A 55,489-nucleotide genomic window follows, 5' to 3' on the forward strand; every position below is an offset into this window, starting at 1 on the left:
CGCGCCGGGCGCGGTCGGCACCGGCTCGCTCTCGCGGATGTCGCGGCCGGGGCGCGCGCCCACGTCGATGGTCGGCGCGGCGCTCGGCTTGGCGAGGCCGGCGTCGACGGTGAGCACGTCGAAGCCGGTGAGTTGCTTGACGGCGCGGGTGACGGCCGCGGGCGTCGGACAGCCCGTCGGACTGACCGGCGTCACCGGCGAGCGGACGGGCTCGCCGTACTCGATGATTTCGGCGTCGGCGCTCGGCGTGTGACCGACGAGCGACGGGTCCGCGCCGGCGGCGCTGATGCCGGGAATCTTCGCCGTCTCGGTCGTGCCGGCGACGAGGACTACTCGCATCGGTCCTCCGCGAGCGCGATGTCTGTCGGGCGGTTCACGTTGAGTGCCAGTCGGGTGTCTGTGGAGAGGTACATGGTCGGGTGAGTGTCGGTGTCGGTACCGGAGTCGGTGTCTGTGTCCGTGTCCGTGCCGGAGCCTGTGTCGCTGTCGGTTCCGGCTGTCGTCTCGGCGTCGGTGTCGGCTGTCGAGTCCGCGGTCGCGGGGCCGACGACGCCCAGTCCGGTCGGGCAGACGGCGGTCCCCTCGTGGTCGAAGACGAGCGCGTCGTCTATGCTGGCTCCGAGGTCGCGCTTCAGTTCGACGGGGACGCACGCGGTGGCGGCCCCGCCGTCGGCGGTCGCGACGACCGCATCGACGTGTTCGGGAGCCACGAGCGGCAGGTCGGCGACGACGGTGACGACCGGCCGGGAGACGCGGTCCAGCGCGAATCCGAGGTCGGAGACGTAGCCCTCGCCGGGGGCCTCGATGGGGTCGAGACCGAGGTCGGCGGCTCGCTCGCGGGTGTTCGGCGTGTGCGGCGAGGTGACCGCGCGGACGGTCTCGACCGGCGAGTCGCGGAGCGCCGCGGCGACCCGGTCGAGCATGGGCCGCCCGCAGATGTCCACGAGCGGCTTTCGACCGGCGCGTCGAGGCGGGTGCCGCGGCCGCCGCACATCACGAGAGCGTCCACGTCACACCCCCATGTGGACGGCCGCGGCGCGGGCCAGTCGTTCGTCGCGCCGAGCAGGTCGCCGGAGACGCCGCCGAGTCGGGCGCACCCCCACGAGCGGACGAGGAGCGCGACGACCGGCCCACAGCAGAGCGCCGCGACGACGGCGGGACCGCCGGTGACCGGCGCGAGCGCGACGACCGGGAGACAGGCCACGGCGACCGCGAGGAGCCCCGACGGACTGTTCTCGCCGACGAGCGCCGAGCCGAGTCCCTCGTGGGCGGGCGCGCCGAGACAGACCAGCGTCGCCATGCCGGCCTTCGCGCCGACCTCGGCGGCGAGGGCGATTGCGACGGCGGCCGTGAGGCCGACGCGACCCCCCGCGCCCGCGAGGCCGAACGCGCCGAGCGCGAGGGCGACGAGCGTCAGCCCGAACGCGAGCAGGCCGCCGACCCCCGTCTGCGAGTCTTTCAGGACCGACAGCCGGCGGTCGGCGTCGCCGTGGACGACCGCGGCGTCGCCGAGGTCCGCGAGGCCGTCGGCGTGGGTGACGCCGGTCACGAGGTACAGCGTCACGAGGTACAGCGCGGCCGCGGTCGGTATCGGCAGGGGGAGCAACAACGGGAGCGCGGCCAGCGCGCCGACGACGTAGCCGGCGAGCGGAAACGCCGCTGGCGCGCGCCTGAAGGCGTCCCAGTTGGACTCGTCGCCGCCGACGGGGAGGCGGGTGAGAAAGCCGAGCGCGCCGCGGAGCGCGGTCAGAACCACGCGACCACCCCCGCGACGGCGAACGCGAGGAGTCCGGCCCGCGAGACGAGTCGGACGCCCCGCGCGGCGGTCGCCGCGTCGGGTGCCTCGGGACCCCCGTCGAGCAGATAGTGGCCCGGTTTTTCGAGTCGCGTCTCAAGGAGGACCGCGAGGGTCGCCATCGGCCACCCCGAGTTGGGCGACGACGGCCGCCGCGCCAGCTCGCCGACCCGCGTCACCGTGGCCGGCGCGCCGGCGACGACGGCCAGCAAGACGGCCGAGACGCGCGCCGGGAGCCACATCACGGCGTCGTCGAGACGGGCCGGGACGCGACCGACCGGCTTGTGTCGGTAGCCGAGCATCGAATCGAGCGTGTTGACGCCCTTCACCCACGCGGCCGCGCCGACCGCGAGCGGGAGCGAGACGGGCGCGAGGAGCGAAAACGCGAGCAACGGCGCGACGAGGCCGTCGGCGAGGTTCTCCGCGGCGCTCTCGACGGCGGCGCTCCGGATGTCGGCCGCCGAGAGCGACGACGGGTCGCGCCCGGCCAGCGCCCGGAGTTCGTGCCGGGCGGCGTCGAGGCCGGACTCGTCCGCCGTGGCGGAGACGACCGCCTCGGCCGCGTCGAGCAACATGCGAAGGCTCGTGGTCGAAAACAGCGCGAGCGCGGCGACGGCCGCGCCGAGCCACGGCGAGACGAGCGTCGCGGCCCACGTCGCACCCGCGGTGACGCCCGCGGCGAGCGCCGGAAGCGCGACCGCGGCGACCCCGCCGACCAGCGTCGGACGGGACCACTCGCGGTCGACGGGCGAGACGAGTCGGCCGAACAGCGCGACCGGGTGGACGCGCGTCGGCGGTTCGGCGAACCCCCGGTCCAGCGCCGCGGCGGCGACGACCGCGGCCGCGGCGGTCACGGGCACGGGTCCTCCCCGGCGCGCAGTCTCGCCGCGACCGATTCGAGCGTCGTCTCCCGGAGGTTCACGAACCGGCCGCCGACCGCCTCGATACCGCCGTCTGCGTCCGGGTCGTCGCCGACGTGGACCAGTTCGGCCGCGTCGACACCGAGGCCACGAGCCGCCGCCTCGAACGCCTGCCGGTGGGGTTTCCGCCAGCCGCAGGCGACGCTCGTCGTGACGTCGTCGAAGCCGCGCCGGTCGAGGTCCGACCGGATGAGCGTCCGAGCGACGAGTTCGGGGACGGAGCAGTTCGAGAGGAGGCCGACCGCGCCGGCCTCGCGGGCCGCGGCGACCGCCTCGACCGCACCGGGGCGGGTAGTCACTTCGGGGTCGAACGCCGTGACGACCGCGCGCCGGGCGGCGTTGTCCGGCGAGTCGACGCCCCGAGACCGGAGCGCCGCGGCGACGTGGGCCGGAAGCGGGACTTCCGCGCCCTCGGGCGCGTCGATGTGGACCTCGCGGTAGGCGTCGTCCCAGTCGTCGGGGACGGCGACGCCGTACTCGCGGAGCGCGTCTGCGACCGCCGCGCCGGGGTCTGACGGGTACTCGGCGTCGACGAGCGTGCCGAAGAGGTCGAACGTGACTGCCACTAGAATTTCATTGGCGAAACTGTACTTGAATATAGCGAAGCGGGGGGTCCCCGCGGCCTCGCGTCACCAGCGGTGGAACATCACCACCGATGGTGAACGTGTTCGCGCGCGTACGCGTCATAGACCTCTTCGACGCGCTGGAACTGGTCGGCCGACAGCGGCGGGAGCGACGCGGCGGCGACGTTGTCGCGGATGTGCGCCGGCGTCTTCGAGCCGGGGATGACGGTGCTCACGGCGTCGAACGAGAGAATCCAGCGGAGCGTGAACTGCGCGAGAGACACCCCCTCGGGGACGACCTCCTGTATCGCGTCCGCGGCGGCGAGGCCGTCTTCGAACGGGATTCCGGCGAACGTCTCGCCCACGTCGAACGCCTCGCCGTGTCGGTTGAAGTTCCGGTGGTCGTCCTCGCCGAACTCGGCGTCTTCGGAGAGGGCACCGGTGAGCAGTCCCGACGCGAGCGGGACGCGAACGATGACGCCGACGTTCCGGCGCTTTGCCTCCCGGAAGAACAGTTCCGCGGGTCGCTGTCGAAGCGGATTGAAGATAATCTGGACCGTCTCCACGCCGTCGTACTCGATGGCCTTGAGCCCGTCTTCGACCTTCTCGACGCTCACGCCGTAGTGGTCGATTTTCCCGGCGTCGCGGAGCTCCGAGAGCGCGTCGAACACCTCGGGTCGGTAGTACACGTCTCGCGGCGGGCAGTGAAGCTGGACGAGGTCGAGCGAGTCGACGCCGAGGTTGTCCCGGCTTCGGTCCACGAACCGTTCGAGGTTCTCGCGGTTGTAGCCGTCGGCCTCGTGCGGGTCGAGCCGACGCCCCGCCTTGGTGGCGACGACCACGTCGTCGTCGCGGTCGGCGAGCGCGTCGCCGATGCGGCGCTCGCTGTCGCCGTCGCCGTACACGTCCGCGGTGTCGAGGAAGTCGATGCCCGCGTCGAGCGCGGCCTCGATGGCGTCGTACGCCTCGTCGTCGGTCACCGAGCCCCAACTGCCGCCGAGTTGCCACGTCCCCAGCGCGATTTCAGAAACGTCGAATCCGGTCGTGCCGAGCGGTCGAGAATCCATGCTGTTCGCTTCCGAACAGACGGGGGTAAATCACGGGGTCCCGGCGAGATATACTCCGAATGTTCGTGAGGGTCTGCGTAAACGGGACAGAGGACGCTACAGGTCAGAATCGACGATGGCCCGCGCTCCCCGATTTGAACCCAGTCAGACGACGCGTTCACTTCGTTCACGCGCTGCGACTGACCTGCTCAAACCGGCTCGACCGGATTTTGCAAGCAAAATCCGCTCTCCCCGATTTGAACGGGGGACAAGCCGATCTACAGTCGGCTGCTCTGCCAGGCTGAGCTAAGAGCGGTCACCGATTCGTATCCGGTCGACGCGTTTAACCATTATCATTCTCGCCGCCGCGTGTGCTGTGTGTCAGACAGGTGCGAACATTGATATGGTGCCGAGATAATCCCGGAGTAATGAGTAAAATCACGTTCCGCGCCGACGACGCCCTCGTCGAGCGCTTGGACCGCCTCGACACCTCGAAAAGCGAGGTGATGCGCGAGGCGCTCCGTCAGTACCTCGACGAACTGGAACGTGACGACGCCGCGGACGACGCGTCCGACACCGCCGCCGGAGACGACGGACTGGACGGCGCGCTTTCGGCGCGGGTCGAGGAACTCGTTGACGACCGACTGGACGAACGCCTCCCGACGCTCGTCGAGGAAGCCGTGGCGGCCCGCGAGGCCGAGCGTCCGACGCCGTCGGGGTTGAACGTCAACATCAACGTCGATGGTTCGGGCGACGAATCCCGCGTAAACGCGGCTGTCGAGGGCGAATCGGGGGCGAATACGGTTCGTAAGACACGGGAAGAACTGGAGTCCCCAGACGCGGACGACGCCGAGATGAGCTGTGGCCAATGTGGCGAATCCGTGGGTCCGGACCACGTGTACTGCCCGAACTGCGGCGAGAAGACGTCCCACCGCGTGTTCTGCGAGTGCGGCGACGAACTCCGGTCTGACTGGGCGTTCTGCCCCGATTGCGGGCGTCGGACGCCCGCGGCCGACGTTCTGGAACAAGCATAACCGGCGATTAAAGCCCCCTATACGGGATATTCAGTCCCTGTCTTACAATCGCCGTTACATTTATATTCTATCCCTCTGTGGTGATTATCGCGTAAGACGGTTGTCTTACAGCCACCCGACGGCGGCCCGAAACCCGGCGTCGTCCGTCGGTTTCCGGGTGTAAGACACACGCACACGAGTGCGGCGCGCCGTCTTACCGGGGGAATGTAAACATGGAGCGTGTGACACTACGAATTCCGAAGCAGCAGATCGAGGAGGTCGAGCGGATGGTCGAGACGGGAGAGTTCCCGAACCGATCCGAAGCCATCCGTTCCGCCGTTCGCGAGATGCTCAATGAACAGACGACTGACAAGCGACAGCGCGAATCTACCAGCAAGCGCGGCTGGGCAAAGGTGTAACTATGCAGGATATCGTTCGCGAGGCGATGGAACGGGACGAGGCCGAGCGCAAGACGCAGTCGTCGCTCGACGACAGCGACGACCAGTTCGGTGACCCGCGAATCGTCATCGTCGGCGCTGGTGGTGCCGGCAACAACACCATCAACCGCCTGTACAACATCGGTGTCGAAGGGGCCGACACGGTCGCCATCAACACCGACAAGCAACACCTGAAGATGATCGAAGCGGACACGAAAATCCTCGTCGGGAAGTCCCTGACGCAGGGTCTCGGTGCCGGTGGTGACCCGTCGATGGGTGAGCGTGCAACCGAGATGGCACAGGGCACGATCAAGGACGTGCTCGGCGACGCCGACCTCGTGTTCGTCACCGCGGGGATGGGCGGCGGTACCGGCACCGGTGCGGCCCCCGTCGTCGCGAAGATCGCAAAGGAGCAGGGCGCAATCGTCGTGGGCATGGTCTCGACCCCGTTCAACGTCGAGCGCGCCCGCACGGTCAAGGCCGAGGAGGGGCTCGAAAACCTCCGCAACGAGGCCGACTCCATCATCGTGCTGGACAACAACCGCCTCCTCGATTACGTCCCGAACCTGCCCATCGGCAAGGCGTTCTCGGTCATGGACCAGATTATCGCCGAGACCGTCAAGGGCATCTCGGAGACCATCACCCAGCCGTCCCTCATCAACCTCGACTACGCCGACATGTCGACGATTATGAATCAGGGCGGCGTCGCGGTGATGCTCGTCGGCGAGACCCAGGACAAGAACAAGACCCAAGAGGTGGTCAACGACGCGATGAACCACCCGCTTCTCGACGTGGACTACCGCGGTGCGTCCGGCGGTCTCGTCCACATCACGGGCGGCCCCGACCTCACGCTGAAGGAGGCCGAGGGAATCGCGAGCAACATCACCGAACGGCTGGAAGCCGCCGCGAACGTCATCTGGGGCGCTCGCATTCAGGACGAGTACAAGGGGAAAGTCCGCGTCATGGCCATCATGACGGGCGTCCAGTCCGCGCAGGTCCTCGGCCCGACGACGCAGAAGCAGGCCGACAAGTCGCGCCAGAGCATCCAGTCGCGCGAATCACAACAACAGCACTCGGGTTCGGAGTTCGATAGCTCGGAGCGAGCCCAGACGGCCCAGAGCGGCACGTGGTCCGACGGCGGCCGCGACGAAGTCGAGAAGAACAACGGTCTCGACGTCATCCGGTAACGCCCTGTCGGACCCGCGCGGACGCCGCCGCGCCCGTCGGGTTTCGTGGGTTCTTTTTCACGAACGACGTTTTCGCCCTGCGAGCGTCGCCGCCGATTCGGTCGACGCGACTGCACTCGGTTCTGTCTGACCCGTAAGACGCGTCCGAAAACGAGGTCCGTGCGGTTCCGTGGCCGCTCAGACCGCCTCTATCGACTCGATGAGCCGGCACTTCCGACAGACGTCACCGGCGGTTTTCGACCCACAGCGCTCGCAGTCGTTGAGGTCGACGCGGCCCTCGCCGCGGTACTCGCGGGCGGTCAACTCGGCCAACTCCTCGTAGCCGGCCATAATCGAGTGGCGGGTGCCGGGGTGGTTCTCTTCGAGTTTCAACAGCAACTGCTGAATCTCGGCGCGGTAGGCCTCCGAGGAGTGGGGGCACTCGGTGATGTGCGCGGGGAGGTCCTTCAGGTGGGCGTAGAGCGCGACCTCCTTTTCGGGCACGTCGCGGAGCGGCTTGGCCCGCGGGATGAACTCGCCGGCGTCGCGGCGCTTCTCGAAGTCGCCGATGCTGGCGTCGAAGTGCTTTGCGACCTGCTTGAGGTCGCCCTCGAAGAAGTTCATGAGCGCCGTCTGCGCCTCGTCGTCGAGGTTGTGTCCCGTGAGCAGTTTGTCCGCGCCGAGGTCGTCGGCGAAGCGTTCGAGCAGGTCGCGGCGGAACACGCCGCAGTAGGCGCAGGCGGCCATGTTCTCGGGGTCTTTCTCGACCACGTCGTCCATCTGGACGCCGAACTCGTCCTCGTAGGTGACCAGTTCGTGATGGATGTCGAGGTCCTCGGCGAGCTCGACGCAGGCGTCGACGGACTTGTCGCGGTAGCCCTCGATGCCCTCGTGGATGGTGAGAGCGACGAGTTCGATGCGCGGGTCGCGCCCGAACGTGTCGTCGAGGATGTGTGTGAGAACGACGCTGTCTTTGCCGCCGGACAGCCCGATGACCCACGTCTGGGGGTTCTCGGGGCTGGCGTCGCGGGGGAGCATGTTGTCCTCGCGGATGCGGCGGCGAACGCGTTTCTCGACCGAGGCGCAGAGGTGGTCGTCGCAGAGGTGGGCCCCGGAGTAGGCCGCGTGCATCACCGCGTCGCGGCCGCACTTGTCGCACTCCATTGCCGGTCGCTTGCCCGGCAGGAGGGATACGGGTTTCGCCTCGGGGCGACTGCCGTCGGACGCCCGACCGGCGACCGGCGACCCGACCGCGCTCGGTCGCAACCGGTTTGGCCCTCCGACCCCCACGGACAGTCGATGGACAGAGACGCCGCCCTCGACCGCGTCGCCGCCGTCGTCGACGCCGTCGAGTCCGAGACGCTCCCCGTCCCGGTCCGCGAGGTGTGGGTCTACGGCGACGTGGCGCTCGGCCTCGACCCCCTCGACCGACTCGACGTGTACGTGACGAAAGACATCCTCCTCCGCGGCGACCCCGACGCGGCCGAGGCGTTCGAGCGGTCCCACGGCGTGAAGGGCGTCGGCAAGAGCGTCCGCGCCGAGTGGGCGCGCGAGCACCCCGACCTGTTGCGAGCCAACGCGAACGGCTACGCCGCCCCCGAGAAGTGCCTCGCCGCCCACCTGCTCCCCGACGACGACGAACCGGTCCACCTCGAAGTGTGCAACGCCTCCTTCGAGGACAACGTCACCCAGCGGCTGAAGGGCGCGGTCGAACGCGAGGCCTACGAGCAGATTCTCGACCCGCGCGGCGTCTGCCTCTACGCCGACGGCCAGCGCTCGTCGGACGCGATGTCGAAACTCCGAAACGGCGAGTTCGCCTTCCCGACGCTCTCGGGCGCGCTGGAGATGCTCGGACTGGAGGGCGACGAGGCCGAGACGGCCGTCGAGGCGATGCGGGCCTACCGGGCCGAACAGACCGGCACGTCGGTCCGCGGCGACGTGGTCTGAGGCCGGAGCGGAGCCGAGTCGAGGCCGGACCGAGTCGGACGCGACCGGCTACCAGTCGCGGTCGTCGGCGCGGTCGGTATCCCAGTCAGTTCGGTCTCCGCGGCCGCTGTCGTCCGGTCGGCGGTCGGTCCCGCGACTGCGCGTCTCGTTGTAGCGCATCCCCTCGTCGCGGGCGCGACGCTCCGCCTCCTCGCGGCTCATCGTCGGTAAATCGCGCGTCTCGTCTCGAATCGCGGCGTAGAGGGCGACCGCGGCACCGATGCTGAGGAGGGCGAAGAGGAGGAACACGAGGCCACCGACGGGCATACGCTTACCGGCGAGTGCGAGACAGGAAGTGGTTTCGGAGGTACATTTTTCACGGGGGTAGTTCAACGGTTCAACATGAGCCCTCCACCGAGCGCCGACCGAGACGGCTGTCCGAAATGCGGCCACTCCGAGACCGAAATCGACTCCATCGCAACCACGGGAGGCGGCCTCTCGAAGATGTTCGACATCCAGAACCGACAGTTCACCGTCGTCTCGTGTGCGAACTGCGGCTACTCGGAACTCTACCGCGGCCAGTCGAACGGGAACTTCGTCGACCTGTTCCTCGGCTGAGCGCCCGCGAACCGCCGCTTACGACTCAGCGCCACCGTCCGCGGACATCCATTTTTCGCCCCATTCGTAGATGTCGTCGAACGCCGGGAGCAGTTCCTCGCCCTTCCGCGTGAGCGAGTAGTAGACCGCGATTGGACTACCGTCTTCGACCTCCCGCTCGACGTAGCCCAGCTCTTGGAGGTCGTCCAGCACGCGCGAGAGCGTCTGGGAGTTCGCGCCCGTCGCGCGCTTGAGTTCGTTGAACCGGAGGTCGCCCTCGCGCAGTACGTGGATGACCGTCATCCGCCACCGCGAGCCGATTTCTTCGAGCGTCTTGATGACCGGGCACTGTTCGTACTTCGTTTCGAGGCTCTGGTGCGGTGACATCGACGTGACCTACTCACACCGAGGTTCGCTTAGGTATATTAAGCTCACTCTCCTTGACCAAGTATGACGATGTAACCGCATCGTCGCGGCGAACCGGACGACGAACACCACCACCCACACCATCTCATCATGAACGTACTCCTCCTCGGTGCGAGCGGCCGAATCGGCACGCGAATCGCCAACGAACTCCTGAACCGCGGACACGCGGTCACCGGTGTCTCCCGAAGCGGCGCGGTCGACGGCGTCGACGACCCCGACTTCTCGGCGGTCGCCGGCGACGCGACCGACGCCGACCAAATCGCGCGACTCGCCGCGGGCCACGACGCGGTCGCCTCCGCGCTCGGCCCGAGCGGCGACGAGCCCCCCGAGGTCCTCGTCGAGATGCTCGACGCCGTGGTCGACGGGATGCGCCGCGCCTCGGTCGACCGCCTCGTCTGGACCGGCGGCGCGGGCATCCTGAACGTCGCCCCCGACACGCGACTCATCGACTCGCCGGAGTTCCCCGACGAGTGGAAGCCGGTCGCCAGCGCCGCCATCGAGGCGTACGGCCTGCTCGAAGACGCCGACGACCTGCGATGGACCTACGTCGCGCCCGCGGCGTTCATCGAACCCGGCGAGCGGACCGGCGAGTTCCGGACCGCGCTCGGCGAACTCGTCGCCGACGAGGACGGCGAGAGCCGTATCTCCATGGAGGACTTCGCCATCGCGTTCGCGGACGAACTGGAGAGCGGCGACGCCGTCCACGAACAGCTCGCGGTCGGCTACTGAACAGATAGTCTCGTTTTTCGGCCGGTGACTCGGCCATCGGTTCGGTCCGTCGAACAGGCCCGGCTACACCCGGCCCGTCGTCACGTCGAACGGGACGACCTCGGCCCGGCGGTACTCCCCGTCTCGAATCTGCTGGACGACCTCGCGGCCCATCTTCCGCCACTCCCGGCGGACGGACTCGTAGGAGTCGTCGTCGAGTCCGCGTCGGAGGTCGGCCTCGTGGCGGTCCAGTCCCTCACCGGTCGCCTTCTTGGCCGCGCTCCGCACGTCGTGGTCGTCGTACGGCGGCTCGGTCAGCTTGCGGTGGTGGTACCGGCGGGTTCCCACGACCGACAGGCCGGCGTCGTCGAACAGCCCGCGGACGCGGTCGCCGAGCGCCACGTCGGTCGCCACGCCCTCGCGGAAGGCGTCTCTGACCCGGCGGTCGAGCGCGGCCTCCGCCTCGACGGTCGAGTCGACGCCGACGGCGGCGTTGTCGGGTTCGACCGTCGCCACGAGGTCAGACGAGACGCGGGCGAACTCGCTGAGCGCGGCCGTCGGGTCCGGGAGGTTCACGAGGAGCGCCTGACAGACGACCAAATCGAAGCTGTCGGCGGCGAAGGGAAGCCGCGTCGCGTCGCCGGCGACCGCCTCGATGCCGGCGCGGTCGGCCGCGACCGAAAGCAGGTCGGTGTCGGCGTCGACACCGACGACGCGGGCGTCCGAGGCCTCCGCGAGGACGCGCGTGAACTCGCCGGTCCCACAGCCCACGTCGAGGATGCGGGTCCGGCCGCCGAGGTCGAGGTCGGCGAGGGCCGCGCGGGAGTCGTCCCACATGCCGTCTCGCGTCCGCCGGAGGTACGATTCGGAGAAACGTCGCACACGCGGAGTCGGGCGCGGCGACCCAAAAAACGGTCGAAACGGTCGATGCGAGACTCAGCGGCGGACCCTGGTGTCCCGGCCCGCGGTCCGGCGTCTTACTCCGCGTCGGCGCGGAGTTCGCGGACGCGCTCGATGTTCCACGCGAAGCCCTTGCCGTCCTCGGTGGGCGTCTCCAAGACGAGCGGCACGTCGTCGTCGACGATGGCCTCGTGGTTGATGAACGCGCGCATGCCCTCCTCGCCGATGAGGCCCTCGCCGATGAGCGCGTGTTCGTCCTTGTTCGTCCCGCACTCGTGTTTCGAGTCGTTGAGGTGGACGCACTTGAGGTGCTCCAGTCCGACCTCGGCGTCGAGTTCCTCGAACGTCTCGTCGACGCCCGCGGCCGTCGAGAGGTCGTAGCCCGCGGCGAACGCGTGGGCGGTGTCGAGACAGACGTCGAGGTCCTGTTCGGACTCTTCGAGGACGTAGCCGAGGTGGGCGAAGTCGTCGCCCATCTTGGTGCCCGAGCCCGCGTCGGACTCGATGAGGACGGTGACGCCGTCGGGGATGTCGAGGTCGTCGAGGACGGAGACGGCGTTGTCGAGGCCCTGCTGTTCGCCCGCGCCGGTGTGGGCCCCGAGGTGGACGTTCACGTACTCGATACCGAGTTTGTCGGCCATGTCGACCTCCGTCTGCATCGAGTCCAGCGACTTCTGCCGGAGACCGTCTTTGGGCGTACAGAGGTTGACGAGATACGACGAGTGGATGACCCACGGGCCGGCCAGGTTGTCGGCGGTCTGCTCGCGGAACAGTTCGGCCTCCTCGTCGGAGATGTCGGGGTCGCGCCACACCTGCGGCGAGGTGGTGAAAATCTGCCCGCAGTTGCCGCCGAAGGCGACCTGCCGGAAGACGGCGTTGGCGACGTTACCGTGCGGTGGCGTCTCGTCGTCGGACGAGACCTTCGAACTGGACATCGAGACGTGTGCGCCGACTTGCATGCAGAGTCCGACGGCGTACCCGAACAAAGGGACTTCGGAGTCGGCGGCGACGTCAGACGGCGGGAGCGCGGTGGCGGGGTTGCGGCGAGCGGCGACGACGACAGCGATGACAGCGATGACAGCGACGACGGCCGCTCAGTCGGAGCGCGACCCCGGGCGACGGCGAACCCAGTCGTCCGCGCGGTACTTCTCGTCGACTTTCTCGCGCGCGCGGTCGAGTTCCGCGTCGGCCCACGACCCCTCGTCGGCGTCGACGAACCCCGAGAGCGACTCGGTCAGCGCCGCGACGAACTCCTCGCGGGAGGCGTCGGCGAGTTCGTCGATGCCGACGACGCGCTCGCGGAACGCCTCGGGCGTCACGTCGTGGCCGTCGAAGACGCCGAGGTGCGTCTCGGCGTCCACCGAGTAGGTGAGTGAGCCGTGCTGGACGACGGCGTCGCGGCGGCGGTACTGGGCGTTGCCCGCGACTTTCCGGCCCGCGGCGACCATGTCGTGGGCGGGGTGGAGCGCCCGCAGATAGCAGGCGGGATGCCAGATGACGGGCACGTCGTCGTCGACGAAGTCCACGTCCACGCCGACCGCGCGAATCGCGTCCAAAATCGGCTCGCACAGCAGGTGATAGCAGTCCATGAGGTCGCCCGGCAACTCCGATTTCGGCGCGGCGATGGAGTACGCCACGTCGCCGTGGCGGTCGTGGTAGATGCCACCGCCGCCGGTCTGTCGGCGGGTCACGTCGATGCCCTCGCGGTCGCAGTAGTCCCAGTCGACCGTCTCGGGGTCCTGTCCGTAGCCCAGCGAGAGGCAACTCGGCTCCCACGAGTAGACGCGGACGGTCCGCGGACCGCCCGCGGCGGCCGTCTCGCCCGCGACCTCGTCGAGCGCCATCTGCATCGGTCCCGGTCGGACCTCCTCGCGAATCACCCGCCACTCGCGGTCGGCAATCGACCCCTGCGAGTCGTTCATACGTGGGCTTCGTCCATCCGGGAGAAAGCGATTTCGACGCTCGGCCGACGCGAGCGATTCCGTTAAACCGCATCGCGGTGACGTGGAACCATGAAGTTCACCCGCGTCGCCCTCGCCGCGACAGACCCCATCTCGCTGTGTGAGTTCTACGTCGAGACGCTCGGCTTCGCGGCCGTCCCCGGGTCACAGCGCTCGGCGACCGCCGGGGAGACGACCCTGTGGTTCGAACTCGGCGACACCGACCCCGGCCACCTCGCGTTCACCGTCGCCGCCGCGGTCGACTCCGTGGTCGCGTGGCTGGACGAGCGCGCGGGCGTGGACGTGCTCGACACCGACGAGGGACCGAGCGTCCGGTTCGACTTCCTCGGCTGTGACTCCGTCTACTTCGAGGACCCCGAGGGCAACGTCATCGAGTACGTCTGCTACGACGGCGACGCGACCGGCGAGTTCGACCCGGCGACCGACCTCCGCGGCGCGACCGAGGTCGGGATGGCCGTCCCCGACGTGGAGTCGTTCGTGGCGTCGCTGACCGAGGCGCTCGGCATCGAGCCGCTGGAGTCGTTCGAGGGCGGCGACCTCGTGTTCGTCGGCGACCGGGACGCCCGATTCGTCGTCTCGCCGGTCGGCCGCGCGTGGTATCCGACCGACAGCGAGGCGACCGTCGGCCCGGTGTCGGCGCGGTGCGACGCGGACGGCGTTTTCGACCCCGAGGGGCTTCCCTACCGCGTCAACGCCGAGTGACAACTCGTTTCAAAGAAGCGTTATTAGCACTAGGAGAGTCAACGAACCGTGAACGTCTCTCGTCTCGTTAGCGCGGGGTCGCTCAGTCTCACCGGGGTGGCCCTGTTCGTCATCGTCTCGAACAGCGTCGCCTCGGTCGCATCCGACCTCGCGGGACTCGTCGCCGCGGCCTTCGGCCTCGTCATCTCGGTGCTCTTCGTCGCCATCGGTCCCGCAGTCTACCGAAGCGACCTCAAGACCGCCCACGCCGCCCGCGTCGCCGGCTGGAACCTCCTCGGCGTCGTCGTCACCGTGTTCGTGCTCGCGCTCATCGGGAGCTACCAGCGGGCCGCGGGCGGAGCGGTCAGCGAGCCGCTTTTCAGCGCCGCCATCGTCGTCGGCGTGAGCGCCGTCGCGCACGTCCTCATCGGTATCAACGACGTGCGCCGGATTCGGACCCGCGAGCTGTCCGAGCAGTACAAACGCTCCGCGGTCATCAACCGACTCGTCCGCCACAACCTCCGGCACACCGCGCAGTTGCTCCTCGGCTGGGGCGACCGACTCGCCACCGACGGCGGCGACGAAGAGACCGTCCGCATCGGCGAGCGACTGAAAGCGACCGGCGACGACCTCGGCACGATGAGCGACCAGGTCAAGACCGTCACCCAACTCGTCGACAGCGACCACGGGGGCGAGACGGTCGACCTGCGCGCGCTCCTCGACTCGCTCGTCGACGACCGCTCGGCGGCCAACCCCGAGGCGACCATCACCGTCAGCGGCGACGGTCCGGCGACGGTCGTCGGCGGGAAGAAGCTGAAAATCGCGTTCCGCGAAATCGTCGACAACGCGCTCGAACACGCCGGGAGCGCGCCGACGGTCGAAATCGAGTACGAACGCGTCGGCGGCGAGGTGGTCGTGCGAATCGTGGACGACGGCCCGGGCATCCCCGACCACCAGCGCGAACTCATCGAGCAGAACGTCGAAGAGAGCGACCTCAGCCACGGTAACGGACTGGGCCTCTGGCTCTCGAAGTGGATTGTGGAGGCCTACGGCGGCGAACTCCGCCTCCCCCCGACCGACGACGGCGAGGGCGCAGTCGTCGAGTTCCACCTCGACGCGGCCTGAGTCCACTCGAAGACGGCTGACACGTGAGTTATCTGCTCGATTTTACTGCTTGAATCAGCCGCTCGGTAGCGCGTGCGAGTCTCTCGCTTCCCAGATGTCAGGGGATGGCGGGGTGGAACATCGTAGCCGATAACCACATTTCGACGTCTTCACTCGTCTCTGTCGAGGACCGGGTCCATCGCTTCGAACTCATGTTGTCGCCGAGTTCTGCTTTAACTGCTGGTCGAAGTCGTCGTACTCGCCACTCGTATCTTCCCACACTTCCTCAATTAAGGAGTCATCTTCGACAACAGCGTACTGTGGGTTTTCGGTTGTACCATAGATGATGTGGTTTTCGTCTTGTTTTCTAACCAGTTTTACAAGTGCTTTTGACTGATTGTATAATGTCTCGAACTCCGTATTGTTCTGATTGAAGTTTCTAAGCTCCCCTGTGAGATCAACCACATATTCTGTTGTTGGAGCAACTGTATCAGAAGCTCCTGGTACTGGATTCTCTTCTGCGTGGAGGGAGTTAGACATTCCTCCAAATGCGCTTACGGCGCTCCTCTTCTTATTTTCGAATCCTAATGGAGATGTGTCCTCATCTTTCTCCCACCCGAATCGTAGTGGATGCCAATGCTCCTGGTAGCCAAGATTTTCGGGATCTAGATATCCAGACTCCTCAATTAATGGATGAAGCTGAATGCCTCCTCCTCTTGAAGTCACTGGAGATGCTACAGTCTCCATGAATCTGAGTTCTTCTGAGCCGTCGGCGTTCTTCCCGTAAATAAGGCCTGTCCCGTGACCTAAGGTTTCGACGTCCCATGCATGAACTTCTAAACCCGTATTGGTATTTTCTTCAATTGCCTGTTCTAGAGAAGGCGCATACAGAGCATCTTCTGTAGAGATGGGGCCGCTATCCGTTATTTTTGCGTGCCAGTTGAATAGGTAGGGGTGGACCCAATCCAGTGCTTCTCCTACTGTTTCAGCGTTTGAGAATTGTTCGTAGTCAAAGTTACCTCCCCTTCTTTCTGCCATGCTTCCGTTTGGATAGATTGCAGAAGGTACTTCATCGCCATTTTTGATTGCTTCAATGTCGGAGTTCCCAGTATCCCTCCCGATACTATCCACGAAGTTCTTCACATCAGTAGTTCGGACTTCTGCCAAGCTAGTATAGTCGTTGTCGTGTCTCCATTCGTAGGCGACGAGGTCGATTCCGAATTTGTCGAAGGACAGTTGTTCGTGACTGTGGTACGTCTCGAATACTAAGTCTGAAGTAGTGAATCCACCACGGTCCTCAAGATAGTTCTCCTGAATCGAGTGCTGACTGATTTGAGTTCTCAGCTCCTCGTTTCGTTCTGGGACGATATCGAGTTTATACGCGCTCGGTATCGACTTGGAAACCGAGGCCGTAGCCTGTGCCTGTTGTTCACCCCGGGTAGCCGTGGCAGTGAACGTCTGCTCACCGGGAGTCAATTGCCCTGGCTCGACCGTTACGGTATCGTCAGTCCACGCCTCGGACTCGCGGGTCAGTTTCACCCGGTCGTTGGCGAGTGTTACTTGGTCCGGTTGACCGGAAGCTTCGACCGATAATTGCGCCTGGAACGCCGTGATGTCGTGGCCCTCCCAGATTGGCGGGAGCCGTGATGGCTGGGCCGTTGTGGAGAGTTCAACGACGACGGCTGAAGCGTTCGCTTCTGACGCGGTGGCATCGGATGCAGGCGGCTCGTTGCTATCCGAGGAGTCGTCCGTCGACCCCCTGAGGCTACTACAGCCGGCCACGCCAGTTGTCAGACCGACTCCCAGCACATGGAGGACGTGTCGCCGCCCCACCCTCTCCGGTCGCGTAGTCATATCCGTTCCAACTGTCTCGTTTCGCATAAATGTCGGGTGAGAGAAAAATGGCCCATTCACGCGTTCCTCTCAACGCCTCCAGTCAGGTCGCTCAATCGGCACCAAAGTTCACACTGGGACTTGCGGACTACATCCTCGATAGGGAGCGACTCCCTCGTAGCCCTGCCGCGAGACGCCGACTTTCCGAAATCCCCCGCCGAGATTGTTGGTGGGTCGTTACACCCCTCATTTCGTATCGTCGCATATGATTTATCCCGGGCGAGGTTCGCCGACTCGCGGGCCTTTTACGCCTCGCCGACGGACGAACGTGCATGGTACGGAACGTCGCCGGCGTCATGGCCGAACTCGAGCCCGAGGACTTCTACCTCCTCTCGGGCGTCGAGCAGGGCATGCGCTTCAGCGAGTGGGTCAACCGGGAGAAGCTCCCGAAGAACTCGGGGCTGTCCGCCGAGGAGGTCGACTACCGCATCGACCGCTGTATGACCCGCGAGCTCGTCGAGCGCAAGACCATCCAGTACGAGGGGTACAAGCTCACGGTCGAGGGGTACGACGCGCTCGCGCTCCGGACGTTCGCCCAGCGAGACACCATCCAGGGGTTCGGCGCGCCCCTCGGCGTCGGCAAGGAAAGCGACGTGTTCGAGGTGCAGTCGTTCAAGCCGCTCGCGCTGAAGTTCCACCGCGAGGGGTACACCAACTTCCGCGAGGTGCGCCGCGAGCGCGACTACACCTCCGAGAACCACCACGTCTCGTGGCTCTACACCGCCCGCAAGGCGGCCGAACGCGAGTACGAGGCGCTCGAAACCCTGTTCCCGCAGGTGTCGGTGCCGCGCCCGGTCGACCACAACCGCCACGCGATCATCATGGCGAAACTCGACGGCGTCGAACTCGCCAAGGCGAAGTTGGAATCCGAACAGGTTACGGGCGTCCTCGATTTGATTCTCTCCGAGATGGCCGACGCCTACGAGGCCGGCTACGTCCACGCCGACATGTCGGAGTACAACGTCGCGGTCGGCGAGCGCGGCATCACGGTGTTCGACTGGCCGCAGGCCGTCCCGACCGACCACGACAACGCCCGGGAACTCCTCGCGCGCGACGCGAAGAACATCGTCGGCTACTTCCGCCGCAAGTACCCCGCCGAGATGCCCGACGACGTCGATATCGACGCGCTGTCCGACGCCATCGCCGAAAACGAGTTCGAACGCATCGGCGCGTTCGCCGTCTGAACCGCCCACCGACCCGGAACGCCGCTTTCTGCCGTCGCTAGTGAGGTTTCGAGAGCCGTGGCGGTAGCCGGTTTCCGCGGTGATAAATCAGATAGCGCGATATGAAATGTAGATTTCGAGGGAGAACTGCCGTTGATGGTGAGGGCGTCGCTCGGCGGAACGGGTAGCCAACGAAGACAGACCGAGACTGCCGGGAAGGAACCGCGGCCGCGAGTGCTCGTTATTCGGCCGCCGTGAACTCCACCGCGTCGGCCTCGAAGTCCTCGACGAACGCGCCCTGTCCACCGATGCTGTAAGTTCCCTCGTCGGTCTCGACGACGAAGGCGTTCTCGACCGGGAAGGAGTTGTTCGCGGGTTCGAGGAGGCCCTGCCGGATGTCCACCACGCGGCCGCGGAGTTCGGTCGGGCCGTCGGTGTGGACCATTCGGCCGGTGACGGTCACGTCGAGGTCGATGCCCGCGCGCTCGCAGAGCGCCGCCTGCAAGACGGCGTGGCGGAAGTTGTGGTACGTCGCCGGGAGCGGGTCGGGGTCGGTCGTGTACGCCTCGGCGGCCATCGGCCAGTAGTTCCCGAAGAAGGAGCCGACGATGACCGGCCCGAGGTGGGGCTGTGCGAAGACGATGGCCTGCGACTCGGAGTTCGACCGGGCGACCATCTCTCCGGGGGAGACGAGTCCCGTCCGCGAGTCGACGGTGAGCATCGTGGGCATGAGTTCGTGCCAGACGCGGACGAGCGAGGCCACGCCGTCGAGTGCGAGGTCGTCGTGCGGTTCGACGCCGCTGACGACGAGCGAGACGAGCACGCCGCGCTCGCGGGCCGCCCGGAGTTCGGCTTCCACCTCGTCGAGGACGTCGTAGGGGAGCGACAGCGTGATTTCTGACTCCGCGCGCCCGATGAGTTCGGCGATGCGCTTGAGCACCGTCACGCGGGACTTGATGACCTCGAAGCGCTCTTCGTCGCGGGCGGTGGCCGTGTAGCGTTCCTCCAGCGCGGGGCGCATCGACTCGACGCTCTCGGAGAGCGATTCGATGACCTCCATCGGCGGCAGTGGCCGAATCGTGGTCGGCACGACGTGGTCGTTGATCTCCACGAAGCCGCGCGATTCCAGTTCTTTGCTCACGCTGTAGACGTAGCGCTTGGAAACGCCCGCCGCGTCAGCAATCTGACTCGCCTTCGCCTCCCCGAGTTCGAGCAGGGTCAGATACGTGTCGACGACCTTCTCTGAGAGCCCGAACTGCTCCAGGAGGTCGGCGAGTTCCCGGTCGTCCATGGTCGGACTGTCATCGACCACGATACTTAATGGCTCGACTCGGCGGCGACTCGCGCGCCCGTCAGGAGGTCAGTGTTAGTCGTCTCAGCTCCGCGTTTCACGGGACGACCGACCGTCGTGACTCGCGGGAGACGGGGTGATGCATATCCTCACTCGGAGGAGAGACACCCTTACCGTTTCGAAACGGCATGAAAGTTTGAAGGAACATTACACCAAGATTATTACCGGCGGGAGTCCCACGACTCAGCGATGCAACTACGCGACGCGCTGGCCGACTACAAGCGGCACGCAGACCACCCGACGCGGTTCCCGGGCGAGCGACGGACGACGAGCGGCCTGTTTTCGGGGCTCGGAAACCGGCTGGTCCACGTCGAGACAGACGGCTCGCTCCGCGACTTCGGCTACCCGCTGTCCGGGCGCTGGGGGGTCGAGCGCTCCCGGTTCGGCGTCCGTCCCGTCGGCGACGAGACCGGCGTCTACTGGTTCGACGAGGGCGCGTGCCAGTCGTACGCGGGCGACGGCGCGCTCGTCGTCACCGAACACGAGACGCCCCACGGCGGCGTGACGCAGTACGACCTCGCGGTCGGCGACGGCCACGTCAGTCGGTTCGAGACCGACGCCGGCGTGGAGCTCGTCGCCTTCGTCCACTTCCAGCCGGACGGCCGCGACACGCTCGTCGGGCAACTGACCCACGGCGACGCCGTTGAAGCGTACCACGCCGAGGAACACGACTTTCTCGCGTCGTCGCCGGCGTTCGACCACGTCGAGGGTCGCGTGCCCGAGGGCTTCGGCGAACTGCTCTCGGAAGGCGAGGTCGAACTGCCGCGACCCCGCACCGACGACTGCTACGAGGAGGGCCAACTGAGCGGCGCGGTCGTCGGGACGGTCCCGTTCGAGGCCGGCGCGGCCGCGGTCGGTCACCTGCTCACCGACGACACGGAGACGGCCCGCGAGGACGCGCTCGAAACCGTCCGCGACCTCGTTTCGCTCGACCTCGACGACCTCCGCGAGCGCGCCGCGGGGCAGGTCGAAGGCGCGGTTCCCGACCACGCCGAGTCGGCGGCGATGCGCGACGACATCCGCGTGCTCTCGCTTCTGTCCGGCGCGCTCGGCCTCCGCATCGCCGGCCCCGACTTCGACCCCTACTACGCTTACTCCGGCGGCTACGGCTACACGTGGTTCCGCGATGACGCCGAAATTTCGACGTTCCTCTTCGAGTCCGACGAGCGACTCGACCTCGGCCTCGACGCGTGGCACGAACGGAGCGCCCGCGCCTACTGCCGCACCCAGCGCGAAGACGGCTCGTGGCCCCACCGCGTTTGGCCCTTCGACGGCTCGCTCGCGCCCGGGTGGGCGAACGCGCGGCTCGAATCCGGCGACGACGCCGACTATCAGGCCGACCAGACGGGGAGCGTCATCGCCTTCCTCGCGGCCTATCACGACCGCTGTTCCGACGACGACCTCCGCACCGACATCGAGGAGACGCTCGCCCGCGCCCTCGACAGCCTCGACGACACCCTCGGCGACGACGGCCTCCCCGTCGACTGCCAGAACGCGTGGGAGAACATGACCGGCCGGTTCAGCCACACCGCCGCGACGTTCCTCGAAGCCTACGCGGCGCTCGCGCTGTCGGACCTCGATTCGGCGCTGACCGACCGCGCCGCCGACCGCGCCCGCGAGGTGTACGACGGCATCGACCGCCTCTGGAGCGAGGGCCGCGGCTGTTACGCCCTCCGCGTCGCCGACGGCGAACTCGACGACCGCTACGATTCGGCCGCGCTCGCGCTCGCGTCGGCCCACCGGACCTACGACCGACTCGAAACTGTCGACGACGACCGACTCGACCGGCTCGTCAGCCACGTCGAGTCCGTCTTCGACGGCCTCTGGCACGACCCCGACGACAGCGACGTGAAAGGGCTGGTCCGCTTCGAGGGCGACGACTGGCGGACGCGCGAACAGTCCTCAGAGAAGGTTTGGACCGTCTCGACCGCGTGGGGCGCGAACGCCGGCGTCGAACTCGCCGCCCTGCTGGCCGAACACGGCGACGGTCGGGCCGGAGAGTTCGCCGACGAGGGTCGGGCGCTCCTCGACCTCGTCCGCCCCGACGGCCCGCTGTGCACCGACGAGGGCTTCCTCGCCGAGCAGTTCTTCGACGACGGCACGCCCGACAGCGCGACGCCGCTCGGCTGGCCACACGCGCTCCGGCTGGCGACGCTGGCGACGCTCGACGCCGACGACGCGTTCGGCGGGGAGTAAGTCGGCGCGCTCGGGACTGCCGATTCTGGGAGCGAACTGACCGCGAGAAAACAGCGAACTATGTCTTCACGCCGACTGCGTCGGGGCCGCGCGTCGCTTCAATTCGCGGGAGAGGAGCGACTCGCCGGTCCGCGGGTGGAAGACGTGGAGGTCCGACTCGTCGAAGGTGACGCCGACCGTCTCGCCGGTCTCGGGTTCGACGTCCGAATCGACGCGGGCGATGAAGTCCGGGCCGACGTCGAGGTGGAGGTAGTTGTCCGAGCCGATGGGCTCGACGACGCCGACGGTCGAATCGACGACGTTCTCGCCTGACGAGGCCGTGTGTACGTCCTCCGGGCGGACGCCGACGCGGAGGTCGGTCGCGTCGGTCGCCTCGCGGAGGGTCGCCGAGAACTGCTCCGACAGGCGGTAGGAGAAGGACCCGTCGCCGACGAGGACGAGGCGGTCGCCCTCGCGTTCGGTCGCCACGTTGAGGAAGTTCATCGAGGGCGAGCCGACGAAGCCGCCGACGAACTCGTTGGCGGGGTTCTCGTACACGTCCTTCGGGCGACCGACCTGCTGGAGTTTCCCGTCGTTGAGGATGACGATTCTGTCGCCCATCGTCATCGCCTCCTCCTGGTCGTGAGTGACGTACAGCGAGGTGATGCCGAGTTCGTTCTGGAGGCGCTGAATCTCGGTTCGCATCGTCGTCCGGAGCTTCGCGTCGAGGTTCGAAAGCGGCTCGTCGAACAGGAACACGTCGGGTTCGCGGACGATGGCGCGACCGAGCGCGACCCGCTGTTTCTGGCCGCCGGAAAGCTCGTCGGGCTTGTCGTCGAGCAGGTCCTCGATGCCCATCATCGCCGCCGTCTCGCGGACGCGCTCACGGCGCTCGTCCTTCGAGAGGTCGGTGCTCATCCGCAGGCCGAACGCCATGTTCTGCATGACCGTCTTGTGCGGGTACAGCGCGTAGTTCTGGAACACCATCGCCACGTCGCGCTTGCGGGCGTGCTGGTCCGTGACGTCCTCGCCGCCGATTCGAATCGTGCCGCCGGAGGGCGATTCGAGCCCCGCGACCATGCGGAGCGTCGTCGATTTCCCGCACCCCGAGGGGCCGACGACAGTGATGAACTCGCCGTCCTCGACGTCGAGCGAGAGGTCATCGACGGCGACGACGCGGCCCCGGTCGTACTCCTTGCGAAGCGCTTCGAGCGTGAGACGTGCCATTACTCCCCGTCTGTCCCCATCGTCCATAACCGTTTTCCTATCTTCTGAATTTGTGATGCAATAGTTCGTATTAAATTTTAAATCGCCGGGAGTGGCCCTTAGAAACGTTCTATCGGCTATCCCCCGATTTCTCGATGGGGCGTCGTATTGGCAATTTTCCCCGCGAATGCGGCCGTCATTCCGAACTATTAAATATATGAACACATAGTTCATCATAGATTCGTTATGCCAATGAACCGCCGCACAATCCTGAAGCAACTGGCAGGCACGACGGCCGTCGGCGCACTCGCAGGGTGCGTGGGCGTGTCGGAGACCGATTCGACGCGGACACCCGAACAGAGCGGTGCGGAAGGCGGCGACGGTGGCGACGAGACCACCGCTGGGTCGGAGACCGACTCCGCGGGGCCGAGCGGGGCGTTCACGCTCTGGCACCAGCGCGCGGAAGCCGAGAAGCAGGCGCTCGAAGCGAACGCCGAGACGTTCACCTCGGAGACGGCCCACACGGCGAAGCCCGCCGAAATCGCCGACCTCCGGAAGAAGACGACCTCCGCCATCCCGGCCGGGCAGGGCGCGGGCATGTTCGACTGGGCCCACGACTGGACCGGCGAGTACTACCAGAACGGCTTCCTCTCGGACCAGAGCGACCAGTTGGACGTGGACCTCTCGGTCTACACCGAGCCCGCACAGGAGGCGGTCCAGTTCGACGGCGCGACCGTCGCGCTCCCCTACGCGGCCGAGACCGTCGGCCTCATCTACAACCGCGAGATGGTGGACGAAGCGCCCGAGACCGTCGCCGACATGACGGCGGTCATGGAGGAGTACCACGACCCCGAAAACGGGATGTACGGGCTCAGCTACCCACTCGACGCCTACTTCATGAGCGCGTGGGCGCACGCCTTCGGCGGCTACTACTTCGACGAGTCGAACGTCGAACTCGGCCTGTCGAACGAGGCGACGCTCGACGGGTTCCAGTTCATCCTCGACAACTTCGTCCCGTACCAGCCGAAGGACACCGGCTACGACCCGCAGGCGGCGGTCTTCCTCGAAGGAAACGCGCCCTTTGCCATCAACGGGCCGTGGTTCCTCGGCGACGTTCGCTCGAACGACATCGACGCCGGCATCGCACGGCTCCCCTCGCCCGAGGGCGACGCGGAACCCAAGCCGTACACGACGGTCAAACAGCTCTACTTCACCTCGACGCTGGAGGGCGACGAGGCGGCGGCGGCCGCGTCCCGCGCGTTCGCCGAGTGGTACACGACGAACACCGACGTGCTCTCGGCGAACGCCGAGGAGTTCGGCTACATCCCGGTCCACGAGGAACTCGCCGCGAGCGACGACCTCCCCGAGGCCGTTCAGGGCTTCTCGGAGTCCGTCTCGCTCGGCACGCCCATCCCGACGCACCCGAACATGGGTGACGTGTGGGGGCCGCTCGAAGACGCCTTCAACAGCGTGAAAAACGGCGACGCGGAGCTCGACGCCGCGTTCACGAAGGCCGAAGAGAACATCCGGTCTAACTGGGAGTAAGGACGATGAGCGTCGTCGACAGCGCCGTCGAGCGCGTCGCGGACAGCCCGGTGGTGAGCAGGGGCGACCTGCCCCTGCTTTTGGTGCTCCCGGGGCTGTTCGTCTTCCTCGCGTTCATGCTGTTTCCCGTGTTGTATCTGGTGTATCTCTCGTTTACCAACGCGGAACCGGCCACGCTGTTTCAGGGCAGAGAGCAGTGGGTCGGTCTCGCCAACTACGTACGGGTCCTCTCGGACGGGCAGTTCTGGAACTCGATGGGCGTGACGTGGCTGTTCGTCGCCACGTCGGTCGCGCTCAAGGTGCTCGTCGGCCTCGGCGTCGGCCTCGTGGTGACGGGCAAGCGCGTCCGCGGTAAGCGGTTCATGCGCGCGCTCATCATCGTCCCGCTGGGCCTGCCGGGCATCTTCACCATCACCATCTGGCGCGGCATCTTCAGCTCGGCCGAGTTCGGCCTCGCCAACCAGTTCCTCCGGATGGCCGGCCTCGGCTCGGTCGCGTGGCTCTCCGAGCGCTGGATGGCCTTCCTCGCCTACAACGTCACCGAGGCGTGGCTGGCGTACCCGTTCATGGTCATAATCACCGTGAGCGCCCTGCAGGACGTGTCCGAGGAACTCCACGAGGCGGCGATGATAGACGGCGCGGGCTTCTTCGCCCGCTTCCTGCACGTGACGCTCCCCTCTATCAAGCGCCCCGTGCTGTTCGCCTCGATTCTCACCGCCGCGGCGTCGTTTCAGCAGTTCCTCATCCCGTACGTGTTCAATCAGGGCGGGCCGTCGCGGACGAACGAACTCCTCATCGTCTACGGCTACCGCGAGGCGTTCCGCTTCCAGAAGTACGGTGAGGGCGCGGCCATCATGCTGGTCGCCGTGGCCGTCATCGGCGTCTTCATGATGCTGAACGTCAAGAAGGGACAGCTCGCCGACGGGGTGGACGACGCATGAGCGTCGTCTCCGACCTCGCGGCCGAACTCGCCGACGACGCGCGGAACGCCGCGGCGGCTCCCGTCGAGTCGGTCAAGGACGTCAAGTACACACTCGAAGGCGTCCGCGATGGGCGCGTCAGCCCCGCGACGGTGCTGAAGACCGCCGGAATCACCCTCGGTGCCGCGGTCGTCGTCGCGCTCCTGTTGTTCCCGCTGTACTGGGTCGCCGTCGGTGCCTTCTCGGGCACCGGCGCGTCGCTGTACTCGTCGAGCGGGATTCGCCTGTGGCCGGCCGACCCGACCATCGAGCCGTTCCTCTGGGTCGTCGGCGACCTCATCGTCCCGAGCTACCGTATCAGCCTCGCCCTCGGCGGCTACGAGGTGTTCCTCCAGACGCCCGAACTGACGTTCCTCGACGTGTCGCAGTACGGCGTCACGGAGACATCTGAGTTCAAGCGGTTCTTCGCCAACAGCCTCACCGTGGCGGTTCCGACGGTGATACTCGCCATGTGTCTCATCGTCCCCGGCGCGTACGCGCTGTCTCGTCGGCAGTTCATCGGCCGCTCGAAGGTGCTGTACGGTTACGTCCTGTTCACCCAAATCGGCGGCGGGCTGGGCGTCGCGCTCCTCATCGCGCTCTACGCCCTGTTCGTCCAGTTCGGCTTCAACGACGACAAACTCGCGCTGTCGGCGTACTACGCGGCCACCGCGGTCCCGTTCAACACGTGGCTCCTGAAGACGTACATGGACGGGATTCCCGTCTCCTACGAGGAGGCGGCGATGATAGACGGCGCGCCGTCGTGGAAAATCGTCACCGAGATCATCCTGCCGCTGTCGAAGGCGGGGCTGGCGACGGTGTTCATCTTCACCTTCCTCACCGGGTGGACCGAGTTCGTCGTCGCCCAGACGCTGTTGTCGACGGACAACTACACCCTCCCCGTCGGGCTGTACTCACTCGTCGGCCGGTACTCCATCCCGTGGGCCCGGTTCTCGGCGTTCGCGCTCACGTTCGCCGCGCCCATCGTGCTCATCTACCTGTTCGCACAGCGCTACATCGAAGGTGGTCTGTCGTTCGGCGGGATGGAAGGCTGAGCCGCGGCGGGCGCATCCTCGATACCGTCTTTTTCGACCGCCTCACCGCGTGAGTCGGTGGCACGCGCGCCGCGAGAATCCGAAGTCCTTAACCCTCCCCTGCCGGTAAGTTCGCTAACTCGCTGGCAATGCGGGCACGCCAGAGGGCACCCGTCACGCACGGGACGAAATGTGGTCTCAGGGGGATTCCCCGACGGACTGAATCGCAAGCGCCCGCGGTGATACACAATGGCACGAAGCTTCTATTCCCACATCAAGGAAGCGTGGAAGACCCCGAAGGAAGGCAAGCTGGCCGAACTCCAGTGGCAGCGAAAACAGGAGTGGCGCGAGCAGGGCGCTATCGAGCGCATCGAGCGCCCCACCCGCCTCGACAAGGCCCGTGAGCTCGGCTACAAGGCCAAGCAGGGCATCATCGTGGTCCGCGTCTCCGTCCGCAAGGGCGGCGCGCGCAAACAGCGCCACAAGGCCGGCCGCCGCACGAAGCGCCAGGGCGTCAACCGCATCGGCCGCCGCAAGTCCATCCCGCGCATCGCGGAGGAGCGCGCCTCGCGCAAGCACCCCAACCTGCGCGTGCTGAACTCCTACGGCGTCGGACAGGACGGCTCCCAGAAGTGGCAGGAAGTCATCCTCGTCGACCCCGAGCACCCGGCCATCCAGAACGACGACGACCTCAACTGGATCTGCGACGACACCCACGAGGGCCGCGCCTTCCGCGGTCTCACCAACGCGGGCAAGAAGAACCGCGGTCTCCAGAACCGCGGCAAGGGCACGGAACACAACCGTCCCTCCATCCGCGCCGGCAACGGCCGCGGCAAGTAACGCCCCGCGCACCGCGCCGATTTCTCTCTTTATCGACCGCCGAGCCGCGGCTCCGTCTCGAAGCACCCACGCTTATCGCGGCGGGGCCGGACCATCGAATCGACCCCATGGTCAGTATCGAACTCAGCGGGCCGATACTCGTTGCCGCCGCGGTCCTCGGCGCGGCGTGGCTATACCGCGACGCGAAGCGCCGCGCGATGGACACGGCGGACATGTGGGCCGTCGGGTTTTTCGTCGCGTTCGTCCTCCTGCCGGTGCTCGGCGGCCTCGCCGTGTTCGTCTTCTATCTTCAGAACCGAAACCGACGGCGCGGGTCGCCCGTCGCGGTTCCCGGCGAGTAGTACGGGCGTCGCTCTGCGAGTCAACGCGCAGTCGGAAAAGAAGCGTCGACGACTCAGAACGGCGACGTGGGACCGAGGTCCGCTTCGCCCTCGCCCGCGGAGCCGTCTTCAACCGCGCCGTCCCACGCGTCGAAGCCGCCGCGAAGGCTGGACACGTCGGCGTCGACGTTGCTGTCCAGCACCGAGGCGACCTGCTTCGAACTCTTGCCGACGTAACACGAGACGACGACCTCGGCGGGCCACTCGCGGTCGAACACCTCGGGCCCGAGCGTCGCCGCCGGGAGGTTCTCCGAGTCGGGGATGTGTCCGGACGCGTACGACGAGGGGTCTCGGATGTCGACGACGGCGAGGTCATCGTCGTCGTCGGCCAGTTTCTCGCGGAGTTCGTCGGGCGTCGTCTCGGCGACCATACCCGACGTGAACGGGCGGAGCGTCAAAGGCGCGTCGCTTCCGGCGATGTCGTCGCCAGCGGCGACGGTTCGGGTCCGAGAAGCGAGGGCGTCCGTGCCGCGGCTTTATTCGGTGCCGACGCCAACCTCGGGATATGACGCTCTCACTCGACGCCACCCAGTTGGACCGCTACTCGCGGCACATCATCATGGACGAGGTCGGCCCCGAGGGCCAAGGGCGACTGCTCTCGGCGCGGGTCGTCGTCGTCGGCGCGGGCGGGTTGGGCGCGCCGGCCATCCAGTACCTCGCGGCGGTCGGCGTCGGCGAACTCGTCGTCGTGGACGACGACGCGGTCGAGCGGAGCAACCTCCAGCGGCAGGTCATCCACCGCGACGACGACGTGGGGACGCCGAAGGCCGAGAGCGCCGCCGCGTTCGTCCGCGGGCTCAACCCCGACGTGTCGGTCGAACCGGTCGAGGCCCGCGTGGACAAGTCGAACGTCCACGAGGTCGTCGCCGACGCGGACGTGGTGGTCGACGCCTCGGACAACTTCCCGACGCGCTACCTGCTCAACGACGTCTGCCGATTCGAGGGAATCCCGCTGGTCCACGGCGCGATATACAAGTTCGAGGGGCAGGCGACGACGCTCGTCCCCGAGGGGCCGTGTTACCGGTGTCTGTTCCCCGAAGCGCCTGAACCGGGGACGGTCCCCGACTGCGCGACGACGGGCGTCCTCGGCGTCCTCCCCGGGACGGTCGGCTGTATTCAAGCGACGGAGGCGATGAAGCTCCTTCTCGACGAGGGCGAGGTGCTCGACGGGCGGCTCCTGTTTTACGACGCCATGGACATGACGTTCGAGACGGTCCCGTACCGGAAGAACCCGGACTGCCCCGTCTGCGGCGAGGGCGGCGTCGACTCCATCGAGGACATCGACTACGTCGAGAGCTGTGCAATCAGCCTCGACTGAGGAGCGGGCGGAGTCAGTAGAGTGTTTCTGCTATTCGACGCCTGACTGGGGGCCACCAACGGATACGGCAGGCGGTCCAGAGCCGACGAAGCTGATGGCGATAATCCACTCCTCAGTCGTCGGGTTCACCACTCGCCTAATCGTGTGCGGCGGGACGTACACGAAGTCGCCTGCGTCGAGTTCGACCGATTCCCGACCGGCCGGCCCGTACTCCAGAACGGCGTGGCCGGCCACGACGTACCCGTAGACGTGGCGGTCACCGTTGTGATGCCATCCGGTCGTGACTCCACCGGCGACCCGCGACTGAACCACGATGGCATCCTCGGTTTCGAATATCTCTTGTCGTGAAACGTCGGTGGAGTCGTCTGGGCCTCCCAAACTGGCCCGTGTGACGACTGTAACGTCTTCCATGCCAGTACCCGTCTACCTACGACTGGCAACGAGATAACCGCTCTCTCGAAAGCATCACCGGTAGATTCGCGCGCTGTCTTCAGTACGGCCTCAGCAAACGATCAGTCGCTGAGGACTCCAACAGAGTCACCGTCGCGGGAGACGCGCTACCTATCGAACTGGAACCCGCCGAGCTCGTCGTCCGAGCCGCCGTCGGTCGCCGCGCGAACCGAGTCGGCATCCGCGTCGGCGTCCGCGCCGTCGGCCACGTCGTCGAAGTCCATCGCGTCCAGTTCCTCGACCGCCGCGGCGTCGCCGCCGACGAGGGCGTCGACCCGGTCGGCGAGCGCGTCGAGGGCGACCGTCTGGTCGGCCGTCGCGTCGGTGATGTCGGTCGTCGACTCTTCGGCGGCGGTCGCGTGCTCTTGGGCGACCTGAATCGTACTCGTGACCTCCTCGATGTTCGTCGCCTGCGAGTCGGTCGCGCGGGCGACCTCGGTGACGCCGTTGGCCGCCGAGTCCGCGGCGTCGGCGATTTCGGAGAGCGAGGCGAGCACGTCCTCGATTTCGCCGGAGGCGACCTGAATCTGCTCGTGGGACTGCTCGGAGGCCAGCACCGTCTCGTCGGCCTGTTCCTGAATCTCGGCGATGCTGTCGGCGATTTCCTCGGTGTGCTCGTGGGTCTGGTTCGCGAGCTGTTTGACCTCGTCGGCGACGACCGAGAAGCCCTCGCCGGCCTCGCCCGCGCGGGCGGCCTCGATGTTCGCGTTGAGCGCGAGCAGGTTCGTCCGGTCTGCGACCTCCGCGATGACCTCGACGACCTCCTCGATGACGCCCATGCGCTGTTGCAGTTCGGTCACGCTGTCGAGGAGTTCGTCGGAGATGTCGATGACTTGGTCGGTCGCGGTCCGGATGCTCTGGCCGGCCTCGTGGCCGTTTTCGGCGGCCACGCGGGCCTGATTCGCCGCCGACGCAACTTCGTCGGAGGTGGCGGCAATCTCCTCCATGCTGGCCGATAGCTCCTGCATCTCCTCCGCGCCCGTCGACAGGAGGTCCGCCTGCTCCGTGACCTGCGACTCGATGTCGGTCGCGGCGGTCGCGGCCCGCTGAATCGCCCCGCCGAGGTCCGCCGTCGTGGCGTCGACGTCGTTCGCGAGGCGGTCGAACCGGGTCGCCATCTCGTTGAGGTCCGAGACGACCGCCAGCGTCTCGTCGTCGAGGACGCCGCGGTCGTCCGTGAACGACGCCCGCGCCGAGAGGTCGCCGGCCGTGAGACTCCCGATTGTCGACGAGACCTCCTCGACGAGCGCCTCGGAGGCCCGCTGTTTCTCCACCGCGTCGGTCCGGTCGTGGACGGCCTCGACCACGCCGACCAGTTCGTCGCCCTCGAACAGCGGCTGGGCGGTGAACGCGATGTGCCGCTTCGCGCCGTGCCGGTCCGTCATCGTGCTGGTGTCGCGGTAGAGCTGGCGGCCCTCGTCGACCACGTCGAGTCCGTGGACAACGTCGGCGCTCCGCGGGTCTTCGAGCACCTTGTCGGCGAGGGTCTTCGCCCGCCGGCCGTCCGGGTAGAACAGTTCGCTCACGTGCTCCGAACCGAGCGCCTCCGCGGCGGGGACGCCCGTGAGCGTCGTAATCGGAGCGTTCCACGCGATGACCCGCCCGTCGGCGTCGAGGACGAACACCGGCATCCCCACGCCGTCGAGCAGGGCACCGGTGTGCAACTGCTCGGCCGCCGCCGCGACCGTCCCTCGTTCGTCAGCCTGTGCGCCACCGTCGGTCCGCGTCCGAGCCCCGGCCCCCGGGACCAGCGCCGCGAGTCGCGAAAGCAGGTCCATACGTCTACCCCACGATGATTGCCGGTATAACGCTACGTTCCTGAGTATCAACACTGATTCTGTGGTGGTACAGAATCGGTACACTCCGGCGGCGGGCGTGGAAAACGGACGGTCCCGAAATGCGGTCGTCGCGCGGGAGAGTCGAACGGGAAACCAGAGAGGGGCGAACCGGAACCGAAAAGGGTCGAACGGGAGACCAGAGAGGGCCGAAACGGGGGTGGAAGGCCGAGTCGGGGGGACAGCGGTTCAGACGGCCGCGAAGCCGCGTTCCCGCGGAGCGGTCGCGGCGTCAGTCGGTTCGGTCGGTGTCGCCGTCGGTGCGGCCGGTGTGGTCGGGGGCGTCACCGTCGAGGCCGCCGTCAGTCGCCGGCGCGTCGAAGTCGGCGACCGAAGCGCCGGCGGAGTCGGCGAGCGCGCCGTCGCGGTCCGCGGCGTCGTGGTCGACGGTAAACTCTGAGACGAGCGACATCAGCCGCTCGGACTGGGTGGCGAGGCGGTCCGCGCCGTCGGAGACCTCGCTGAGCGAGGCGGTCTGTTGTTCGGCCGCGGCCGCGACCGACTCGGCGCGCTCGGCGGTCTCGTCGCTGATATCCGAGACGCGGTCCATCATCGACGCGACCTCCTCGGTCGAGGCGGCCTGCTCGTCGGTGGTCCGGCTGATTTCGTCGACGCCGTCGGTCGTCTCGCGGACGTTCTCGACGATGGTGTCCAGCGAGTCGCGGGCGGTCTGGACCGCGTCGACGCCGGAGTCGACGGCGTCGCGCGTCTCGCGCATCTCGGAGACGGACGCCGCGGACTTCGCTTGGACCTCCTCGATGGTCGCCTCGATTTCCTCGGCGGAGGCCTTGGTCTCGCCGGCGAGTTCCTTGACCTCGTTGGCGACGACCGAGAAGCCCTCGCCGGCCTCGCCCGCGCGGGCGGCCTCGATGTTCGCGTTGAGCGCGAGGATGTTCGTCTGCTCCGCGATGTCGGTGATGAGTTCGACGATGTCGCCGATTTCGGCCATGTCGCCTTCGAGGTCCTCGATGCGGTCGACCGTCCGGCGGGTCTGCGTCTCGACGGTCTCGATGGTGTCGATGGCGTCGGCGGCCGCCTCGTGGCCGTCCTCGCTCGCTTCGAGGGTGTGTTGGGCCGTGCGTTCGAGTTCGCTCGCCGAGGAGGCGACCTCCTCGATGGTCGCAGAGAGGTTGCTCGTCTCGCCGGTCGTCTGCCGGAGGTTCTCGCGCTGTTCGTGCGCGCCCTCGGCCATGACCTGCGTGGACTCGCTGACCTGCCGGCTCGCGCGCTCTATCTCCTGGGAACTCGCGGTGACCTCCTGACTGGCCGCGGCGACGGTCTCGGAGAACTCGACGACCTCCGCGACGGTCGCTGCGAGCTCGTCGGCCATGTCGTTGAACGACCGCGCCATCCCGTTCATCGCGTCGTTGTCGGCGTCCTCCGACATCCGGCGCGTGAGGTCGCCGTCGGCGGCGTCGGCCATCGTCTCGCTGAACTCGGCGGCCTTCGCTTCGAGTTCGGTGATGAGGGCTTCCAGTTCAGTGTGCGTCTGGCCCATCGACTCGCCGAACGACCCCGGGATGTCCTCGTCGAGGACGGGGTCGTCGAAGCGCTTGTCCGCGAGCGCCTCGGCCTGCCCGGCGACCGTCGTCAGGTACGACTGCATCGACTCGAAGGAGTCGTACAGCCGGCCCATCTCGTCGATGCGGGCGGTGTTCGGGAGGTCTCCGTCGACCTCGCCGTTGGCGATGTCGTCGGCGTTGCGGGCGACGACCGAGAGGGACCGCGCGGTGCCGCGACCGATGGTCGCGCCGACGAGGAACAGCGCGCCGACGGCGAAGGCGACGAGGAACATCACGTTCGTCGTCACGTGCGACTGGAGCGCGAACGCCCGGTCGGCCGGGACGTGGTAGGTGAGCACCCAGTCGGTGCCGGTGATGGGCGCGTACGCCATCGCGTACTCGCCGGGCTCCATGCCCGTGCGGGCGGAGACGACCTCGTAGCCGGTCTGCCCGGAGAGCGCGGCGTCGATGGCCTCGACGGACGAGCCGTCGGCGGCCGCGTACTCGTCGAGGATAGACGCCTTGCGGTTGTCGAACAGGATGGTCCCGGACTCGGTGACGACCTTGGTGTCGCCGGTCGCGTAGGGCGATTCGAACTGGTGGGAGCCGGCTTCGAGCGACGCCGTCAGGACGACTGCGCCGTTGGCTCCGGAGACGGGCGCGGCGAACGCGACGACCGGCTCGCCGCCGGACTCGTAGGGCGCGGAGACGGTCACGGACTGGCCCGACGCCAGCGCCGCGGCGTCGTCGGCCCACGGCGCGGACAGCGAGTCGAGCGACTGGCCGGTCGCGCTGTCGGTCGTGCTGGCGACGACCGCGCCGGTGTCGGCGTCGACGTAGTGGAGCGAGCGAACGTCGCCGGAGAGCTGGATGAGCTTCCCTTCGAGCCACCGCTGGTGGTCGGCCGCCGGGGTGCCCGCCGGCTGGTCGGCGAGCGACTCCGCGAGGAACGAGACGGTCGATTCCTTCGAGGTCACCCAGTCGGAGACCGACTTCGCCTCCGTCGCCGCCGCGCCGCGAATCTGCGACTCGGTCTGCGACTCGACGACCGACTTCGTGTCGAAGTGGATGTACGCGCCCGCGCCGCCCATGACGACCGCGATGAGGAGGAGCACGACGCCGAACTTCGCCGCGTAGCGCCGGCGAATCACGTTCGGAAGCGCCCGTTCGAGGAGGCTCGTCAGCCGCGAAAACGGGTTCATTGCGAACCTCCGGACTCGAAGAACTGGCGCTGGAGCAGTTCGACCTGCTCGACCGAGCCGTTGTGGACGCGCTCGACGAGATACGAACTCAGCGGTTCGAGCGCCTCCGTGAGGTCGACCCCGCTCGACGCGCCCTGATAGTTCAGTTCGCGGCCGGCGTCGACGAGCGTCCGAACCCGGTCGAACTCGCCGACGGAGACGGTGTGGCCGGTCCCGCCCGAGACGGCCTGCAGGGCGTCGGCGATGGCCGGACCCGACGCCTCGCCGGCGTACTCCGCCGCCGTCGCCATGAGGAACAGGGCGTCGTAGGCGTTCGCCGCGTAGGGCTGGAGCGGCGCGATGTCGGAGAGCCGCTGGGTGAGGTGGAAGTAGCCGTCCGTCCGAACCGACGAGAGCGAGGCGCTGTAGAAGCCCTCGTAGTAGGGCGGAATCTCGCCGTCGAACAGGCCCGCCGAGAAGACCCACGGGGCCTCGTGGTCGGACGCGCCGTAGGCGTCGAGGACGCCCCGTTCCTGTCCGGGGACGCTGACGAAGCCGACCGCGTCGGGCGAGTCGGCGAACACCTCGTCGACGACGCCGCCGAACTCCTCCGCGCTCGGGTCGTAGCTGACCTCGGTGACGACCTCCGCGTCGAGTTGGTCGCCGAGCGCGGTGCCGAGGTCCGAACCGAACGCCCCGTCGACGGTGAGGAGGGCGACCCGGTCGGCGTCGGCGTACTGCGTCGCGTCGAGAATCTTCGCCATCGCGGTCGCCTGGAGGCTGTCGCTCGGGACGGTCCGGCCGAAGAACTTCCGCCCGTCGGCGCGCCCGGCGTCCGAGAGCCGCGGGTTCGTGCTCGCCGGCGACATCTCCATGACGGCGTCGTCGGCCGCCTTCGGAGCGAGCGCGAGCGACACGTCGCTGACGAGGCCGCCGACGAAGCCGATGACGCCCGCGTCGGCCAGCGAGGCGTAGCCGTCGGTCGCGACCGACGCGGACCCCTCCGTGTCCACGGTGGTCAGTTCCACCGGCCGCCCGAGCACGCCGCCGGCCCGGTTGATGTCCTCGACCGCCTGCTCGGCGGCGCGCTTGCCGTGCGTTCCCACCTGCTCCAGCGACCCGCTGACGGGCAACATCGCCCCGAATCGAACGGGCTCCCCGGACTCCGTTCCGAACGTCCCCACGCACCCGGCGAGCGAGCCGAGCCCCACCGTGCCGGCGGCCGCGCGGAGAAACGTTCGTCTGTCGTACCTGACTGTCACAGATTTCCCGAGACAACTCCCGTATATAATTTTGGGCCGCCGATTATCATACGCTGTATTTTTGGGACGATTGTCCAACATCGAACACGAAACATGGATGTGCTACCATTCAACACTCTGTCGGGTCGTCGCGCCGGGCGGTCAAGAGTCGGGGCACGCACACCCCCGACGGACGGGGCATCGTAGCGTTTTATCCGCCGGCCCGCCCACGTGCGGACATGACTACTCAGGGAATCGTCGGACAGTTCCTCTCGCTGAAAGAGGAGACCGACGCCGACCTGCTCGCCATGCAGTGCGGCGACTTCTACGAGTTCTTCGCCGACGACGCCGAGACCGTCGGCCGCGAACTCGACCTCACGGTCTCCCAGAAGTCCTCGCACGGGTCGTCGTACCCGATGGCGGGCGTGCCGCTGAACGACCTGACGCCCTACCTCAAGGCGCTCGTCGAGCGCGGCTACCGGGTCGCCGTCGCCGACCAGTACGAGACCGAGTCCGGCGACCTCCGCCGGGAGATAAAGCGCGTCGTCACGCCGGGGACGCTCCTCGAAACGTCCCGCGCCGACGCGCAGTTCCTCGCGGCCGTCGTGACCGCCGGCGACGGCGTCGGCCTCGCGTTCGCCGACATCACGACCGGCCAGTTCCTCGTCACCGAGGCCGCGACCGTCGACGACGCCGCGGCCGAACTCTACCGCTTCGCCCCCGTCGAGGTCCTCCCCGGCCCGGACCTGCGGAGCGACGACGAGACGCTCTCGCGCCTGCGCGAGGCCACCGACGCCTCCTTCTCGCTTTTCTCCACCGAGGCGTTCGCGCCGGGTCGCGCCCGCCACGCCGTCCGCGAGCAGTTCGGCGCGTCCACGGTCGATAGCGTCGGCCTCGACTCCGACCTCGCGACCCGCGCCGCCGGCGGCGTCCTCGCCTACGTCGAGGAGACGGGCGCGGGCGTCCTCCGGTCGATGACGCGCCTGCAGGTCTACCACCCCTCGGACCTGCTCGAACTCGACGCGACCACCCAGCGCAACCTCGAACTCATCGAGACCATGCACGGCGACCGCTCGGGGTCGCTTTTCGACACGATAGACCACACCGTCACCTCGCCCGGCGGCCGCCTCCTCCGCGAGTGGCTGACCCGCCCGCGACGCGACCGCGACGAACTCGCCCGCCGCCTCGACGCCGTGGAGTCGCTCGCGTCGGCCGCCCTCGCCCGCGAGCGCGTCCGCGAGGTGCTCGACGGGGCGTACGACCTCGAACGGCTCGCCTCCCGGTCGGCCTCCGGGAGCGCCGGCGCGTCGGACCTGCTTTCGGTCCGCGACACGCTCTCGGTGCTTCCCGCGCTCGCCGACGCCATCGAGGGGACCGAACTCGCGGACTCTCCGCTCGCGGAAGTCGTCTCGCGGCCCGACCGGGACGCCGCGGCCGACCTCCGAGCCGACCTCGACGACTCGCTCGCCGAGGACCCGCCGAAGACGGTCACGCAAGGCGGGCTGTTCCAGACGGGCTACGACGACGACCTCGACGACCTCATCGAGCGCCACGAGTCGGCGAAGTCGTGGCTCGACACGCTCGCCGACCGCGAGAAGCGGGCCCACGGCCTCTCGCACGTCACCGTCGACCGCAACAAGACCGACGGCTACTACATTCAGGTCGGCAAGTCGGTCGCGGACCAGGTGCCCGACCACTACCGGCAGATAAAGACGCTCAAGAACTCCAAGCGCTTCGTCACCGAGGAGTTAGAGGAGAAGGAACGCGAGATTCTCCGGCTCGAAGAGGCCCGCGGCGACCTCGAGTACGAACTGTTCGAAGAGCTCCGCGAGCGCGTGGCCCAGCACGCCGAACTCCTGCAGGACGTGGGCCGGACCATCGCCGAGGTGGACGCGCTGGCGTCGCTCGCCACCCACGCCGCCGGCAACGGCTGGACGCGCCCCGAACTCACCGACGCCGGGGCGCTCGACATCGAGGCCGGTCGCCACCCGGTCGTGGAGACGACGACCGACTTCGTCCCGAACGACCTCCGCATGGACGACGACCGCGGCTTCCTCATCGTCACCGGGCCGAACATGTCCGGCAAATCGACGTACATGCGGCAGGCGGCGCTCATCACGCTCCTCGCGCAGGTGGGGAGCTTCGTCCCCGCCCGAAGCGCCACCGTCGGCGTCGTCGACGGCATCTACACCCGCGTCGGCGCGCTGGACGAACTCGCGCAGGGCCGCTCGACGTTCATGGTCGAGATGCAGGAGCTGAGCAACATCCTCCACTCGGCCACCGAGGACTCGCTCGTCATCCTCGACGAGGTGGGCCGCGGGACGGCCACCTACGACGGCATCTCCATCGCGTGGGCGGCCACCGAGTACCTCCACAACGAGGTGCGCGCGAAGACGCTGTTCGCCACGCACTACCACGAGCTGACGAGCCTCGCGGACCACCTCGACCGCGTCGCCAACGTCCACGTCGCGGCCGACGAGCGCGACGGCGACGTGACGTTCCTCAGGACCGTCGTCGACGGGCCGACCGACCGGAGCTACGGGATTCACGTCGCCGACCTCGCGGGCGTCCCGCGCCCGGTGGTCGACCGCGCCGGCGACGTACTGGACCGACTCCGCGAGGAGAAGGCCATCGAGGCGAAAGGCTCCGGGTCGTCGGAACCCGTACAGGCCGTCTTCGACGTGGGAAGCGGGCAGATGACCGTCGCCGAAGCCCCCGAGACTGGCGGCTCCGGCGGTTCGGCCGGCTCCGGCGCGCCCGCGAACGGCGCGACTGGCAACGGCTCAGTGGACGCGGCCGCGGCCGTCGAGTCGAAGGCCGAAACGGGCGACGCCGGAACTGGGGCCGAGACCGAGACCGAGACCAAGGCCGCGCTGGACCCCGAGACCGAGACCGAGGCCGCGCTGGACCCCGAGACCGAGGCCGTCCTCGGCGAACTGCAATCGACCGACGTGAACGCCACGTCGCCGCTGAACCTGATGGCGAAGGTGCAGGCGTGGCAGTCGAAACTCGACGGCGGTGACGGCGAATGAGCGACATCAAACAGCTCGACGAGAAGACTATCCAGCGCATCGCCGCCGGCGAGGTGGTCGAGCGACCAGCCTCGGTCGTCAAAGAGCTGTTCGAAAACAGCCTCGACGCGGACGCGACGCGCATCTCCGTGGCCGTCGACGCCGGCGGCGTGGAGGGCGTCCGCATCCGCGACGACGGCGTCGGCATGAGCGAGGACGACCTCGAACTCGCCGTCCGCGAGCACACGACGAGCAAAATCGGCGACATCGAGGACCTCGAAGCCGGCGTGGGCACGCTCGGCTTCCGCGGCGAGGCGCTCCACACCATCGGCGCGGTGTCGCGGCTGACCATCCGGTCGAAGCCCCGCGGCGGCGACGTGGGCACCGAGTTGCAATACGAGGGCGGCGAGGTCGAGTCGATTCGACCCGCCGGCTGTCCAGAGGGGACCGTCGTCGAAGTCGACGACCTGTTTTACAACACGCCCGCCCGCCGGAAGTTCCTCAAGACGACGGCGACCGAGTTCGACCACGTCAACGCGGTCGTCACCCACTACGCGCTCGCCAACCCCGACGTGGCCGTCTCGCTCGAACACGACGACCGCGAGGTGTTCGCCACCGAGGGTCGCGGCGACCTCCAGTCGACCGTGCTCTCGGTGTACGGCCGCGAGGTCGCGGAGTCGATGGTTCCGGTCGACCGCGACGCCCCCGGCGTCTCCGTCTCGGGGCTCGTGAGCCACCCCGAGACGACCCGGAGCACCCGCGACTACCTCTCGACGTTCGTCAACGACCGCTACGTCACGGACCGCGTGCTCCGCGAGGCCGTCCTCGACGCCTACGGCGGCCAACTCGACGCCGACCGCTACCCCTTCGCGGTGCTGTTCGTCGAGGTCGCGCCCGACGCCGTGGACGTGAACGTCCACCCGCGGAAGATGGAGGTCCGCTGGGACGACGAGACGGGCGTCAAGCGCGACGTGACCGAGGCGGTCGAAGACGCCCTCCTGAGCAACGGTCTCGTCCGGTCGTCGGCCCCGCGGGGGCGGTCGAAAGCCGACGAAGCGGCCATCGAACCCGGTTCGCCCGACGGCAACGACGCGACCTCGATGGACCCCCACGAGGTCCGGGAAGCGGATTCGGACGGCGAATCGGGAGACGCGGGCGACGCCGACCCCCCGTCAGCGCGGGACGTGCAGTCCGCGCGGGAGGCTCGGGAGGACCGAGCGGTCCGCGAGTCGGGCGCTCGGGCGAACTCGGACGCAACCGCGACCCGCGACGCCGACCCGGACACCACGACTGCAACTGAACGGGAGGCGGGCGTCGACGCCGACGGTCCTGCTGGCGACCACGGCTCGCCCGGTTCGACCGTCGAGACGCCCGCGGACTCGTCCGGGGCGACTGACCCGCCGTCGTCCGCGCCGCCGACGCCGCCCCGCGAGTACGACCTCGCGCCGGGGCCGGAGACGACCGAGCAGTCGTCGCTTTCGACCGACGACGGGGGCGAATCGGAACCGACGCCGGACGCGGCGTCGTCGGCCGAAGCGGGGGCGGACGAAAGCGCGTCCCGAAGCCCTCCCTCGCGCATCGCCGCGCCGACGACCCAGCGCGACCTCTCCGGTGAGGAGGCGGACCTCTCGCCCGAGTTCGACTCGCTCCCGTCGATGCGAATCATCGGCCAACTCGCGGACACCTACATCGTCGCCGAGACCGACGAGGGGCTGGTGCTCGTCGACCAGCACGCCGCCGACGAGCGCGTGAACTACGAGCGCCTGAAAGGCGAGGTCGAAGGCGACACGCCGACGCAGGCGCTGGCCGAGCCGGTCGAACTCGAACTCACGGCGCGCGAGGCGGCGCTGTTCGAGGAGTACCGCGAGGCACTGGCGCAGGTGGGCTTCCACGCCGGCCGGACCGGCGAGCGGACCGTCTCGGTGCGCACCGTGCCGGCGGTGTTCGACGCCGCGCTCGACCCCGGCCTGCTCCGGGACGCGCTGACGGCGTTCGTCCGCGAGGAGGTCGACGGCGGCCGGAAGACCGTCGACGCCGTCGCCGACGAACTGCTGTCCGACCTCGCGTGTTACCCCTCGATTACAGGCAACACGTCGCTCCGGGAGGGCTCCGTGCTCGACCTGCTCGCGGCGCTCGACGACTGCGAGAACCCCTACGCCTGCCCCCACGGCCGCCCGGTCATCGTCGAGTTCGACCGCGACGAAATCGCCTCGCGCTTCGAGCGCGACTACCCCGGCCACGGCGGGCGGCGACGCGAGGAGTAGCCCGAGCGGGTCGGGTCGGGTTGGGGCAGGCCGGGCGGGCGCGGCCGTCTCGTCGCGCTGGTCTCGCCGCCTCGCCCCGGTTCTCGGAACCGATAGCCGCGGCGAGGATTCAAGTCCGAGCGCCGAGACAGTGGAGGCGATGAACCCGCTGGTCGTTCTGGGCGTCTGCTTCGGGCCGCTGGTGCTCGTCGTCTCGTATCTCTTCACCGCGGCGACGGGACCGAGCGTGCCGCCGTGGGCCGACGCGGTCGGGCAGGCGATTCGGCTCTACGGGACGGCGGCCGCCGTACTCGTCGGCCCGCTGGCGCTCTACGCCGACCGACTCGACCTCGCCCGCGAGAGCGACTGGGTTCCCTCGCCCGTGTACTACCTCGTGGCGGTTCCGTTCTTGAGCATCCCCATCGCGTTCATCTACCTCGTCCGGCGGCTGACCGCCACGTGAGCGGGCGCGGGGCGACCGAATCGACCGCGGGCGCGAACCTCGTCGGCAACGCCGGAGGTTTATATCGCGCCCGCGAACGGCCGTCCATGACAGCACTCGTGACCTTCGGCGAGACGATGCTTCGGCTGTCGCCGCCGCGTGGCGAGCGACTCGAAACCGCCCGCGAACTCGAAGTGCAGGCGGGCGGCGCGGAGTCGAACGTCGCCGTCGCCGTCGCCCGACTCGGAGGAGACGCCGCGTGGTTCTCGAAGCTCCCCGACTCGCCGCTCGGCCGGCGCGTCGTCGGCGAACTCCGGAGCCACGGCGTCGACACCGACGGCGTCGTCTGGACCGACGACGCCGACTCCCGACAGGGCGTCTACTACCTCGAACACGGGGCGGCCCCGCGGCCGACGAACGTCGTCTACGACCGCGCCGACGCGGCCGTGACGACGCTGGAGACGGGCGAGTTCGACCTCGACGCCGTCCGCGACGCCGAGGTGTGCTACACGACCGGCATCACGCCCGCGCTCTCCGAGACGCTCCGCGAGACCACGGCCGACGTGCTCGCCGCGGCGCAGGACACCGGGACGATGACCGCCTTCGACCTGAACTACCGGGCGAAGCTCTGGTCGCCCGACGAGGCGGCCGAGGGCTACCGCGACCTGCTTGGCTCCATCGACCTGCTTTTCGCCGCCGAGCGCGACGCGGCGACCGTCCTCGGGCGCGACGGCGACGCCGAGTCGGTCGCCCGCGGACTCGCCGAGGACTACGGTATCGAGACCGTCGTCGTCACCCGCGGCGAGGCGGGGTCGCTCGCGGTGTCCGACGGCGCGGTGTTCGAACAGGGCGTCTACGACGCCGAGACCTACGACGCCATCGGCACCGGCGACGCGTTCGTCGGCGGCTACCTCGCGAAGCACCTCGACGGCGGGAGCGTGGCCGAGTCGCTGGAGTGGGCCTCGGCGACGGCGTCGTTCAAGCGGACCATCGAAGGCGATATCGCCGTCGTCAACCCCGAAGACGTCGAGCGCGTCGTCGCCGACGAGGGCGACGGCATCTCGCGGTGAGCCGACGGGCGTCCCGACGACCGGGCGGCCGACCGGCAGGCGTATTTCCGTCCGCCCAGTAGCCGCGGACATGGAGGTCACGACGACCGGCCGGTTCCGGGTCTATCGCAGTCCGCGCGACGGAGACGAACTCCTCTTGCTCGAACTCCCCGACGAGCGCATCGACTGGACCGACCCGGCCGTCGAGACCGACGCCGACGACGCCTACTCGCCGACGTACGTGCCGCAGGCCGGCTACGGCGGCGACCTCGCCGAGCGCGTCTCGGCGCTCGAACCCGGAAACGAAATCGAGGCCACCCTGCGCTGGGAGGACGGCGACCCGCGCTTTGCGGCCGTGACGGTCCGCGACCGGACCCGCTTTCGGTTCGTCGGGGCCGCGACGGGGCTGTTCGAGGCCGCCCGCGAGACGTGGCGGGCGACCGGCGACGGCGAGGCTATCGGCTCGCGCGTCACCTACGGCACCGACGGCGACCCGAACGCCGTGCTCTACGTCTTCGCGAAACAGCCCGGCGCGCGCGACCTGTTCGACGAGTTCGGCGACGGCGTCGTCCCGCTGGACCCGCTTTTGGACCGTCTCGACGACGAGACCGACGCGCCGGACGCGCCCCGCGAGGTGTTCGTCCTGCGCCCCCTCGACGAGGAGTTCGTCCTCGTCGCCATCGCGCTCGACCGCGAGGGGCTGTTCGCGCGGACGATGCGCGACACCTACTGCTGACGCGCCCCGCGAGTCGCGCGGGCTGATGGCGACCGCCGCGGCTCACGCGGGACCGTCGTCGGCGTCGCTCGGCGCGCGGGACCCGCACTCGGAACACCGGTAGACGGTCCGCCAGCCGCCGCCGGTGACGTACCGCCGCCGAAACGAGTGTCTCGCGCCGCACTCGCCGCAGACCGTCGGCGGCCCGTCTGGGCCTGACGAGTCGTGCATACGCCGAGTCGTGGCGGGGACAACCTAACTGTCACGCCGCCGAGCGTCGCCGACGGGACCGTCTCCGAGCGTCGAGCGGTCGGCGTAGCGAGTCGTCGAGCGAGCGCGGTCAACTGCGAGGGACTCGACAGAAAAGCGGGGCGACGGAGCGCGTCAGTCCTCTTGGGACCAGCGCTGGTAGACCGCGGAGCCGCCGAGAACGGCGAAGACGAGCGAGCCGAGACCGGGCGCGCCGACGGCCGAGATGACGGGGACGCCGACGACGACGGCAATCATGAGGACGATGCCGAGCGCGGCGAGGGCGGCGTAGTACTCGCTCCACGAGAGTTCGCCCTCGGGGACGACCTCCATGTAGACCGTCACGTCGCCCGCCTCGGCCAACGAGACGACCTTCGACTCCTCGTCGTAGTGCACGATGTCCAGTTCGACGAGCTTCGGGATGTGGGTCTGTTGTAGCGAAACGTAGGCGCTCTGTCGGATGTTTCGCGGCGGCGGCGACTCCCCGGTCTCGGCTTCCGCGATGCGCTCCGAGAGTTCGCGGAGGGTCAGGTCGCCGTCCTGGAGGAACTCGATGGCCATCCGCCGGCGGTCGTTACTCAGTACCTCGTGAATTCGCGTCTCGGAGAGCCCGGGTTCGGATGTTGTCGCCATACGAGGATTCGATCGGTTTGTGACTGGTCGCTTCTCCTATATCAACAGTTCGCCTCCGGTATCGGAATCGAAAACGCCGACGGCGACGGAACACCCGGACGGAACCGCCGTCAGCCGGGGTTTCGGGGCGAATCGGCGACCGACGGCGGCCGAGAACCGGCCAACAGATACTTGCAACATCGTTCCCCCGTCGCGGCGCGAGCGGAGCCGATTCGGGGGGCGATACGAATCTTTAATAGGAATTCCTGCCGGAGTTAATATATGACCGTCGTCAGCGTCTCCATGCCGGAGGAGCTTCTGGAACGCATCGACTCGTTCGCCGGCGAGCACGGCTACACGGGGCGAAGCGAGGTCGTCAGGGAGGCGGCCCGGAACCTCCTCGGCGAGTTCGAGGACAAGAAGCTCGAAGACCGCGAGCTGATGGCCGTCGTCACCGTCATCTTCGACTACGAGACGACCGCCGTCGAAGAGCGGATGATGGGCCTGCGACACGAGTACGAGGGCCTCGTGAAGTCGAACTTTCACAACCACGTCGGCAACCACTACTGCATGGAGCTGTTCGTCCTCGAAGGACAGCTCTCGGACATCTCGACGTTCGTCGGGAAGATTCGCGCGACCCGCGACACCCTGAGCGTCGACTACTCGGTGATGCCGGTCGACGAGTTCACGGGCATTGTCGAGGACTGAGCTTCGGGACAACCGCCGCGGAGAGGACGCCGACGAGAAGACTCAACAGGCCGCGGCGGCGACATCGAGCGATGAGCGACGCCGTCCCCATCGTCATCTACACGCGCACGGAGTGTCACCTCTGCGACGAGGCCGAAGCGACCGTCCGCGAGGTCGCCGCGGAGGCGGACGTCCCGGTCGATATCGACCTCGTGAACGTCGACGCCGACGACGAACTCCGCGAGACGTACGGCGAGCGCGTGCCGTACGTCTACGTCGACGGCCGGCCCGCGTTCAAGTTCCGCGTCGACCCGGAGCGACTCAGGGAGAAGCTGACCGCGGCGCGGGAGTAAGCGGCGTCGCCCGAACGAGAGGAGACGGGGCGAGGCGGGCCTACGCCTATCACCTCGGCGCACCTTTTGATACGCATGGAAGCTGACAGACGACTCCTCCGAGAGGCGCGGGAGCGACTCGACGGGTGGACCTACACGGCCCGCGACCGGGCGTACCGCGAGCTGTTCGCCGGCGACGACGCCGCCATCACGGCCGAGGAGCGACAGCTTCTCGACGAGGTGGACGCGGAGCTCGCGGGCGACGGCGACGACGGGCTCTGGGGCACAGACGAGTACGCCGTCGTCATGGGCCATCCGAAGAACCACCCGATTTCGGTCGTCTGCACCCGTCACTCCGAGATTCCGGCGTCGTGGTCGCGGGGCGGCGAGAGCCTGACCGAACCCGAGCGCGAGCAGTTCAACGACCTCCTGTGGGACTACTGCGAGCGCGTCCGCCGGTACGTCCAAGACGAGGTCAACGAGTTCGTCGGGGTCGCGGCCGTCCCGGAGGAGTAGCCCGAGGCCGATGCGCGTCATCCACCCGGCAGACCACCGGACCTGTTATCGGTGCGGCGAGCGCGCCGACGTAGTCGTCGCCCGCGGCCACGACCTGCGGTACAGCTGTTGGGACTGTTCGCACTCGCTTCTCGAACACGGCGGCGTCATCGTCGCGGGCGAACTGGGGAAGTCCCGCCCGCGGTCTCGGTGAGCCGCGGCGGAACCCTCTCCAGAGTCCCAGATATCGCCGACTCGACCCGGGTTCGCCTCGATTCCGACGCCGTGAGAACGAGTCCCGTATTCAAGCCCACGGAGACCCTAACGGTCGACTATGAGTGATGGAGATACGCTGGACGCCGTCCGTGAGTTCGAACACGACGGAACCACGTACAAGATGGCGGACCTGACCGTACTGGAAGAACAGGGCCTCTGCGAACTCGACAAACTCCCGGTGAGCATCCGCATCCTGTTGGAGTCGGTAGTTCGGAACGTCGACGGCGACATCGTCACCGAAGACGACGTACGAAACGCCGCCTCGTGGGAGCCTGACGTGCCGAACGTCGAGGTTCCCTTCACGCCGTCTCGCGTGGTGCTACAGGACCTGACGGGCGTGCCCGCGGTCGTCGACCTCGCGGCGCTTCGCTCCGCGGCCGACCGCGCCGGCAAGGACCCGAAGCTCGTCGAACCCGAGGTGCCGTGTGACCTCGTCATCGACCACAGCGTGCAGGTCGACTTCTTCGGCTCGCCCGACGCCTACGAGAAGAACGTCGAGTTGGAGTACGAGCGCAACGCCGAGCGCTACAAGGCGCTCAAGTGGGCGCAGAACGCCTTCGACAACTTCAGCGTCGTCCCGCCGGGCACGGGCATCGTCCACCAGGTGAACCTCGAACACCTCGGGCGCGTCGTCCACGACCGCGAGTGGCGCGGCGACCGCTGGCTCCTCCCCGACACGCTCGTCGGCACCGACAGCCACACGCCCATGATAGGCGGCATCGGCGTCGTCGGCTGGGGCGTCGGCGGCATCGAGGCCGAGGCGGCGATGCTCGGCCAGCCCATCACGATGAAGCTCCCCGAGGTCGTCGGCGTCAGACTCGACGGCGAACTGCCGGAGGGCGCGACCGCGACCGACCTCGTGTTGCACGTCACCGAACAGCTCCGCGAGGTCGGCGTCGTCGACCGGTTCGTCGAGTTCTTCGGCCCCGGCGTGGGGAACCTGTCTGTCCCCGACCGGGCGACCATCTCCAACATGGCCCCCGAACAGGGGTCGACCATCAGCGTCTTCCCGGTCGACGAGGCGACGCTGGACTACCTCGAACTCACGGGCCGCGAACCCGAGCACATCGAGCTCGTCCGCGAGTACCTCGAATCGCAGGGCCTCTTCGGCGAGCAACACCCCGAGTACACGGAGACGGTCGACGTGGACCTCTCCGCCGTCGAACCGAGCCTCGCCGGGCCGAAGCGCCCGCAGGACCGCGTCGCCATGGGCGACATGAAGACGCACTTCCGGAACCTCCTCTACGGCGAGTTCGAGGAGGTCGTCGACGACGTCGACGAGGAGGCAATCACCCGCTGGCTCGGCGAGGGCGGGGGCGGCGACCCCGACGGCGAACTCGCGGGCGACGGCGGGACGCTGACCGAGACGCCCGAGGCGGCCCCCGAGGAACCCGACCTCGGCGAACTGACGAAGCGCGTCGAAGTCGACCTCGGCGGCGAGACGGTCGAAATCGGCCACGGGAGCGTCGTCGTCAGCGCCATCACCTCCTGTACGAACACCTCGAACCCCTCTGTCATGGTCGCCGCGGGCCTCCTCGCGCGTAACGCGCTGGAGAAGGGTCTCGACGTGCCGGAGTACGTGAAGACGAGTCTCGCGCCGGGGAGCCGCGTCGTCACGGAGTACCTGAAGAAGGCCGACCTGCTCCCGCACCTCGAAGCGCTCGGCTACGACGTGGTCGGCTACGGCTGTACTACCTGCATCGGCAACGCCGGGCCGCTCCCGGAACCCATCGAGAACGCCATCGACGAACACGGCCTGTGGACGACGAGCGTCCTCAGCGGCAACCGCAACTTCGAGGCGCGCATCCACCCGAAGATTCGCGCGAACTACCTCGCCAGCCCGCCGCTCGTCGTCGCCTACGGCCTCGCCGGGCGGATGGACATCGACCTCGAAACCGACCCGCTCGGCACCGACGACGAGGGCAACGCGGTCTACCTCGCGGACATCTGGCCGGACGCCGACGAGATTCGAGAGACCATCCACGACAGCGTCGACCCGTCGATGTTCCGCGAGAAGTACGCCGAGGTGTTCGAGGGCGACGAGCGCTGGGAGGCGCTCGAAGCGCCGACCGGCGACGTGTACGACTGGGACGACGAGTCGACCTACATCCGCGAGCCGCCGTTCTTCACGGACTTCCCGCTGGAGAAACCCGGCGTCTCGGACATCGAAGACGCCCGCTGTCTCCTGACGCTCGGCGACACGGTGACGACCGACCACATCAGCCCCGCCGGGCCGTTCGGGTCGAAGCTCCCGGCCGGCCAGTGGCTCGTGGACCACGGCGTCGACCCCGTGGACTTCAACACCTACGGCTCCCGCCGCGGCAACCACGAGGTGATGATGCGCGGGACGTTCGCCAACGTCCGCATCGAAAACCAGATGCTCGACGACGTGGAGGGCGGCTACACGATTCACCACCCGACGGGCGAGGAGACGACCGTCTTCGAGGCCAGCCGGCGCTACCGCGATGAGGGGACCCCGCTCGTCGTCCTCTCGGGTGTCGAGTTCGGGACCGGCTCCAGCCGCGACTGGGCGGCCAAGGGCACGGACCTCCTCGGGGTGCGCGCGACCATCGCCGAGAGCTACGAGCGCATCTACCGCGACAACCTCGTCGGCATGGGCGTCCTCCCGCTCCAGTTCGAAGACGGCGACTCGTGGGAGTCGCTCGGCCTCGACGGCTCCGAACACTTCGACATCCGCGGCCTCGACGACGGCCTCGAAGTCAACGACGAACTCTCCGTCGTCGCCACGAAAGACGACGGAACCGAAATCGAGTTCGACGTGACCGCGCAGGTCGGCACGCCCGCCGCGGTGACGTACGTCGAAAACGGCGGCATCCTCCACTACGTGCTCCGTCGGCTCCTGACCGAGAACTGAATCGGGGGAAACCGGAGGGTCGAGTCGGAAAACCGAGTCGGAGAGTCGAGTCGAGGAACCGACTCGGAGCGACACCCCGTCCGTGTTCGACCCACGCGTCGGACTCACGGAGCGTCACGAATCGCCGAAGACGCGTAGCTTCTTCACCCGGTGCGTGCTACTAGCTACCATGGCAACCGTGACACCCGCGGCCCGCCCGACGTGGACGGACCTCACGCGTCGCGGGCTGGCGACCGCCGCGGTCGCAACCGTGGCGAACGCGCTCCTGTTGGCGCTCGTCCTCGAAACGGGGCTCGTCGAGCCGTTCGCGCCGCTTTCGTACCCGCCGGTCGTGCTCTTTTCGGCCGTCGGCGCGGTCGCGGCGACGTTCGTCTACGGACTGTTCGCGGCCCGCGTCGCCGACGCGGACCGGACGTTCGTCAGGGTCGCCGCCGCGGTGCTCGTGGCGTCGTTCATCCCCGACATCGGACTCCTCTACGTCGACCCCGGCGCGACGGTGCCGGGTGTGGTCGTGCTGATGGTGATGCACGTCGTCGTCGCGGCGGTCTGCGTGGCGTCGTTCACCGAACTCGGCTGGGGCGTCCCGAAGGGAACCCACCCGGACGCGACCGAGGAGTGACCGCCCGACCGCCGGCGTCCGGCCCCGACCGTACCACTGCGAGACGACCGGAGCGACGCGGCGGGTTCCCCACCACCCACTGTGCGACCACCCTTTAGGATAGCCTAAAAACCGAAGACACTATGTTGTTTTAGGTTGGCCTAAACAGTATGGCCGACAAGGAGTCCCACCGGTCGTCGGGACCGAACCGACGCGGCGCGCTCGCGTGCGGCGGCGGAACCGCCGCGGGTGCGTGTTGAACATGCGCGATTGCCTCGGCGTCGAGACCACCGGGTCGGGCGCACCGGACAGATGGGGACGCGGACGTGATTGGTGACGAGGCCGCGGACGTCCGAGACGCGCTGGCCCGCGTCGAGCGCGAGCGCGAGCAGGTGCTGGCGAAGCGACGGGCCGTCGAGCGGTTCGAGCGGCGCGTGCGAAAGCTCGCCGCACAGTCCGCGCGGCCGCCGGAGGGGACCGTGCGAGCGACCGCGTGCGGGACGGCGTCGATGCCGGCGGCGACCCGGCGAGACGCCGCCGGCGGGGGACGGCGACGGGTCCGCGAACTGTTCGCCGAGACGATACGCGCCCACAGCGTCGCCGACGGGGACGAGTCCGAACCGCTCTCGGTGACGATTCGCGAGGAGTTCGGACCGGAGGTCTCGGCGGCGCTCGATTCTGACACGGGAGGCCGGTTCACGCCGGCGGTCAAGGAAGCGGTCGTGTCGGCGGCGGTGGACCGGAAACGCGGCCTCGACGGGATGCGTCGGGCGCTCGACGGCGAGGAGCGGTCGCTCCGAGCGGCGCTCGCCGTGCTCGACGAGTGCGAAGACTGGCTGGTGCGGGCGGACGAGACGCCGCTTTCGGGACTGGGGTTCGACGCCCTCCGGCGGCGTCACGAGGCGCTCGCCGACCGCCGCGAGGCGTGCGACCGACTGGTCCGCGAGCGACAGCGTCGTCTCGGCGGGGCGACCCACCACACCGCGGCGGTCGAAGTCGACCACCGACTGCTCGCGGCGTATCTCTACGAGGACCGCGCGACCGACTACCCGGTCTTGGCGGCCGCGACCCGCGTTGACGGCGTCTGTGCGGACTGTCAGCGGGCCGTCCGCGACCACCTCGTCCGCCGCGTATGATCGGCGCGCCGCAGTACCTCCTCACGCTGTACATCGCCGAGCGGGAGGGCGACGAGGAGACGCCGATTTCGCCGGGCTACGTCGCCGACGCGCTCGACCGCTCGCCGCCCGCGGCGACAGAGCGCCTCCAGAACCTCGACGCCAAGGGGCTCGTGGAGTACGAGCCGTACGAGGGCGCGACGCTCACGGCGGAGGGCCGCGACGCGGCCACGGACCTCTACGACACCTACCGGACCCTCTCGCGGTTCTGCCGGGACGTGCTCGGCCTCGACGACCACGAAGACGAGGCGATGGAACTCGTCGGAAACGTCAGCCAGACAGTCGCCGAGCGCCTCGCGGCGACACTGCTCCGCGACGAGGCCGACCGCGACGAGGCGGACGGGAGCACCGAGACGGGGTCGCAGTCGTCGCCCGACACGCTCGCGGAGTGAACGAGTCGAGCGGGACCGCAGAAAGTGCTAGTTGTCAACAATTGTCACGAATTCGCCGGGTCAGAACCGCACCCTTTTTGTTTTAGGTATCCCTAAAGTCTCGCAATGGCCGCAGGTACGCAGTCGAACTCTGAATCCGCGTCGGAGCCCGACCGACCCGACTCCCCCGAGATATCCGTCTGCAAGGGCGGACCGGGGAAGTCGGTGTTCATGGAGTCGGGCAACAGCGACGGCTGGATTTCGAGCGACGTGACTATCGACGTCACTCGGTAACGCCAGACCCCACTCGGTAACGCCCCACCTCATGCGGTTCCGTCCCGTCCAAAGGAGCGTGCTCGGGTCGCGACCGCGGCGAGTACGGTCGCTACGCGTCCAACGGGGTTCCGCGAGAAAACGGTCGGTCGTCGGAGCGGGGACCGAGTCCTCCGACGCGTCGGCGACGACGCTTACTGAACGAGCGTGTCGTCTTCGAGGTAGTGGTCGATGACGTGGGCGTGTTCTTCGATTTCGATGAGTTGCTCGCGGAGCATGTGGGCCGTCGCGTGGTCGCCGAGACCCGCGGCGAGTTCGATGTGCTCGCGGTAGCTCTCGATGATGTCGCCGTACATTTCGAGGTCGTTCTCCAGCGACGTGCGGATGTCGTAGACGTCCTCGTCCTCGGGCTCGACGGTCGCGGCCTCGCTCAGCGCGGGCATGCTGGCGTGGGGGACGCCGCCGATGGACTGGAGGCGCTCTGCGATTTCGTCCGCGGCCGTCTCGACGTCCTCGTAGGCCTCCTGAAGGAACTCGTGGAGGCGGAGGTGTTCCGCACCCTCGACGTTCCAGTGATGTTTGTGGAGCTGGTGGTACAGGACGTACGCGTCCGCGAGGTCGGTGTTCAGCGCTTCGATTATCTGTTCGGCCTTCTCGGTGTCGAGTCGAACCGGGTTGTCGCCGACACTGCCTGCTTCCTTGAGGACTGACTTCTGTGTGCTCATCTCGACTGGTAGTTGGGGCTGAGGCCACTTAATACTTATCCGAGAACGAACAATTTTTCGTGTCGCCTAAAATCTCGTTTGTCGAAATTGGCCAATCGCTTCGAAAACGGCGAATGAAGCGTGTGAACTGGGTGCACGGGGTCGAACGGCTCGACCGAAAGAGGGCGTCCGGTTCGCACCATATATCACATCTATTATGCTATTTTTCGCTCGGCCAGTCGCCGTTTCGTGCGGTTCGGTCAGTGCGAACGGAGACCCGGTTCCGCGAGTCCGAGCCGGCCGCGAACCACCGTGTGCTCCACCGCGTCCGCGACGGTTCGGTCGTTCGACCAACACCCTTTTGCGCGGTGCCGTCCAGCGAATAGCCGTGTTCCGACCAGTGCCTAGCGCGGCCGACGACTCGCCGACGCGCGGCGTCACCGACCGCGTGCGGGGGGCGTAAGGTGTTCGCCGACGCCCTCCGGTACCCGTTTGCGGACCGCACGCGAGTCGACGGCACCGCGACGTGCCTCGTCGCGCTCCTTCTCGCCGTGACACTCCTCCGCCTCGCGGCGCGGCTCTGGCCCGACCTCACGTTTCTGGCGCCGGCGCTGGTCGGCGTCGTCCCGCTTTTCGCCTTCTTCGGTCTCGTCGGCGGCGTGCTCGCCGGCGACGGCTTTCCCCCGGTGGCGACGACCGAGACGCTCAGGCTCGCCGGGCGACTGCTCGGCGTCGCCGCCGTCTACCTCCTTCCGGCCGCGGTCACCGTCGTCGCCGTCGCCTACGTGACCGCGACCGGGACGGTTCCGGCCGTACTGACCGGCGTGACAACGGCGATGCTCGCGACCGTCGCGCTACTCGTCACGGTCGTCTGCGCGTATCTCCTACCGGCCGCGGCCGCCGTGAGCGTCCGCGAGGGACTCCGCGCCGGGCTTCGACGAAACGCCCTTGGCGGGACGGTCTCGGCGACGTACTTCCTCGCGTGGGTGGGCGCGGCCGTCCTCGTCGTCCTCTCGTGGAGCGCGCTCGCGGCGACGATTTCGCGGAGCGTCGCCGCCCTCCTGGCGCTCGGGTGGTGCGCGTACGCCCACGTCGCCGCCGCGGCGCTCATCGCCGAAGGCGTCGACCGAACCCACCACTGGTGAGAAGCGGCGCGCGGTCGAACGACGGGAAAAGGAGTTCCAGTCCGGTTAGCTGAGGTCGATCTGCTGTGCGGCTTCCTCCATCGACCGGTTGTGGAGCGCCTCACCCGTGTTGCGGTCGAAGAGGTGAATCGCCTCCTCCGGAATCCGCGCGACCACCGCCTCGCCCGAACTGACGGGGGTGAGGCCGTCCGTGGTCGCGACCAGCGTCGCCGCGCCCTCGGAGTCCGCGTCGGGGTCGAACTGCAGGTACAGCGTGTTCTCGTCGCCCATCGGTTCGACGACGTCGACCGTCATCTCGAAGTCGTGGTCGCCGCCCGCGGCCTCGACGAGTTCGACGGACTCGGGTCGGATTCCGAGGACGAGGTCGGTCACGTCGCCGACGTCGTCGCGTATCTCCGCGCCGACCGGGTACTCGAAGGCGTCGCCGACCAGGCGGTCGCCTTCGAGCGTCACGTCGAAGAAGTTCATCGACGGCTCGCCGAGGAAGCTGGCGACGAACTGGTTCGCGGGCTCGTGGTAACACTCGAGCGGCGTCGCAATCTGCTGGAGCTCCCCGCCGTCGAGGATGGCGATTCGGTCGCCCATCGTCATCGCCTCCGTCTGGTCGTGGGTGACGTAGACGGTCGTGACGCCGAGGTCGTCTTGGAGCCGCTGGAGCTCCGTCCGCATCTGCGCGCGGAGCTTCGCGTCGAGGTTCGAAAGCGGCTCGTCCATCAGGAACACCTCGGGGTCGCGCACGATGGCGCGGCCGAGCGCGACGCGCTGTTGCTGGCCGCCCGAGAGGTCGCTCGGCTTCCGGTCCAGCAGGCTCGGGATGTCGAGGAGGTCGGCCGTCTCCGAGACCATCCGGCTGATTTCGTCGTCCGGGAGGTCCGTCGACTCCTCCAGGCCGAACGACATGTTCTGGCGGACGGTCATGTGCGGGTACAGCGCGTACGACTGAAACACCATCGCGATGTCCCGTTCCTGAGAGGGGACGTCGTTGATGACGCGGTCGCCGAGCGAAATCGTGCCCGACGTAATCGTCTCCAGGCCCGCGATCATCCGGAGCGTCGTCGACTTCCCACAGCCCGATGGGCCGACGACGACGAGGAACTCCCCGTCGTCGATCGACATCGAGATGTCGTCGACAGCGACGATTTCGTCGTCGCCGTCCTGGAACGTCTTCGTTATCGAATCGAGTTCAAGCGTTGCCATATCTCTGAGTAGGTATCGTTAGTGAGCTGTCGGTTCCGCGCCGCGGCGAGCGCCTCCGGCGGTCGCGGTCGCCGTTCGAGTCGGCCTCGACGGCGGCCACGTCCCTGTGACGACGCGTCACGCGGCCACCCCCTCGGCGAACTCGTCGCCGAAGAAGATGTACACCGCGAGCGTCGGGAGCGCCGCGAAGAACGCCCCGGCCATCCGGAGCGCGAAGTCCTGTCCCTCCATCGAGGTGCCGAGCCCGGCGAGAATCAACACGACGGGGGCCGCGGGACTCGACTCCGTCGAGACGAGCACCAGCGTGAACAGGAGGTCGTTCCATATCTGGGTGAACTGGTAGATGAGGACGACGGCGAACATCGGCCCCGAAAGCGGGAAGACGATGCGCCGGTACACCCGACGGAGCGTCGCCCCGTCGAGGCGCGCGGACTCTATCATCTCTTCGCTCATCGTCTTGTAGTACGTCCGGAACAGGAGCGTACAAATCGGAATCCCGTAGGCGACGTGCGTCACCACGAGCTCGACGATGCCGACGTAGTCGTCCGGGATACCGAGCGCCCAGACGAACGAAAGCAGGTCGGTGAGCTGAGCCCACTGCGACCAGAACTGCGTCAGCGGCACCAACACGGCCTGGTACGGGATGAAGATGCCCGCGATGATGAGCGCCAGCACCAGCGCCTTGTACGACTGCTTCCAGTCGGGAATCGTCAGCCCGTACGCCGTGATGCTCCCGACGAACGCCGAGATAATCGTCGCGGGCACGGCGTACAGCATGCTGTTGCCCATCCCTCGCAGGAGGGCTTCGACCGCCGCCTGCCACTTCGCCAGCGTGAACCCGGACGGTCCGGGCGGGGCGAACGGCGCGGTCTGGACGATTGCGGTCCCGGTCTTGATCGACGTGACCAACCCGGACTCGATTGGGACGAGATAGAACCCCGCCGCCAACAGCAGGACGACGTACAGACCGGCGTCCTCTATCGTCATCTGCTCGACGTTCCGGCGTAGCCGGTCCGTGATCGTCGCCGTTCCGCCGTCCGTTCGAAGCGTGTCGTCTTTCATAGGTTGTTCCTCCGGAATTCGTAGACGAGGTACGGGCCGATGACGCCGAGCGCCATCGCGAAGAGGACGATTGCAATCGCCGCGCCGTACGCCCAGTTGAGGTTCGCGTACGCCTCGCGGACCATCTTCGTCGCCAAGATGTCGGCACCGTTCGGCGGCCGGTAGCCGCCGACCAGCGAGTAGAGGAAGTCGAACGCCTTCATGCCGAACACCATCAGCACGACGGCGGCGCTTATCGTCGCGCCCTTCAACTGCGGGATGATGACCCGCCAGTACATCTTCAGCGTCGACGCGCCGTCGACTTTCGCCGCCTCGTAGTGCTCGTCCGGAATCGCGCGGAGTCCGGCGAGGTACACGACCATCGCGTACCCGGAGAACTGCCACATCAACGCGAAGATGACCGCCCAGAGGACGATGTTCTGATCGCCGAGCCAGCTAATCGGGCCGAGTCCGAAAACGCCGATGACGCGGTTGGCAATCCCGTTGTTGAAGTTGTAAATCCACAGCCAGAACTGCGCCGTCACGACGAACGAGAGGCTCATCGGCAGGAGATAGATCGTCCGGAACGAGTTCTCGAACCGGATTCCGCGGTCGATCAGAATCGCCAGTATGAGGCCGACCGCGAGCGTCCCTGCCGTGAACGCGACGAGCAGGATGAACGT

General features: G+C 67.8%; 55 protein-coding genes, 1 tRNA gene and 2 pseudogenes (2 of these 58 only partly in view). 31 read left to right on the top strand and 27 right to left on the bottom strand.

Annotated features, from left to right (window positions below):
* From C438_RS14495 to C438_RS14525, 7 genes and pseudogenes are all read right to left on the bottom strand, one after another.
* A protein-coding gene (locus tag C438_RS14495) for a nicotinate-nucleotide--dimethylbenzimidazole phosphoribosyltransferase (protein ID WP_004970371.1) crosses the window boundary here: on the bottom strand, positions 1 to 339 show its beginning. The gene continues 717 nt to the left of window position 1, outside the view; the window shows 339 of its 1,056 coding nt (coding positions 1–339); its start codon is at positions 337 to 339; its stop codon lies off the left edge, out of view.
* Positions 330 to 994, bottom strand: a pseudogene (locus C438_RS20040) (NTP transferase domain-containing protein). The gene C438_RS14495 and the pseudogene C438_RS20040 overlap by 10 nt, the downstream one beginning before the upstream one ends.
* Positions 994 to 1,756: pseudogene (gene cobS, locus C438_RS20045) on the bottom strand (adenosylcobinamide-GDP ribazoletransferase). The pseudogenes C438_RS20040 and cobS overlap by 1 nt, the downstream one beginning before the upstream one ends.
* Positions 1,747 to 2,655, bottom strand: coding sequence for a CobD/CbiB family cobalamin biosynthesis protein (locus tag C438_RS14510; RefSeq protein ID WP_004970376.1), 909 nt, complete (start codon positions 2,653 to 2,655; stop codon positions 1,747 to 1,749). Before C438_RS14510 ends, cobS begins: the two are co-directional and overlap by 10 nt.
* Complete coding sequence (locus C438_RS14515) at positions 2,646 to 3,281, bottom strand: HAD family hydrolase (protein ID WP_004970378.1); 636 nt, start codon at positions 3,279 to 3,281, stop codon at positions 2,646 to 2,648. Before C438_RS14515 ends, C438_RS14510 begins: the two co-directional genes overlap by 10 nt.
* 80 nt (positions 3,282 to 3,361) lie before the next feature.
* Positions 3,362 to 4,345, bottom strand: coding sequence for an aldo/keto reductase (locus C438_RS14520; protein ID WP_004970379.1), 984 nt, complete (start codon positions 4,343 to 4,345; stop codon positions 3,362 to 3,364).
* 221 nt (positions 4,346 to 4,566) lie between these two features.
* Positions 4,567 to 4,640: transfer RNA gene (locus C438_RS14525), tRNA-Tyr, on the bottom strand.
* A gap of 112 nt (positions 4,641 to 4,752) precedes the next feature.
* On the opposite strand from C438_RS14525, the gene C438_RS14530 reads away from it, so the two are divergent.
* From C438_RS14530 to ftsZ, 3 genes are all read left to right on the top strand, one after another.
* A complete protein-coding gene (locus C438_RS14530) occupies positions 4,753 to 5,358 on the top strand; it encodes a double zinc ribbon domain-containing protein (RefSeq protein WP_004970381.1) in 606 nt (201 codons plus the stop codon).
* A gap of 212 nt (positions 5,359 to 5,570) precedes the next feature.
* The gene (locus C438_RS14535) at positions 5,571 to 5,756 is read left to right on the top strand and encodes a ribbon-helix-helix domain-containing protein (RefSeq protein WP_004970382.1); all 186 of its coding nucleotides are present in this window, start codon (positions 5,571 to 5,573) and stop codon (positions 5,754 to 5,756) included.
* Positions 5,757 to 5,758: 2 nt separating this feature from the next.
* Positions 5,759 to 6,961, top strand: a complete 1,203-nt coding sequence (gene ftsZ / locus C438_RS14540) for a cell division protein FtsZ (RefSeq protein WP_004970383.1) — start codon at positions 5,759 to 5,761, stop codon at positions 6,959 to 6,961.
* A 177-nt stretch (positions 6,962 to 7,138) separates the two neighbouring features.
* Here the strand turns inward: ftsZ and ncsA are convergent, their stop codons facing one another.
* Positions 7,139 to 8,104 (bottom strand): tRNA 2-thiolation protein NcsA, encoded by a 966-nt coding sequence (gene ncsA / locus C438_RS14545; protein WP_004970384.1) that lies wholly within the window; start codon positions 8,102 to 8,104, stop codon positions 7,139 to 7,141.
* Between the two features lie 135 nt (positions 8,105 to 8,239).
* Between ncsA and C438_RS14550 the strand changes: the two genes are divergently transcribed.
* The gene (locus tag C438_RS14550; protein WP_004970385.1) at positions 8,240 to 8,887 is read left to right on the top strand and encodes a DUF7095 family protein; all 648 of its coding nucleotides are present in this window, start codon (positions 8,240 to 8,242) and stop codon (positions 8,885 to 8,887) included.
* Between the two features lie 48 nt (positions 8,888 to 8,935).
* On the opposite strand, the gene C438_RS14555 is transcribed toward C438_RS14550, so the two are convergent.
* Positions 8,936 to 9,193: a hypothetical protein gene (locus C438_RS14555; RefSeq protein WP_004970386.1), complete on the bottom strand. Its 258-nt coding sequence runs from the start codon at positions 9,191 to 9,193 to the stop codon at positions 8,936 to 8,938.
* A 75-nt stretch (positions 9,194 to 9,268) separates the two neighbouring features.
* Here C438_RS14555 and C438_RS14560 point away from each other — a divergent pair, with 75 nt between their 5' ends.
* Positions 9,269 to 9,484 (top strand): zinc ribbon domain-containing protein, encoded by a 216-nt coding sequence (locus C438_RS14560; protein WP_004970387.1) that lies wholly within the window; start codon positions 9,269 to 9,271, stop codon positions 9,482 to 9,484.
* An 18-nt stretch (positions 9,485 to 9,502) separates the two neighbouring features.
* On the opposite strand, the gene C438_RS14565 is transcribed toward C438_RS14560, so the two are convergent.
* Complete coding sequence (locus C438_RS14565; RefSeq protein WP_004970388.1) at positions 9,503 to 9,850, bottom strand: winged helix-turn-helix transcriptional regulator; 348 nt, start codon at positions 9,848 to 9,850, stop codon at positions 9,503 to 9,505.
* 129 nt (positions 9,851 to 9,979) lie between these two features.
* Between C438_RS14565 and C438_RS14570 the strand changes: the two genes are divergently transcribed.
* Positions 9,980 to 10,618, top strand: coding sequence for an NAD(P)-dependent oxidoreductase (locus tag C438_RS14570; RefSeq protein WP_004970389.1), 639 nt, complete (start codon positions 9,980 to 9,982; stop codon positions 10,616 to 10,618).
* Between the two features lie 63 nt (positions 10,619 to 10,681).
* Here C438_RS14570 and C438_RS14575 read toward each other — a convergent pair whose 3' ends face one another.
* The 3 genes from C438_RS14575 to C438_RS14585 all read right to left on the bottom strand — a co-directional run bounded on the left by C438_RS14575 (position 10,682) and on the right by C438_RS14585 (position 13,419).
* The gene (locus C438_RS14575) at positions 10,682 to 11,479 is read right to left on the bottom strand and encodes a class I SAM-dependent methyltransferase (protein ID WP_004970390.1); all 798 of its coding nucleotides are present in this window, start codon (positions 11,477 to 11,479) and stop codon (positions 10,682 to 10,684) included.
* A gap of 95 nt (positions 11,480 to 11,574) precedes the next feature.
* Complete coding sequence (locus tag C438_RS14580; protein ID WP_004970391.1) at positions 11,575 to 12,456, bottom strand: deoxyribonuclease IV; 882 nt, start codon at positions 12,454 to 12,456, stop codon at positions 11,575 to 11,577.
* Positions 12,457 to 12,591: 135 nt separating this feature from the next.
* Entirely contained in the window at positions 12,592 to 13,419 is an 828-nt protein-coding gene (locus C438_RS14585) for a lipoate--protein ligase family protein (protein ID WP_004970392.1), read from the bottom strand.
* 90 nt (positions 13,420 to 13,509) lie between these two features.
* Here C438_RS14585 and C438_RS14590 point away from each other — a divergent pair, with 90 nt between their 5' ends.
* Both C438_RS14590 and C438_RS14595 read left to right on the top strand, forming a co-directional pair.
* Entirely contained in the window at positions 13,510 to 14,160 is a 651-nt protein-coding gene (locus C438_RS14590) for a VOC family protein (protein WP_004970393.1), read from the top strand.
* A 48-nt stretch (positions 14,161 to 14,208) separates the two neighbouring features.
* On the top strand, positions 14,209 to 15,264 hold the full coding sequence (locus C438_RS14595) for a sensor histidine kinase (protein ID WP_004970395.1): 1,056 nt from the start codon (positions 14,209 to 14,211) through the stop codon (positions 15,262 to 15,264).
* A 189-nt stretch (positions 15,265 to 15,453) separates the two neighbouring features.
* On the opposite strand, the gene C438_RS19170 is transcribed toward C438_RS14595, so the two are convergent.
* Positions 15,454 to 17,097, bottom strand: coding sequence for a hypothetical protein (locus tag C438_RS19170; protein WP_083900026.1), 1,644 nt, complete (start codon positions 17,095 to 17,097; stop codon positions 15,454 to 15,456).
* A 311-nt stretch (positions 17,098 to 17,408) separates the two neighbouring features.
* Here C438_RS19170 and C438_RS14605 point away from each other — a divergent pair, with 311 nt between their 5' ends.
* Complete coding sequence (locus C438_RS14605) at positions 17,409 to 18,320, top strand: serine/threonine-protein kinase RIO2 (protein ID WP_004970397.1); 912 nt, start codon at positions 17,409 to 17,411, stop codon at positions 18,318 to 18,320.
* A 220-nt stretch (positions 18,321 to 18,540) separates the two neighbouring features.
* Here C438_RS14605 and C438_RS14610 read toward each other — a convergent pair whose 3' ends face one another.
* Positions 18,541 to 19,590: a TrmB family transcriptional regulator gene (locus tag C438_RS14610; RefSeq protein WP_004970398.1), complete on the bottom strand. Its 1,050-nt coding sequence runs from the start codon at positions 19,588 to 19,590 to the stop codon at positions 18,541 to 18,543.
* Between the two features lie 249 nt (positions 19,591 to 19,839).
* On the opposite strand from C438_RS14610, the gene C438_RS14615 reads away from it, so the two are divergent.
* Positions 19,840 to 21,846 (top strand): hypothetical protein, encoded by a 2,007-nt coding sequence (locus C438_RS14615; protein WP_004970399.1) that lies wholly within the window; start codon positions 19,840 to 19,842, stop codon positions 21,844 to 21,846.
* A 66-nt stretch (positions 21,847 to 21,912) separates the two neighbouring features.
* Here C438_RS14615 and C438_RS14620 read toward each other — a convergent pair whose 3' ends face one another.
* The gene (locus C438_RS14620; RefSeq protein WP_004970400.1) at positions 21,913 to 23,052 is read right to left on the bottom strand and encodes an ABC transporter ATP-binding protein; all 1,140 of its coding nucleotides are present in this window, start codon (positions 23,050 to 23,052) and stop codon (positions 21,913 to 21,915) included.
* Positions 23,053 to 23,283: 231 nt separating this feature from the next.
* On the opposite strand from C438_RS14620, the gene C438_RS14625 reads away from it, so the two are divergent.
* The 5 genes from C438_RS14625 (at position 23,284) to C438_RS14645 (ending at position 27,750) form a co-directional block, all read left to right on the top strand.
* Positions 23,284 to 24,576 carry a substrate-binding domain-containing protein gene (locus tag C438_RS14625; protein ID WP_083900027.1) on the top strand — a complete coding sequence of 431 codons (1,293 nt, stop codon included), beginning with the start codon at positions 23,284 to 23,286 and terminating at the stop codon, positions 24,574 to 24,576.
* A gap of 5 nt (positions 24,577 to 24,581) precedes the next feature.
* Positions 24,582 to 25,517 carry a carbohydrate ABC transporter permease gene (locus tag C438_RS14630; RefSeq protein WP_004970402.1) on the top strand — a complete coding sequence of 312 codons (936 nt, stop codon included), beginning with the start codon at positions 24,582 to 24,584 and terminating at the stop codon, positions 25,515 to 25,517.
* Positions 25,514 to 26,590, top strand: a complete 1,077-nt coding sequence (locus tag C438_RS14635) for a sugar ABC transporter permease (RefSeq protein ID WP_004970403.1) — start codon at positions 25,514 to 25,516, stop codon at positions 26,588 to 26,590. The genes C438_RS14630 and C438_RS14635 overlap by 4 nt, the downstream gene beginning before the upstream one ends.
* 228 nt (positions 26,591 to 26,818) lie before the next feature.
* On the top strand, positions 26,819 to 27,409 hold the full coding sequence (locus tag C438_RS14640; RefSeq protein ID WP_004970404.1) for a 50S ribosomal protein L15e: 591 nt from the start codon (positions 26,819 to 26,821) through the stop codon (positions 27,407 to 27,409).
* A 107-nt stretch (positions 27,410 to 27,516) separates the two neighbouring features.
* Positions 27,517 to 27,750, top strand: a complete 234-nt coding sequence (locus tag C438_RS14645; protein ID WP_004970405.1) for a hypothetical protein — start codon at positions 27,517 to 27,519, stop codon at positions 27,748 to 27,750.
* Between the two features lie 53 nt (positions 27,751 to 27,803).
* Here the strand turns inward: C438_RS14645 and C438_RS14650 are convergent, their stop codons facing one another.
* Positions 27,804 to 28,160 carry a rhodanese-like domain-containing protein gene (locus C438_RS14650; RefSeq protein WP_004970406.1) on the bottom strand — a complete coding sequence of 119 codons (357 nt, stop codon included), beginning with the start codon at positions 28,158 to 28,160 and terminating at the stop codon, positions 27,804 to 27,806.
* A gap of 134 nt (positions 28,161 to 28,294) precedes the next feature.
* On the opposite strand from C438_RS14650, the gene ubaA reads away from it, so the two are divergent.
* Positions 28,295 to 29,107 (top strand): SAMP-activating enzyme E1, encoded by an 813-nt coding sequence (ubaA, locus tag C438_RS14655; RefSeq protein ID WP_004970407.1) that lies wholly within the window; start codon positions 28,295 to 28,297, stop codon positions 29,105 to 29,107.
* Between the two features lie 30 nt (positions 29,108 to 29,137).
* Here the strand turns inward: ubaA and C438_RS14660 are convergent, their stop codons facing one another.
* The 4 genes from C438_RS14660 to C438_RS14675 form a co-directional block, all read right to left on the bottom strand.
* Entirely contained in the window at positions 29,138 to 29,518 is a 381-nt protein-coding gene (locus C438_RS14660; protein ID WP_004970409.1) for a cupin domain-containing protein, read from the bottom strand.
* Between the two features lie 146 nt (positions 29,519 to 29,664).
* A complete protein-coding gene (locus C438_RS14665) occupies positions 29,665 to 31,335 on the bottom strand; it encodes a methyl-accepting chemotaxis protein (RefSeq protein ID WP_004970411.1) in 1,671 nt (556 codons plus the stop codon).
* A 289-nt stretch (positions 31,336 to 31,624) separates the two neighbouring features.
* The gene (locus C438_RS14670) at positions 31,625 to 34,096 is read right to left on the bottom strand and encodes a methyl-accepting chemotaxis protein (RefSeq protein ID WP_004970412.1); all 2,472 of its coding nucleotides are present in this window, start codon (positions 34,094 to 34,096) and stop codon (positions 31,625 to 31,627) included.
* The gene (locus C438_RS14675) at positions 34,093 to 35,259 is read right to left on the bottom strand and encodes an ABC transporter substrate-binding protein (RefSeq protein WP_275039883.1); all 1,167 of its coding nucleotides are present in this window, start codon (positions 35,257 to 35,259) and stop codon (positions 34,093 to 34,095) included. Before C438_RS14675 ends, C438_RS14670 begins: the two co-directional genes overlap by 4 nt.
* Positions 35,260 to 35,555: 296 nt before the next feature.
* On the opposite strand from C438_RS14675, the gene mutS reads away from it, so the two are divergent.
* The 5 genes from mutS to C438_RS14700 all read left to right on the top strand — a co-directional run bounded on the left by mutS (position 35,556) and on the right by C438_RS14700 (position 42,797).
* A complete protein-coding gene (gene mutS, locus C438_RS14680) occupies positions 35,556 to 38,348 on the top strand; it encodes a DNA mismatch repair protein MutS (RefSeq protein WP_004970414.1) in 2,793 nt (930 codons plus the stop codon).
* Positions 38,345 to 40,591: a DNA mismatch repair endonuclease MutL gene (mutL, locus tag C438_RS14685; protein ID WP_004970416.1), complete on the top strand. Its 2,247-nt coding sequence runs from the start codon at positions 38,345 to 38,347 to the stop codon at positions 40,589 to 40,591. Before mutS ends, mutL begins: the two co-directional genes overlap by 4 nt.
* A gap of 139 nt (positions 40,592 to 40,730) precedes the next feature.
* Positions 40,731 to 41,033, top strand: coding sequence for a hypothetical protein (locus tag C438_RS14690; RefSeq protein ID WP_049918110.1), 303 nt, complete (start codon positions 40,731 to 40,733; stop codon positions 41,031 to 41,033).
* Positions 41,034 to 41,119: 86 nt separating this feature from the next.
* On the top strand, positions 41,120 to 42,082 hold the full coding sequence (gene kdgK1 / locus C438_RS14695; RefSeq protein WP_049918135.1) for a bifunctional 2-dehydro-3-deoxygluconokinase/2-dehydro-3-deoxygalactonokinase: 963 nt from the start codon (positions 41,120 to 41,122) through the stop codon (positions 42,080 to 42,082).
* 70 nt (positions 42,083 to 42,152) lie between these two features.
* Entirely contained in the window at positions 42,153 to 42,797 is a 645-nt protein-coding gene (locus tag C438_RS14700) for a DUF6663 family protein (RefSeq protein ID WP_004970419.1), read from the top strand.
* 42 nt (positions 42,798 to 42,839) lie between these two features.
* Here C438_RS14700 and C438_RS19765 read toward each other — a convergent pair whose 3' ends face one another.
* Both C438_RS19765 and C438_RS14705 read right to left on the bottom strand, forming a co-directional pair.
* Positions 42,840 to 43,007, bottom strand: a complete 168-nt coding sequence (locus tag C438_RS19765; RefSeq protein WP_004970420.1) for a hypothetical protein — start codon at positions 43,005 to 43,007, stop codon at positions 42,840 to 42,842.
* 153 nt (positions 43,008 to 43,160) lie between these two features.
* A complete protein-coding gene (locus C438_RS14705; RefSeq protein WP_004970421.1) occupies positions 43,161 to 43,658 on the bottom strand; it encodes a DUF7344 domain-containing protein in 498 nt (165 codons plus the stop codon).
* Between the two features lie 261 nt (positions 43,659 to 43,919).
* Here C438_RS14705 and C438_RS14710 point away from each other — a divergent pair, with 261 nt between their 5' ends.
* The 9 genes from C438_RS14710 to C438_RS19770 all read left to right on the top strand — a co-directional run bounded on the left by C438_RS14710 (position 43,920) and on the right by C438_RS19770 (position 50,740).
* Positions 43,920 to 44,345, top strand: a complete 426-nt coding sequence (locus tag C438_RS14710; protein WP_004970423.1) for a CopG family ribbon-helix-helix protein — start codon at positions 43,920 to 43,922, stop codon at positions 44,343 to 44,345.
* A gap of 71 nt (positions 44,346 to 44,416) precedes the next feature.
* Positions 44,417 to 44,677 carry a glutaredoxin family protein gene (locus C438_RS14715; protein ID WP_004970424.1) on the top strand — a complete coding sequence of 87 codons (261 nt, stop codon included), beginning with the start codon at positions 44,417 to 44,419 and terminating at the stop codon, positions 44,675 to 44,677.
* A gap of 75 nt (positions 44,678 to 44,752) precedes the next feature.
* Entirely contained in the window at positions 44,753 to 45,172 is a 420-nt protein-coding gene (locus C438_RS14720; protein WP_004970426.1) for a DUF7539 family protein, read from the top strand.
* A 10-nt stretch (positions 45,173 to 45,182) separates the two neighbouring features.
* Positions 45,183 to 45,365 (top strand): hypothetical protein, encoded by a 183-nt coding sequence (locus tag C438_RS14725; RefSeq protein ID WP_004970428.1) that lies wholly within the window; start codon positions 45,183 to 45,185, stop codon positions 45,363 to 45,365.
* Positions 45,366 to 45,485: 120 nt separating this feature from the next.
* On the top strand, positions 45,486 to 48,302 hold the full coding sequence (locus tag C438_RS14730; RefSeq protein WP_004970429.1) for an aconitate hydratase: 2,817 nt from the start codon (positions 45,486 to 45,488) through the stop codon (positions 48,300 to 48,302).
* A gap of 169 nt (positions 48,303 to 48,471) precedes the next feature.
* On the top strand, positions 48,472 to 48,921 hold the full coding sequence (locus tag C438_RS14735; RefSeq protein WP_004970431.1) for a DUF6069 family protein: 450 nt from the start codon (positions 48,472 to 48,474) through the stop codon (positions 48,919 to 48,921).
* Between the two features lie 305 nt (positions 48,922 to 49,226).
* On the top strand, positions 49,227 to 50,036 hold the full coding sequence (locus C438_RS14740) for a DUF7260 family protein (protein WP_004970433.1): 810 nt from the start codon (positions 49,227 to 49,229) through the stop codon (positions 50,034 to 50,036).
* Positions 50,033 to 50,467: a metal-dependent transcriptional regulator gene (locus C438_RS14745; protein WP_004970435.1), complete on the top strand. Its 435-nt coding sequence runs from the start codon at positions 50,033 to 50,035 to the stop codon at positions 50,465 to 50,467. The genes C438_RS14740 and C438_RS14745 overlap by 4 nt, the downstream gene beginning before the upstream one ends.
* Positions 50,468 to 50,572: 105 nt before the next feature.
* The gene (locus C438_RS19770) at positions 50,573 to 50,740 is read left to right on the top strand and encodes a hypothetical protein (protein ID WP_004970437.1); all 168 of its coding nucleotides are present in this window, start codon (positions 50,573 to 50,575) and stop codon (positions 50,738 to 50,740) included.
* Positions 50,741 to 50,913: 173 nt separating this feature from the next.
* On the opposite strand, the gene dpsA is transcribed toward C438_RS19770, so the two are convergent.
* Positions 50,914 to 51,444: a DNA starvation/stationary phase protection protein DpsA gene (gene dpsA, locus C438_RS14750; RefSeq protein ID WP_004970438.1), complete on the bottom strand. Its 531-nt coding sequence runs from the start codon at positions 51,442 to 51,444 to the stop codon at positions 50,914 to 50,916.
* 443 nt (positions 51,445 to 51,887) lie between these two features.
* Between dpsA and C438_RS14755 the strand changes: the two genes are divergently transcribed.
* Positions 51,888 to 52,568 carry a hypothetical protein gene (locus C438_RS14755; RefSeq protein ID WP_004970439.1) on the top strand — a complete coding sequence of 227 codons (681 nt, stop codon included), beginning with the start codon at positions 51,888 to 51,890 and terminating at the stop codon, positions 52,566 to 52,568.
* Between the two features lie 45 nt (positions 52,569 to 52,613).
* Here C438_RS14755 and C438_RS14760 read toward each other — a convergent pair whose 3' ends face one another.
* From C438_RS14760 to C438_RS14770, 3 genes are all read right to left on the bottom strand, one after another.
* Positions 52,614 to 53,765 (bottom strand): ABC transporter ATP-binding protein, encoded by a 1,152-nt coding sequence (locus C438_RS14760; protein ID WP_004970442.1) that lies wholly within the window; start codon positions 53,763 to 53,765, stop codon positions 52,614 to 52,616.
* 117 nt (positions 53,766 to 53,882) lie between these two features.
* Positions 53,883 to 54,827 (bottom strand): carbohydrate ABC transporter permease, encoded by a 945-nt coding sequence (locus tag C438_RS14765; RefSeq protein WP_004970443.1) that lies wholly within the window; start codon positions 54,825 to 54,827, stop codon positions 53,883 to 53,885.
* Positions 54,824 to 55,489: the 3' portion of a carbohydrate ABC transporter permease gene (locus C438_RS14770; RefSeq protein ID WP_394295250.1), read on the bottom strand. 402 nt of this gene lie beyond the right edge of the window; 666 of the gene's 1,068 nt are visible here — the last part of the coding sequence; its start codon lies beyond the right edge, outside the window; it ends in the stop codon at positions 54,824 to 54,826. The genes C438_RS14765 and C438_RS14770 overlap by 4 nt, the downstream gene beginning before the upstream one ends.

Source organism: Haloferax denitrificans ATCC 35960, from assembly GCF_000337795.1.
Taxonomy (GTDB): domain Archaea; phylum Halobacteriota; class Halobacteria; order Halobacteriales; family Haloferacaceae; genus Haloferax; species Haloferax denitrificans.

Coding starts and splice junctions, on each gene's coding strand:
- C438_RS14710 (WP_004970423.1), top strand. CDS start 43,920: ATGACCGTCGTCAGCGTCTCCATGCCGGAGGAGCTTCTGGAACGCATC.
- C438_RS14570 (WP_004970389.1), top strand. CDS start 9,980: ATGAACGTACTCCTCCTCGGTGCGAGCGGCCGAATCGGCACGCGAATC.
- C438_RS19765 (WP_004970420.1), bottom strand. CDS start 43,007: ATGCACGACTCGTCAGGCCCAGACGGGCCGCCGACGGTCTGCGGCGAG.
- mutL (WP_004970416.1), top strand. CDS start 38,345: ATGAGCGACATCAAACAGCTCGACGAGAAGACTATCCAGCGCATCGCC.
- dpsA (WP_004970438.1), bottom strand. CDS start 51,444: ATGAGCACACAGAAGTCAGTCCTCAAGGAAGCAGGCAGTGTCGGCGAC.
- C438_RS14760 (WP_004970442.1), bottom strand. CDS start 53,765: ATGGCAACGCTTGAACTCGATTCGATAACGAAGACGTTCCAGGACGGC.
- C438_RS14590 (WP_004970393.1), top strand. CDS start 13,510: ATGAAGTTCACCCGCGTCGCCCTCGCCGCGACAGACCCCATCTCGCTG.
- C438_RS14645 (WP_004970405.1), top strand. CDS start 27,517: ATGGTCAGTATCGAACTCAGCGGGCCGATACTCGTTGCCGCCGCGGTC.
- C438_RS14665 (WP_004970411.1), bottom strand. CDS start 31,335: ATGGACCTGCTTTCGCGACTCGCGGCGCTGGTCCCGGGGGCCGGGGCT.
- C438_RS14715 (WP_004970424.1), top strand. CDS start 44,417: ATGAGCGACGCCGTCCCCATCGTCATCTACACGCGCACGGAGTGTCAC.
- C438_RS14725 (WP_004970428.1), top strand. CDS start 45,183: ATGCGCGTCATCCACCCGGCAGACCACCGGACCTGTTATCGGTGCGGC.
- C438_RS14660 (WP_004970409.1), bottom strand. CDS start 29,518: ATGGAAGACGTTACAGTCGTCACACGGGCCAGTTTGGGAGGCCCAGAC.
- C438_RS14630 (WP_004970402.1), top strand. CDS start 24,582: ATGAGCGTCGTCGACAGCGCCGTCGAGCGCGTCGCGGACAGCCCGGTG.
- C438_RS14605 (WP_004970397.1), top strand. CDS start 17,409: ATGGTACGGAACGTCGCCGGCGTCATGGCCGAACTCGAGCCCGAGGAC.
- ncsA (WP_004970384.1), bottom strand. CDS start 8,104: ATGGAGTGCGACAAGTGCGGCCGCGACGCGGTGATGCACGCGGCCTAC.
- C438_RS14550 (WP_004970385.1), top strand. CDS start 8,240: ATGGACAGAGACGCCGCCCTCGACCGCGTCGCCGCCGTCGTCGACGCC.
- C438_RS14610 (WP_004970398.1), bottom strand. CDS start 19,590: ATGGACGACCGGGAACTCGCCGACCTCCTGGAGCAGTTCGGGCTCTCA.
- mutS (WP_004970414.1), top strand. CDS start 35,556: ATGACTACTCAGGGAATCGTCGGACAGTTCCTCTCGCTGAAAGAGGAG.
- C438_RS14690 (WP_049918110.1), top strand. CDS start 40,731: ATGAACCCGCTGGTCGTTCTGGGCGTCTGCTTCGGGCCGCTGGTGCTC.
- C438_RS14640 (WP_004970404.1), top strand. CDS start 26,819: ATGGCACGAAGCTTCTATTCCCACATCAAGGAAGCGTGGAAGACCCCG.
- C438_RS14555 (WP_004970386.1), bottom strand. CDS start 9,193: ATGCCCGTCGGTGGCCTCGTGTTCCTCCTCTTCGCCCTCCTCAGCATC.
- ftsZ (WP_004970383.1), top strand. CDS start 5,759: ATGCAGGATATCGTTCGCGAGGCGATGGAACGGGACGAGGCCGAGCGC.
- ubaA (WP_004970407.1), top strand. CDS start 28,295: ATGACGCTCTCACTCGACGCCACCCAGTTGGACCGCTACTCGCGGCAC.
- C438_RS14720 (WP_004970426.1), top strand. CDS start 44,753: ATGGAAGCTGACAGACGACTCCTCCGAGAGGCGCGGGAGCGACTCGAC.
- C438_RS14635 (WP_004970403.1), top strand. CDS start 25,514: ATGAGCGTCGTCTCCGACCTCGCGGCCGAACTCGCCGACGACGCGCGG.
- C438_RS19770 (WP_004970437.1), top strand. CDS start 50,573: ATGGCCGCAGGTACGCAGTCGAACTCTGAATCCGCGTCGGAGCCCGAC.
- C438_RS14745 (WP_004970435.1), top strand. CDS start 50,033: ATGATCGGCGCGCCGCAGTACCTCCTCACGCTGTACATCGCCGAGCGG.
- C438_RS14615 (WP_004970399.1), top strand. CDS start 19,840: ATGCAACTACGCGACGCGCTGGCCGACTACAAGCGGCACGCAGACCAC.
- C438_RS14625 (WP_083900027.1), top strand. CDS start 23,284: ATGAACCGCCGCACAATCCTGAAGCAACTGGCAGGCACGACGGCCGTC.
- C438_RS14565 (WP_004970388.1), bottom strand. CDS start 9,850: ATGTCACCGCACCAGAGCCTCGAAACGAAGTACGAACAGTGCCCGGTC.
- C438_RS14530 (WP_004970381.1), top strand. CDS start 4,753: ATGAGTAAAATCACGTTCCGCGCCGACGACGCCCTCGTCGAGCGCTTG.
- C438_RS14585 (WP_004970392.1), bottom strand. CDS start 13,419: ATGAACGACTCGCAGGGGTCGATTGCCGACCGCGAGTGGCGGGTGATT.
- C438_RS14705 (WP_004970421.1), bottom strand. CDS start 43,658: ATGGCGACAACATCCGAACCCGGGCTCTCCGAGACGCGAATTCACGAG.
- C438_RS14520 (WP_004970379.1), bottom strand. CDS start 4,345: ATGGATTCTCGACCGCTCGGCACGACCGGATTCGACGTTTCTGAAATC.
- C438_RS14765 (WP_004970443.1), bottom strand. CDS start 54,827: ATGAAAGACGACACGCTTCGAACGGACGGCGGAACGGCGACGATCACG.
- kdgK1 (WP_049918135.1), top strand. CDS start 41,120: ATGACAGCACTCGTGACCTTCGGCGAGACGATGCTTCGGCTGTCGCCG.
- C438_RS14700 (WP_004970419.1), top strand. CDS start 42,153: ATGGAGGTCACGACGACCGGCCGGTTCCGGGTCTATCGCAGTCCGCGC.
- C438_RS14620 (WP_004970400.1), bottom strand. CDS start 23,052: ATGGCACGTCTCACGCTCGAAGCGCTTCGCAAGGAGTACGACCGGGGC.
- C438_RS14735 (WP_004970431.1), top strand. CDS start 48,472: ATGGCAACCGTGACACCCGCGGCCCGCCCGACGTGGACGGACCTCACG.
- C438_RS14670 (WP_004970412.1), bottom strand. CDS start 34,096: ATGAACCCGTTTTCGCGGCTGACGAGCCTCCTCGAACGGGCGCTTCCG.
- C438_RS14650 (WP_004970406.1), bottom strand. CDS start 28,160: ATGGTCGCCGAGACGACGCCCGACGAACTCCGCGAGAAACTGGCCGAC.
- C438_RS14535 (WP_004970382.1), top strand. CDS start 5,571: ATGGAGCGTGTGACACTACGAATTCCGAAGCAGCAGATCGAGGAGGTC.
- C438_RS14560 (WP_004970387.1), top strand. CDS start 9,269: ATGAGCCCTCCACCGAGCGCCGACCGAGACGGCTGTCCGAAATGCGGC.
- C438_RS14730 (WP_004970429.1), top strand. CDS start 45,486: ATGAGTGATGGAGATACGCTGGACGCCGTCCGTGAGTTCGAACACGAC.
- C438_RS19170 (WP_083900026.1), bottom strand. CDS start 17,097: ATGACTACGCGACCGGAGAGGGTGGGGCGGCGACACGTCCTCCATGTG.
- C438_RS14580 (WP_004970391.1), bottom strand. CDS start 12,456: ATGCAAGTCGGCGCACACGTCTCGATGTCCAGTTCGAAGGTCTCGTCC.